Origin of the sequence: Rhodococcus sp. DN22, from assembly GCF_036669995.1 — a bacterium.
Classification (GTDB): domain Bacteria; phylum Actinomycetota; class Actinomycetes; order Mycobacteriales; family Mycobacteriaceae; genus Rhodococcus_F; species Rhodococcus_F erythropolis.
Genome location: NZ_CP133326.1, coordinates 4,152,501 through 4,210,171, shown reverse-complemented (window position 1 = coordinate 4,210,171; position 57,671 = coordinate 4,152,501). Strand labels below are relative to the sequence as shown.

The 57,671-nt window shown below is 62.9% G+C and carries 53 protein-coding genes and 2 tRNA genes (2 of these 55 cut by a window edge); 39 read left to right on the top strand and 16 right to left on the bottom strand.

Annotated features, from left to right (window positions below; translation table 11 throughout):
* The 5 genes in view from RA302_RS19150 to RA302_RS19130 are tightly spaced (at most 23 nt apart) and all read left to right on the top strand, a layout consistent with a single transcriptional unit that may run on beyond the window.
* Positions 1 to 355 carry the final stretch of a CoA-acylating methylmalonate-semialdehyde dehydrogenase gene (locus tag RA302_RS19150; RefSeq protein ID WP_215515999.1) on the top strand. It extends 1,163 nt beyond the left edge of the window, so only the last 355 of its 1,518 coding nucleotides appear in the window; its start codon lies off the left edge, out of view; it ends in the stop codon at positions 353 to 355.
* A 14-nt stretch (positions 356 to 369) separates the two neighbouring features.
* Positions 370 to 1,530 carry an isobutyryl-CoA dehydrogenase gene (locus RA302_RS19145; RefSeq protein ID WP_064075262.1) on the top strand — a complete coding sequence of 387 codons (1,161 nt, stop codon included), beginning with the start codon at positions 370 to 372 and terminating at the stop codon, positions 1,528 to 1,530.
* Positions 1,527 to 2,585, top strand: a complete 1,059-nt coding sequence (locus tag RA302_RS19140; protein WP_070160854.1) for an enoyl-CoA hydratase/isomerase family protein — start codon at positions 1,527 to 1,529, stop codon at positions 2,583 to 2,585. The genes RA302_RS19145 and RA302_RS19140 overlap by 4 nt, the downstream gene beginning before the upstream one ends.
* Before the next feature lie 23 nt (positions 2,586 to 2,608).
* Positions 2,609 to 3,502 carry a 3-hydroxyisobutyrate dehydrogenase gene (gene mmsB, locus RA302_RS19135; RefSeq protein ID WP_070160856.1) on the top strand — a complete coding sequence of 298 codons (894 nt, stop codon included), beginning with the start codon at positions 2,609 to 2,611 and terminating at the stop codon, positions 3,500 to 3,502.
* On the top strand, positions 3,502 to 4,278 hold the full coding sequence (locus RA302_RS19130) for an enoyl-CoA hydratase (RefSeq protein ID WP_003941374.1): 777 nt from the start codon (positions 3,502 to 3,504) through the stop codon (positions 4,276 to 4,278). Before mmsB ends, RA302_RS19130 begins: the two co-directional genes overlap by 1 nt.
* 93 nt (positions 4,279 to 4,371) lie before the next feature.
* On the opposite strand, the gene RA302_RS19125 is transcribed toward RA302_RS19130, so the two are convergent.
* On the bottom strand, positions 4,372 to 4,905 hold the full coding sequence (locus RA302_RS19125) for a MarR family transcriptional regulator (protein ID WP_020970065.1): 534 nt from the start codon (positions 4,903 to 4,905) through the stop codon (positions 4,372 to 4,374).
* 85 nt (positions 4,906 to 4,990) lie between these two features.
* On the opposite strand from RA302_RS19125, the gene mraY reads away from it, so the two are divergent.
* Positions 4,991 to 6,067 (top strand): phospho-N-acetylmuramoyl-pentapeptide-transferase, encoded by a 1,077-nt coding sequence (mraY, locus tag RA302_RS19120; protein ID WP_003941316.1) that lies wholly within the window; start codon positions 4,991 to 4,993, stop codon positions 6,065 to 6,067.
* On the opposite strand, the gene RA302_RS19115 is transcribed toward mraY, so the two are convergent.
* Positions 6,064 to 7,260 (bottom strand): multidrug effflux MFS transporter, encoded by a 1,197-nt coding sequence (locus RA302_RS19115; protein WP_070160858.1) that lies wholly within the window; start codon positions 7,258 to 7,260, stop codon positions 6,064 to 6,066. The two genes, mraY and RA302_RS19115, sit on opposite strands and share 4 nt — an antisense overlap.
* Before the next feature lie 305 nt (positions 7,261 to 7,565).
* On the opposite strand from RA302_RS19115, the gene RA302_RS19110 reads away from it, so the two are divergent.
* Together RA302_RS19110 and dcm are read left to right on the top strand one after the other, a co-directional pair.
* Positions 7,566 to 7,636, top strand: a tRNA-Cys gene (locus RA302_RS19110).
* 159 nt (positions 7,637 to 7,795) lie between these two features.
* Entirely contained in the window at positions 7,796 to 9,091 is a 1,296-nt protein-coding gene (gene dcm / locus RA302_RS19105) for a DNA (cytosine-5-)-methyltransferase (protein ID WP_063316884.1), read from the top strand.
* Between the two features lie 82 nt (positions 9,092 to 9,173).
* Here dcm and RA302_RS19100 read toward each other — a convergent pair whose 3' ends face one another.
* Both RA302_RS19100 and RA302_RS19095 read right to left on the bottom strand, forming a co-directional pair.
* Positions 9,174 to 9,299 carry a hypothetical protein gene (locus RA302_RS19100; protein WP_255246884.1) on the bottom strand — a complete coding sequence of 42 codons (126 nt, stop codon included), beginning with the start codon at positions 9,297 to 9,299 and terminating at the stop codon, positions 9,174 to 9,176.
* A 394-nt stretch (positions 9,300 to 9,693) separates the two neighbouring features.
* Positions 9,694 to 10,341, bottom strand: coding sequence for a TetR/AcrR family transcriptional regulator (locus tag RA302_RS19095; RefSeq protein WP_338477534.1), 648 nt, complete (start codon positions 10,339 to 10,341; stop codon positions 9,694 to 9,696).
* Between the two features lie 97 nt (positions 10,342 to 10,438).
* Here RA302_RS19095 and RA302_RS19090 point away from each other — a divergent pair, with 97 nt between their 5' ends.
* Entirely contained in the window at positions 10,439 to 12,229 is a 1,791-nt protein-coding gene (locus RA302_RS19090; RefSeq protein WP_070160380.1) for an amidohydrolase family protein, read from the top strand.
* Positions 12,226 to 13,071 carry an alpha/beta fold hydrolase gene (locus RA302_RS19085; protein ID WP_007726161.1) on the top strand — a complete coding sequence of 282 codons (846 nt, stop codon included), beginning with the start codon at positions 12,226 to 12,228 and terminating at the stop codon, positions 13,069 to 13,071. The genes RA302_RS19090 and RA302_RS19085 overlap by 4 nt, the downstream gene beginning before the upstream one ends.
* Positions 13,072 to 13,144: 73 nt before the next feature.
* Here the strand turns inward: RA302_RS19085 and RA302_RS19080 are convergent, their stop codons facing one another.
* From RA302_RS19080 to RA302_RS19070, 3 genes are read right to left on the bottom strand one after another with little or no spacing between them, the layout of a single operon-like run.
* Complete coding sequence (locus RA302_RS19080) at positions 13,145 to 14,284, bottom strand: sulfotransferase (protein WP_007726163.1); 1,140 nt, start codon at positions 14,282 to 14,284, stop codon at positions 13,145 to 13,147.
* A gap of 7 nt (positions 14,285 to 14,291) precedes the next feature.
* Positions 14,292 to 15,074 (bottom strand): SDR family oxidoreductase, encoded by a 783-nt coding sequence (locus tag RA302_RS19075; protein ID WP_007726165.1) that lies wholly within the window; start codon positions 15,072 to 15,074, stop codon positions 14,292 to 14,294.
* A 2-nt stretch (positions 15,075 to 15,076) separates the two neighbouring features.
* Positions 15,077 to 16,243 (bottom strand): hypothetical protein, encoded by a 1,167-nt coding sequence (locus RA302_RS19070; RefSeq protein ID WP_064075259.1) that lies wholly within the window; start codon positions 16,241 to 16,243, stop codon positions 15,077 to 15,079.
* A 116-nt stretch (positions 16,244 to 16,359) separates the two neighbouring features.
* Here RA302_RS19070 and RA302_RS19065 point away from each other — a divergent pair, with 116 nt between their 5' ends.
* The 5 genes from RA302_RS19065 (at position 16,360) to RA302_RS19045 (ending at position 21,728) form a co-directional block, all read left to right on the top strand.
* Positions 16,360 to 17,295: a helix-turn-helix domain-containing protein gene (locus RA302_RS19065; protein WP_030537323.1), complete on the top strand. Its 936-nt coding sequence runs from the start codon at positions 16,360 to 16,362 to the stop codon at positions 17,293 to 17,295.
* 143 nt (positions 17,296 to 17,438) lie between these two features.
* Positions 17,439 to 18,365, top strand: a complete 927-nt coding sequence (gene cysD, locus RA302_RS19060; RefSeq protein WP_003941285.1) for a sulfate adenylyltransferase subunit CysD — start codon at positions 17,439 to 17,441, stop codon at positions 18,363 to 18,365.
* The gene (gene cysC / locus RA302_RS19055) at positions 18,365 to 20,209 is read left to right on the top strand and encodes an adenylyl-sulfate kinase (RefSeq protein WP_003941334.1); all 1,845 of its coding nucleotides are present in this window, start codon (positions 18,365 to 18,367) and stop codon (positions 20,207 to 20,209) included. Before cysD ends, cysC begins: the two co-directional genes overlap by 1 nt.
* Positions 20,206 to 21,360, top strand: a complete 1,155-nt coding sequence (locus tag RA302_RS19050; RefSeq protein ID WP_047270166.1) for a 3'(2'),5'-bisphosphate nucleotidase CysQ — start codon at positions 20,206 to 20,208, stop codon at positions 21,358 to 21,360. The genes cysC and RA302_RS19050 overlap by 4 nt, the downstream gene beginning before the upstream one ends.
* Positions 21,357 to 21,728: a limonene-1,2-epoxide hydrolase family protein gene (locus RA302_RS19045; RefSeq protein ID WP_070160378.1), complete on the top strand. Its 372-nt coding sequence runs from the start codon at positions 21,357 to 21,359 to the stop codon at positions 21,726 to 21,728. Before RA302_RS19050 ends, RA302_RS19045 begins: the two co-directional genes overlap by 4 nt.
* A gap of 9 nt (positions 21,729 to 21,737) precedes the next feature.
* On the opposite strand, the gene RA302_RS19040 is transcribed toward RA302_RS19045, so the two are convergent.
* Together RA302_RS19040 and RA302_RS19035 are read right to left on the bottom strand one after the other, a co-directional pair.
* The gene (locus RA302_RS19040) at positions 21,738 to 22,889 is read right to left on the bottom strand and encodes a N(5)-(carboxyethyl)ornithine synthase (protein ID WP_007726175.1); all 1,152 of its coding nucleotides are present in this window, start codon (positions 22,887 to 22,889) and stop codon (positions 21,738 to 21,740) included.
* 233 nt (positions 22,890 to 23,122) lie between these two features.
* On the bottom strand, positions 23,123 to 23,500 hold the full coding sequence (locus RA302_RS19035) for a MarR family transcriptional regulator (RefSeq protein ID WP_003941367.1): 378 nt from the start codon (positions 23,498 to 23,500) through the stop codon (positions 23,123 to 23,125).
* An 85-nt stretch (positions 23,501 to 23,585) separates the two neighbouring features.
* Between RA302_RS19035 and RA302_RS19030 the strand changes: the two genes are divergently transcribed.
* Complete coding sequence (locus RA302_RS19030; RefSeq protein WP_070160376.1) at positions 23,586 to 25,115, top strand: MFS transporter; 1,530 nt, start codon at positions 23,586 to 23,588, stop codon at positions 25,113 to 25,115.
* Positions 25,116 to 25,188: 73 nt separating this feature from the next.
* On the opposite strand, the gene RA302_RS19025 is transcribed toward RA302_RS19030, so the two are convergent.
* The 4 genes from RA302_RS19025 to RA302_RS19010 form a co-directional block, all read right to left on the bottom strand.
* On the bottom strand, positions 25,189 to 27,081 hold the full coding sequence (locus RA302_RS19025; RefSeq protein ID WP_070160385.1) for an FAD-dependent monooxygenase: 1,893 nt from the start codon (positions 27,079 to 27,081) through the stop codon (positions 25,189 to 25,191).
* 2 nt (positions 27,082 to 27,083) lie between these two features.
* Positions 27,084 to 28,412 (bottom strand): MFS transporter, encoded by a 1,329-nt coding sequence (locus tag RA302_RS19020; RefSeq protein ID WP_007726181.1) that lies wholly within the window; start codon positions 28,410 to 28,412, stop codon positions 27,084 to 27,086.
* A gap of 128 nt (positions 28,413 to 28,540) precedes the next feature.
* Positions 28,541 to 29,467 carry a LysR substrate-binding domain-containing protein gene (locus RA302_RS19015; RefSeq protein WP_042445544.1) on the bottom strand — a complete coding sequence of 309 codons (927 nt, stop codon included), beginning with the start codon at positions 29,465 to 29,467 and terminating at the stop codon, positions 28,541 to 28,543.
* A gap of 89 nt (positions 29,468 to 29,556) precedes the next feature.
* Positions 29,557 to 29,632, bottom strand: a tRNA-Arg gene (locus RA302_RS19010).
* A 243-nt stretch (positions 29,633 to 29,875) separates the two neighbouring features.
* Here RA302_RS19010 and RA302_RS19005 point away from each other — a divergent pair.
* On the top strand, positions 29,876 to 32,245 hold the full coding sequence (locus RA302_RS19005; RefSeq protein WP_042445546.1) for a phosphoketolase family protein: 2,370 nt from the start codon (positions 29,876 to 29,878) through the stop codon (positions 32,243 to 32,245).
* A 55-nt stretch (positions 32,246 to 32,300) separates the two neighbouring features.
* On the opposite strand, the gene RA302_RS19000 is transcribed toward RA302_RS19005, so the two are convergent.
* Complete coding sequence (locus RA302_RS19000; protein WP_070160374.1) at positions 32,301 to 33,020, bottom strand: DUF305 domain-containing protein; 720 nt, start codon at positions 33,018 to 33,020, stop codon at positions 32,301 to 32,303.
* Complete coding sequence (locus RA302_RS18995) at positions 33,013 to 33,840, bottom strand: DUF3105 domain-containing protein (RefSeq protein ID WP_003941378.1); 828 nt, start codon at positions 33,838 to 33,840, stop codon at positions 33,013 to 33,015. Before RA302_RS18995 ends, RA302_RS19000 begins: the two co-directional genes overlap by 8 nt.
* 216 nt (positions 33,841 to 34,056) lie before the next feature.
* Here RA302_RS18995 and argS point away from each other — a divergent pair, with 216 nt between their 5' ends.
* The 22 genes from argS (at position 34,057) to RA302_RS18885 (ending at position 57,392) form a co-directional block, all read left to right on the top strand.
* Complete coding sequence (argS, locus tag RA302_RS18990) at positions 34,057 to 35,709, top strand: arginine--tRNA ligase (protein ID WP_003941360.1); 1,653 nt, start codon at positions 34,057 to 34,059, stop codon at positions 35,707 to 35,709.
* On the top strand, positions 35,706 to 37,127 hold the full coding sequence (lysA, locus tag RA302_RS18985; RefSeq protein ID WP_003941384.1) for a diaminopimelate decarboxylase: 1,422 nt from the start codon (positions 35,706 to 35,708) through the stop codon (positions 37,125 to 37,127). The genes argS and lysA overlap by 4 nt, the downstream gene beginning before the upstream one ends.
* Complete coding sequence (locus tag RA302_RS18980) at positions 37,124 to 38,437, top strand: homoserine dehydrogenase (protein WP_007726192.1); 1,314 nt, start codon at positions 37,124 to 37,126, stop codon at positions 38,435 to 38,437. Before lysA ends, RA302_RS18980 begins: the two co-directional genes overlap by 4 nt.
* Positions 38,434 to 39,516, top strand: a complete 1,083-nt coding sequence (gene thrC / locus RA302_RS18975; RefSeq protein WP_003941280.1) for a threonine synthase — start codon at positions 38,434 to 38,436, stop codon at positions 39,514 to 39,516. Before RA302_RS18980 ends, thrC begins: the two co-directional genes overlap by 4 nt.
* A 44-nt stretch (positions 39,517 to 39,560) precedes the next feature.
* Positions 39,561 to 40,505 carry a homoserine kinase gene (gene thrB, locus RA302_RS18970; protein WP_007726194.1) on the top strand — a complete coding sequence of 315 codons (945 nt, stop codon included), beginning with the start codon at positions 39,561 to 39,563 and terminating at the stop codon, positions 40,503 to 40,505.
* Positions 40,506 to 41,008: 503 nt separating this feature from the next.
* Positions 41,009 to 43,147 (top strand): transcription termination factor Rho, encoded by a 2,139-nt coding sequence (gene rho / locus RA302_RS18965; protein ID WP_064075250.1) that lies wholly within the window; start codon positions 41,009 to 41,011, stop codon positions 43,145 to 43,147.
* A gap of 226 nt (positions 43,148 to 43,373) precedes the next feature.
* Positions 43,374 to 43,610 (top strand): 50S ribosomal protein L31, encoded by a 237-nt coding sequence (gene rpmE, locus RA302_RS18960; RefSeq protein WP_003941310.1) that lies wholly within the window; start codon positions 43,374 to 43,376, stop codon positions 43,608 to 43,610.
* A gap of 146 nt (positions 43,611 to 43,756) precedes the next feature.
* Complete coding sequence (gene prfA / locus RA302_RS18955; RefSeq protein WP_003941341.1) at positions 43,757 to 44,836, top strand: peptide chain release factor 1; 1,080 nt, start codon at positions 43,757 to 43,759, stop codon at positions 44,834 to 44,836.
* A gap of 77 nt (positions 44,837 to 44,913) precedes the next feature.
* Positions 44,914 to 45,846, top strand: coding sequence for a peptide chain release factor N(5)-glutamine methyltransferase (prmC, locus tag RA302_RS18950; protein ID WP_007726206.1), 933 nt, complete (start codon positions 44,914 to 44,916; stop codon positions 45,844 to 45,846).
* On the top strand, positions 45,843 to 46,505 hold the full coding sequence (locus tag RA302_RS18945; RefSeq protein WP_003941345.1) for an L-threonylcarbamoyladenylate synthase: 663 nt from the start codon (positions 45,843 to 45,845) through the stop codon (positions 46,503 to 46,505). The genes prmC and RA302_RS18945 overlap by 4 nt, the downstream gene beginning before the upstream one ends.
* Positions 46,506 to 46,507: 2 nt before the next feature.
* Complete coding sequence (gene glyA, locus RA302_RS18940; RefSeq protein ID WP_054186743.1) at positions 46,508 to 47,833, top strand: serine hydroxymethyltransferase; 1,326 nt, start codon at positions 46,508 to 46,510, stop codon at positions 47,831 to 47,833.
* Complete coding sequence (locus RA302_RS18935) at positions 47,830 to 49,017, top strand: MraY family glycosyltransferase (protein ID WP_080726516.1); 1,188 nt, start codon at positions 47,830 to 47,832, stop codon at positions 49,015 to 49,017. The genes glyA and RA302_RS18935 overlap by 4 nt, the downstream gene beginning before the upstream one ends.
* Positions 49,018 to 49,109: 92 nt before the next feature.
* Positions 49,110 to 49,520, top strand: coding sequence for a hypothetical protein (locus tag RA302_RS18930; protein WP_020970050.1), 411 nt, complete (start codon positions 49,110 to 49,112; stop codon positions 49,518 to 49,520).
* A 280-nt stretch (positions 49,521 to 49,800) separates the two neighbouring features.
* Positions 49,801 to 50,628 carry a F0F1 ATP synthase subunit A gene (gene atpB, locus RA302_RS18925; RefSeq protein WP_042445557.1) on the top strand — a complete coding sequence of 276 codons (828 nt, stop codon included), beginning with the start codon at positions 49,801 to 49,803 and terminating at the stop codon, positions 50,626 to 50,628.
* Positions 50,629 to 50,711: 83 nt separating this feature from the next.
* Positions 50,712 to 50,954: an ATP synthase F0 subunit C gene (locus RA302_RS18920; protein ID WP_003941327.1), complete on the top strand. Its 243-nt coding sequence runs from the start codon at positions 50,712 to 50,714 to the stop codon at positions 50,952 to 50,954.
* Positions 50,955 to 50,961: 7 nt separating this feature from the next.
* Positions 50,962 to 51,522, top strand: a complete 561-nt coding sequence (locus RA302_RS18915; RefSeq protein ID WP_003941337.1) for a F0F1 ATP synthase subunit B — start codon at positions 50,962 to 50,964, stop codon at positions 51,520 to 51,522.
* Between the two features lie 5 nt (positions 51,523 to 51,527).
* The gene (locus RA302_RS18910) at positions 51,528 to 52,352 is read left to right on the top strand and encodes a F0F1 ATP synthase subunit delta (protein WP_003941304.1); all 825 of its coding nucleotides are present in this window, start codon (positions 51,528 to 51,530) and stop codon (positions 52,350 to 52,352) included.
* Positions 52,353 to 52,414: 62 nt separating this feature from the next.
* Positions 52,415 to 54,058 (top strand): F0F1 ATP synthase subunit alpha, encoded by a 1,644-nt coding sequence (gene atpA / locus RA302_RS18905; RefSeq protein WP_007726218.1) that lies wholly within the window; start codon positions 52,415 to 52,417, stop codon positions 54,056 to 54,058.
* A gap of 48 nt (positions 54,059 to 54,106) precedes the next feature.
* On the top strand, positions 54,107 to 55,090 hold the full coding sequence (locus RA302_RS18900) for a F0F1 ATP synthase subunit gamma (protein ID WP_003941320.1): 984 nt from the start codon (positions 54,107 to 54,109) through the stop codon (positions 55,088 to 55,090).
* Between the two features lie 3 nt (positions 55,091 to 55,093).
* Complete coding sequence (gene atpD, locus RA302_RS18895; protein WP_003941349.1) at positions 55,094 to 56,545, top strand: F0F1 ATP synthase subunit beta; 1,452 nt, start codon at positions 55,094 to 55,096, stop codon at positions 56,543 to 56,545.
* A 6-nt stretch (positions 56,546 to 56,551) separates the two neighbouring features.
* Positions 56,552 to 56,920 (top strand): F0F1 ATP synthase subunit epsilon, encoded by a 369-nt coding sequence (locus tag RA302_RS18890; protein WP_003941287.1) that lies wholly within the window; start codon positions 56,552 to 56,554, stop codon positions 56,918 to 56,920.
* A gap of 49 nt (positions 56,921 to 56,969) precedes the next feature.
* Positions 56,970 to 57,392, top strand: coding sequence for a DUF2550 domain-containing protein (locus RA302_RS18885; protein WP_029255703.1), 423 nt, complete (start codon positions 56,970 to 56,972; stop codon positions 57,390 to 57,392).
* Positions 57,393 to 57,402: 10 nt separating this feature from the next.
* Here RA302_RS18885 and RA302_RS18880 read toward each other — a convergent pair whose 3' ends face one another.
* A protein-coding gene (locus RA302_RS18880; RefSeq protein WP_007726220.1) for a cob(I)yrinic acid a,c-diamide adenosyltransferase crosses the window boundary here: on the bottom strand, positions 57,403 to 57,671 show its end. 304 nt of this gene lie beyond the right edge of the window; 269 of the gene's 573 nt are visible here — the last part of the coding sequence; the start codon falls outside the window, past its right edge; its stop codon occupies positions 57,403 to 57,405.

The following is a 57,671-nucleotide window of genomic DNA, read 5'->3' as shown; positions in this document are numbered from 1 at the left end:
AGAGATCTTCGGACCCGTCCTTCAGGTGGTCCGCGCTGCCGATTACGAAGAGGCACTGCGTCTTCCGACCGAACACGAGTACGGCAACGGCGTCTCCATCTTCACCCGCGACGGCGACACCGCGCGTGACTTCACCGCTCGCGTCAACGTCGGCATGGTCGGCGTGAACGTGCCGATCCCGGTCCCGATCGCGTACCACACCTTCGGTGGCTGGAAGCGCTCCGGATTCGGTGACCTGAACCAGCACGGTCCCGACTCCTTCCGCTTCTACACCAAGACCAAGACCGTGACGCAGCGCTGGCCTTCCGGCAAGAAGGAAGAGACCAACCACTTCGTCATCCCCACGATGAACTGATCGGAACACTTTCCATGTTTACTCTGACCGATGACGAGCGGGCGATTCGTGACACTGCCCGCGACTTCGCGGCCGAGCATCTGGCGCCCAACGCAGTGGAGTGGGATCAGACCAAGCATTTCCCGGTGGACGTCCTCCGTAAGGCGGCGTCCCTGGGGATGGGCGGTATCTACATTCGTGAAGACGTGGGTGGCAGTGAACTGAGCCGCGTCGACGCTGCACGGATCTTCGAAGAGCTGGCCAAGGGCGATCCGTCGATCGCCGCGTACATCTCCATCCACAACATGGTCACGTGGATGATCGACCAGTTCGGCAACGACGAACAGCGCCACAAGTGGGTTCCCGGACTCTGCTCGATGGATCAACTGGGCAGCTACTGCCTCACCGAACCCGGCGCTGGCTCCGATGCTGCGGGCCTGAGCACCAAGGCCGTTCGTGACGGCGACGACTACATCCTCAATGGTGTCAAGCAGTTCATTTCCGGCGCAGGCACTTCCGACGTGTACGTCGTGATGGCACGCACCGGATCTGCCGGTGCCAAGGGGATCTCGGCGTTCATCGTGCCCAAGGATTCGCCCGGACTGTCGTTCGGTGCCAACGAGATCAAGATGGGCTGGAACGCGCAGCCCACCCGTCAGGTGATCTTCGAAGACGTGCGAGTTCCTGCCGCCAACATGCTCGGTGAAGAGGGCAGCGGATTCCGCATCGCCATGAAAGGTCTCAACGGCGGCCGGCTGAACATCGCCGCCTGTTCGGTCGGTGGGGCCCAGGCAGCGCTGGAGAAGGCAGTCGCATATCTGGTGGACCGCAAAGCTTTCGGTTCGGCACTGATCGAGTCGCAGGCCCTGCAGTTCCAGCTCGCCGACATGCGTACCGAACTCGAAGCGGCCAGGACGTTGCTGTGGCGCGCCGCTGCCGCACTCGAAGACGGAGCGTCCGACGTCGTGGAGTTGTGTGCGATGGCCAAGCGCTTTGCCACCGACACCGGATTCGACGTAGCCAACAAGGCCCTCCAGCTTCACGGCGGGTACGGCTATCTTGCTGAGTACGGGATCGAGAAGATCGTCCGCGATCTTCGGGTTCATCAGATCCTCGAAGGCAGCAACGAGATCATGAGGGTGGTCATCGCCCGCAGCGTGGTCGCATCAGGTCAGGGAAAGCAGGGAGCAGCATGAGCGACGAGCTCGAGGTATTGATCGAAAAGCGTGACGGGCTGGGGCTCATCACTCTCAACCGTCCCAAGGCGATCAATGCCCTCAACCACTCGATGGTCAAGGCGATGGCCAAGGCCCTCGAGGAATGGAAGTCCGACGACGACGTCAAGGCAGTCGCACTCACGGGCGCCGGCGAGCGTGGTCTGTGCGCCGGCGGCGACATCGTCTCGATCTACCATGACGCCAAGGACGGCAAGACCGGTTCGCTCGACTTCTGGCGTGAGGAGTACATCCTCAACTCCGAGATCGCGAACTACCCGAAGCCGTACGTCGCGATCATGGACGGGATCGTCATGGGCGGTGGCGTCGGAGTGTCCGCACACGGCGACATTCGCATCGTGACCGAGCGCTCGATGATCGGAATGCCCGAGACCGGAATCGGTTTCATTCCAGACGTGGGCGGAACTTACCTGCTCTCGCGTGCTCCCGGTGAACTCGGGACGCACATCGCGCTCACCACGGCGCGACTGAGCGCCGGCGATGCCATCGCAGCAGGTTTCGCTGACCACTTCATCCCGTCGGAGAACATCGAGACGTTCATCGCCGCACTCGCGTCGTCTTCGGTTGCCGACGCCGTGGCGCAGTACGCGGAGCCGGCTCCGGTGTCGGAACTGTTGGCCCAGCAGAGCTGGATCGACGCCGCGTACTCCGCCGACGACGTATCCACCATCGTCGAGTGTCTTCGCGCAAGTGGAATCCCCGAAGCGGAGAAGGCAGCGGAGCAGATTCTCGGCAAGTCCCCGATTGCACTGTCGGTGACCCTGCGATCCCTTCGACATGCCAAGGAAGCAGCAAGCTTGGAAGAAGTCCTCAACGAGGAGTTCCGGGTCTCGACCGCTGCGCTCGCCTCACATGATCTGGTCGAGGGCATTCGCGCCCAGGTCGTGGAGAAGGACCGAAACCCGAAGTGGTTGCCGGCAACTCTCGACGACGTCACGGCAGAATCCGTCGACGCCTACTTCGCCCCGCTGGGCGACAACGAGCTCGGACTCGCCCCTCAACCGCAAGGCAACTGATCACCGCCGAAGGAGCATCACTAATGAGCACCATTGGATTTATCGGACTCGGTCACATGGGTGGCCCGATGGCGGCCAATCTTGTCAAGGCCGGACACAAGGTCGTCGGTTTCGACCTGGCACCTGCGGCGCTGGAGCAGGCAGTCAAAGACGGTGCATCGGTGGCGGATTCGGCGGTCGACGCCGTTCGCGGTGCCGACGTCGTGATCACGATGCTGCCGAGCGGTAAGCACGTTCTGGGTCTGTACGAAGAGCTGCTGCCGGTGGCAACACCGGGCACCCTGTTCATCGACTGTTCCACCATCGACGTCGCCGTCGCCCGCGAGGCACACGACAAGGCCGAAGCAGCCGGTCACCGCAGCGTCGACGCACCGGTCTCCGGTGGAGTCGTCGGGGCTACCGCAGGCACGCTGGCATTCATGGTCGGCGGTTCCGAGGCTGACTTCCAAGCCGCGTCACCGTTGCTGGACGTGATGGGCCGCAAGGTTGTTCACTGCGGCGACGCCGGTGTCGGCCAGGCAGCCAAGATCTGCAACAACATGATCCTCGGCATTTCGATGATCGCGATCAGCGAGGCGTTCGTGTTGGGCGAAAAGCTCGGCCTGAGCAACCAGGCGCTCTTCGACGTGGCGTCCAACGCCTCGGGACAGTGCTGGGCACTGACCACCAACTGCCCGGTTCCGGGACCTGTGCCCACCAGCCCGGCCAACAACGACTACCAGCCTGGCTTTGCTGTTGCACTGATGGACAAGGACCTGGGTCTGGCAGCAAATGCGCTGCGCAACAACGGCGTCGATGCGGAGATCGGACTCAAGGCCGCCGAACTCTACAGTCGCTTCCATGCCGCGGGCGGTGGCGGTCAGGACTTCTCTGCCATCATCAACGACATCCGTGACCGTTCGACCGAAGGACAGTAGTGACCGACTTCAACACCATCATCCTCGAGCGTAAGGGTCGCGTCGGCGTCATCACGCTCAACCGCCCGAAGGCTCTCAACGCGCTGAACTCCGAGCTGATGAACGAGGTCGTCGCCGCGGTTGCCGACCTCGAGGCGGACAACGGCATCGGAGCCATCCTGATCACCGGTTCCGAGCGCGCCTTCGCCGCCGGTGCCGACATCAAGGAAATGCAGTCCAAGACGTACATGGACGCATACGTCGAGGATTTCTTCACCCCGTGGGATCGCGTCGCAGCAGCTCGTAAGCCGCTGATCGCCGCCGTCTCCGGATACGCGCTCGGTGGTGGCTGCGAACTGGCGATGCTCTGCGATTTCATCATCGCTTCGGATACCGCGAAGTTCGGCCAGCCCGAGATCAAGCTCGGTGTCATTCCGGGTATCGGTGGCTCGCAGCGCCTTACGCGCGCCGTGGGCAAGGCCAAGGCCATGGAGCTGTGCCTCACCGGCCGCAACATGGACGCAGAAGAAGCCGAACGTGCAGGCCTGGTTGCCCGGATCGTTCCGGCCGCCGATCTGCTCGACGATGCCCTGAAGACCGCAACCACCATCGCCGAGATGTCGCTGCCGATTGCGATGATGGCCAAGGAAGCAGTCAACCGCTCCTTCGAGACCACCCTCGCCGAGGGCGTCCGCTTCGAGCGTCGGGTGTTCCACTCGACCTTCGCGACGGAGGATCAGAAGGAAGGCATGACCGCGTTCGTGGAGAAGCGGTCGGCAGAATTCAAGCATCGCTGAATTTCAACAGCGCCGAATTTCAACAGCGCTGAAACTGCCCTCACACTCGTCGAGAGTGTGAGGGCAGTTTCTTTGTGTGTACGGGTGGTCGGTTCACCACTTGGTCGGTGCGCCGCCGGTGTCGAAGTCACCCGCAGTCTTGCGAAGTTCAGTGAGGATCGTCACCAATTGCTCGAGCTTGTCCTGCTGGAGTCCGGGGTGAGCGAACACCTTGCTGTTGAGCATTTCGGTGGCTTCGAGGGCCAGTGCGCGACCGGCGTCCGAGATCTCGATGAGCGTTGCACGGCGATCGCTGGGATGCGGGACCCGCCTGACCAACTCCGCTTTCTCCAAACGGTCGACGGCATTGGTGACGCTGGTGGGGTGAACCTGGAGTCGGGCACTTGCCTTGGCCATCGGGAGTGCGCCCGACCTGGTGAAGGTGAGAAGCGTCAGCAGTTCGTAGCGGGCGAAGGTCAGCCCGAGAGGCTTGAGTACCTCTTCGACCCGCGCCATCATGATCTGCTGCGCACGCATCACCGACGTGACCGCAGCCATACCGTCGGCGACATCGCTCCAACCGTGCTTCGTCCACTGACGATGCGCCTCTTCGATGGGGTCGAGGGGGAGCGGCGCGGGGGGAGACATAAGTTCGATCATCCCATGCTGGCAAGCGGTCGGGTGCCTTGTCTGATTGTGTGTCGCAGCCGCTTACGTCTGTAGAGTCCCACGGGTGATTTCAATCCTCGTAGCGGGTGGCGTCTCGTTGTTCGTCGCGCTCTTCCTGACTCCGTTTCTCATTCGTGTGCTTTCGCGGCAGGGGCTCGGGCACGAGATTCGGATCGAGGGTCCGCAGAGTCATCAGGGCAAGCGTGGCACCCCGTCGATGGGCGGGATCGCGATCATCGCCGGTATGTGGGCGGGCTACCTGGCGGCACACATCATCGGATTCGGCTCGCGGCTACCGCGGCTGTCTGCATCCGGTTGGCTGGTTCTCGCGCTCGCCACGTCACTGGGAATCGTCGGCTTTCTCGACGACTTCATCAAGATCCGTAAGAAGCGCAATCTCGGGCTCAACAAGACAGCGAAGACCGTCGGTCAGCTGGCGAGTGCCATCATCTTCGGCATTTTGTTCCTGCAGTTCTCCAACAACAACGGAGTCACTCCCGGAAGCCAGTACCTGTCCCATGTTCGTGACATCTCGGTGTTCTCCATGGGTGCCATCGGCTTTGTGGTCTTCTTCTGCATTCTGGTGTTCGCCTGGTCCAACGCCGTCAATTTCACCGACGGCCTCGACGGTCTCGCGGCCGGTTCGATGGGCATGATCCTGGGGACCTACGTCGTCATCGCCGGTTGGCAGTACCGGAACTCGTGTGTCCTCGAGCCTGCCGCCGGTTGCTACGACGTTCGTGACCCTCTCGATCTAGCGATCGTCGCTGCCGCCGCAGGCGGGGCGTGCCTCGGCTTCCTCTGGTGGAATGCCGCCCCGGCTCAGATCTTCATGGGCGACACCGGCTCCTTGGCACTCGGCGGCCTGGTTGTCGGCCTGTCCGTCACGACGCACACCGAGCTGCTGATGGTCATCATCGGCGCCCTGTTCGTCGCTGAGATCCTGTCGGTGATCATCCAGGTTCTGGTCTTCCGATCGTCCGGTCGACGCGTATTCAAGATGGCCCCGATCCATCATCACTTCGAGTTACTCGGTTGGCCGGAAACCGTCGTGATCGCAAGATTCTGGATCTTCGTCGCGATCTCGTGCGTCCTGGGACTTGCCACCTTCTACAGCGAGTGGTTCTCCGCTGCCGGTTAGACCGATTCACTCTTTCGGGTCGTAGCCAGAAGAGCGATCAGACCGAGCGACACACACGCCGTCATCGTGACGGCCAGGGCTGTGCTCGTGTTTCCCAGTAGGCCGACGGCCGGCGCGATGGCCGCACCGACGCCGAACTGGAATGCACCGAGCATTGCGGCGGCAGTACCGGCCGCTTCGCCGTGACGAGCGAGCGCCAGTGCCGGGGCGTTGGGCAGAACGAACCCGATGGCGCCGGCCATGACCCACAGTGCGATCACGAATCCAGCGAGCCCGCCCAGTTCCAGGACCGCGACAGCAATGACGACGGCCCCGGAGACAACGGCAGCCACGAGGGCCCACTTGGTGATCTGCTGAGGAGTCCACCGGTCGAGCAGTCGGACGTTGACCTGGGAAGCGCCGATCAACGCGATAGCGCCTGCGCTGAAGAGCAGCGCGAACTCCTGCTGGTTGAGGCCGTACTGATCCTGATAGACAAACGACGCGCCCGAGACATACGCGAACAACGACGCCATGCCGACGCTGGAGACGAGCGTGAGGACCATGAACGTGCGGTCGCCGAGCAGCGAACCGTAGGTACGGAGAACCGACGTCAATCCGCTCGGGCGACGCTTTTCCTTCGGCAATGTTTCGGACAGTCCGAACGCACCGATCATCGCCGTGCCGACGCCGATCAGTGCCAGGACGACGAAGATCCCGCGCCAGTCGAGGGCGACGAGGAGGGCGCCACCGATGCTGGGCGCCAGGATCGGCGCAACGCCGAGCACGAGCATCAGCCGGCTCATCACGACGGCAACGGTGTTACCGCTGTAGAGGTCGCGGACGATCGCCATGGTGACCACTGCCGCGGCCGCCGCGCCCATGCCCTGGAAAACCCGCAGGATGCCGAGGACAGCGATGCTCGGTGCGAAGACCGCCAGCAGCGAAGCCAGGATGTGCACACCGATCCCGGCGAGCAGCGGCTTCTTGCGGCCGAGAGTGTCCGAGAGCGGCCCGACCAACAGCTGTCCGAGTGCGAGGCCGATGAGGGTTCCGGTGATCGTCAGCTGAACCGTTGACGACGAGACTCCGAGATCGGCACCGATATCCGGCAGCGCGGGCAGGTACATGTCGATGGTGAAGGGCCCGAGCGCAGTCATGGAACCGAGGGCAAGAATCTTCCCGACGCTGGGCTTACGGTCGACACTGCTCATTTCCAGCGGGGCTGCCTCCAAGGGCGGAGCTGCCTTCACGGGCGGGGCAACGGCGGTGTTCTCGGCACTCATGAAACCTTCTGGGTTGTCTGGGTCTGGCGAACTGCTCGGTCGTTCGGTCGAATTTCGGGCCGCAATCGAATGACCTGCGCCCACCGAGGGAGTCAGCATCGAGACTGACCGATTTGTTCCCGAAGGGCTCACGGTTTTCCCAGAGACTGGAACAGTTGGTGGGATTGCACTCGAATCATGCTGAGCGGAACTGTGGTTCGGCGCCGCGACTCGGGGCAGAGTTACTCACTGACGCGGGTGTGGCTGAGTGGCTAGGCACCGGCCTGCAAAGCCGTTCACACGGGTTCGAGTCCCGTCATCCGCTCGTGTCGGAGACCGGCAGGCATATCGCCTGCCGGTCTCTCTTGTGTGGTCCCGGTTCGCGGGGTCGGCTGCGATAGTCTGGGCTGCCGGAGCGAGCGGACCACATGAGTGAGGCACTGAATTGATTTCGGGACAGGACCTGCGATCGCGGCGCTTGCACGTGGGGATCAGTCAGTTCCAGTTCGCCCGCCAGGCGGGAGTCTCGTCAGCAGTCGTCTCCGCGTGGGAACTCGACAAGGCATATCCGAAGCCACCGGTTGAGCGAGCAGTCCTCACGGCCCTCTCCGCGTTGGAAGCAGCCAAGCGTGAGGGCACGTACGCGGCCCCCCGGAAGCGATCGAGCGGTAGTACCCGTGCGCGTCGAGCGACACCGGTCAACGACCCCGCCTCGGTGGCCAGGCGTGCGGTCGCGGGGGCAGGAAACGGTGGCCCCACCGTATTGACGGCGTTCTCCGGTTGTGGCGGTATGGCCGAAGGCTTTCGGATGGCGGGGTTTTCGGTGGAGGGATACATCGAAGTCGTGCCGGAGGCGCGCGCGACCTTCGATCGGAACTTCCCCGGCGCGAAGTGCCTCGGTGAGGACATCCGGGCGATCGACGAAGCCCGTGTGAAAGATCTTCTGGCACAGGTGAATATCGATGTGTTGGCCGGGGGGCCGCCGTGTCAGGGTTTCAGTCTCGCCGGCCGGCGAGACCGCGACGATCCGCGTAACCATCTCTTCCGGAACCTACTCGAGCTCGCCGATCTGGTGAGGCCGAAGGTCGTGGTGATGGAAAATGTTCGGCTGCTGCTGAGCATGAAAGACCCGGACGGTGGGATGGTCGTCGACCGGATTCTCGGCGAGATGGCTGCATGCGGTTACGACGCGTCGGTCAACACGGTCAATGCGCAGGATTACGGCGTCCCGCAGTTCCGGGAACGAGTGTTCATCGTGGCGACCCGCCGCGACAGTGGTATCGGGCCGCTGCGTTTCCCGCCGAAGACTCACGGCGTGAATGATGTTGCGCCGCTGAGGACTTTCCGCGATGCCACCGTCGATCTGGCCCCGCTGGAATCCGGGCAGGCCTGCGAGACGGACCCGCTGCACTGGGCCGTCGAACATCCCGAGCACGTCTTGCGGTGGCTGCGTGATGTACCAGAAGGAATGTCGGCTCACGACAACGAAGATCCGGCCATGCGACCGTCGTCCGGATACAACACGACGTACAAGCGCCTCCGGTGGGACGAGCCGGCGTCCACGGTCGGAACCACTTTCGGGATGATCTCGGCTTCACGCAACGTGCATCCGAAACACACGCGATCGTTGACCGTTCGAGAAGCTGCTCGCCTCCAGACCTTTCCCGACGACTACGTCTTCGAGGGTAAGTGGGGAGCGGTGCGCACGATGATCGGCAATGCGGTGCCGCCGCAGCTGGCGTCGGTACTGGCAGGAGAGATCAAGAAGGCACTCGGCTGAGATAGGGCACCTACGGAAAATGGGGCCGACGATGTCGGCCCCATTTCGAGTTACGCCCTGGCAGGGGTGTGGTCCAAGCGAATCAGCTGAGGTTGAGCTTGGCGATCAACGGCTGGACGACCTTGATGATGTCGATGACGGCGCTGAGGGTGTTGATGGAACCCATGTTTCGGTCCTCCGTGTCGTATGTACAGGTTTGTATGTACAAGGTTGTGTCTGCGTGGTGTTTCTGTACGACCTTGTGTCGCAGACACAAGTTAGCAAACTGGACGCTTGTTTGGGTCGAAATGACCGCTTTGCGCTGAAGTTGCTGAAAAGTTCACGGATTGTTCAGGAACGTAAACAAAAAACAGGCCGGACTCCCCGAAGTCCGGCCTGTCGATGACGCTTTGCGATCAGCTGAATGCCGAAAGTGCGCTGATGAGGCCGATGCCCGCAACTGCGACCTTGAGGACACTCAAGACGTCTTCGAGCTTGACACCCTCGGGCAATACGTTTTCGACAGACTCCATGTTGGATCCTTCATGTGTTGGGGTCGTGGTCCAGTGCCACTGCAAGCAAGATACCCAATCGTGACCACCTGTGAAACCCCGGCACGAAGATCACAGTTGTGTTGCGCCGGACTCACTGGCCGTCGCGACAACGGTGGCTGCCACTATTTGCTCCACGCTGATGCCCGCTGCCGGTAGGCAGTGGTAGAAGATTCGTTCGCAGAGGTCGACCATTTCGCCTCGCTCGAGCGTCGGCTCGTCGATCCAGTTGACGACGATTTCCTCCATGAATGCCTGCCACCCGGCGATTGTCGCCTCCACGGTCGCATTCGATTCGATGTCTAGATTCGTCAGCGCAGCGACGATCCACGTGGTGAAAGTGCGGCGCATGCCTCGGTAGATCGTGCGCATTCGAACGTCGCCACTGCCGGCCATACGCATCACGGCGAGGTAAATGGTGGGGTGCTCGATAACGGCGTCGACGAATGTCTCGATACCTGAGCGCAGCTGGGACGTGATGGGTAGCTCGGGATCCGGTCGCATTCGATCTTCGAGATCGGCCGAGGCGGCCTCGAGGATGGCGTTCTGGAAACCCTTCTTGTTCTTGAAGTAGTGGAACAGCAGTGGCGGCGAGACACCGGCCTCGGCTGCGACGCGATCCATCGACAGTTGGTCGAAAGGCTCGGTCCGCAACATGTGTACTGCCACCTCGAGGATTTGCCTCTGACGGTCTTCGGGGGAGCGGGGGACTGCAGCCATTCCGTCATATTATGTATTGGTTCGAATGGTTCATTGACTTTTACTCAACGCTGTCTATAACGTGAGGTAACACATACGTGAGGCGAGGAGTCCGACAGTGTCTGCTTTCGACATCGTGGTCAACGACGGGTTGTGGTTCGACGGGACGGGGGCTCCAGGTCTGCGTCGTAATCTCGGAATTCGAGACGGCGTGGTCGCGGAGGTGTCCACGACGCGCCTCGAGATCGGGCCGGACACAGAAGTGATCGACGCGGCCGGCAAATGGGTTCTCCCCGGCTTTGTCGACGTCCACACGCACTACGACGCCGAAGCCTTGGTCAGTCCAGGGCTTCCGGAATCGGTTCGCCACGGCGTCACGACGGTCGTGCTCGGCAATTGCTCGCTGTCGACGGTGTATTCGACGCCGCGCGAGATCGCGGATCTGTTCAGCCGGGTCGAAGCAGTTCCCCACGACGCGGTGCTGCGCATCCTCGAAGCGAACAAGACCTGGACCGGTCCCGCGGCGTACACCGCCGCCCTCGAAGCCCTTCCCCTCGGACCCAATGTCGCGGCCTTCATCGGTCATTCCGACATCCGCACGCACGTACTCGGACTGGGGCGCGGCACCGACAAGAAGGTCAAGCCGACTCGCTCGGAACTCGGCCGGATGGGCTCGATGCTCGAGGATGCCATCGACGCTGGGATGCTCGGCCTGTCGTCGATGACCAATGCCCTCGACAAGATCGACGGCGACGAATATCGTTCTCGCTCTTTGCCGTCGACGTATGCACGGTGGAAAGAGTTCCGATTCCTCAATCGCATCCTTCGTGATCGCGGAAAGATCTTGCAGAGCGCTCCGACCATCAACCTGCATCCGAACGTCGCGGCGTTCTTCGCCGAAAGCTCCGCGATCGGACGCAAGAAGCCGCTCAAGACGTCGCTGCTCTCCGGCGCGGATTCGAAGGCCTACCCGGTGATCGTGTACTTCATGCTCGCTGCGGCCCCACTGCTCAATCGCTTCGCCAAGACCGATTTCAAGTGGCAGCACCTGCCGGTTCCCTTCACCGTCTACGCGGATGGAATCGACCTCGTCGTGTTCGAGGAGTTCGGCGCCGGCGCCGCCGCTTTGCACCTCAAGGACCAGGTGGAGCGCAACGAACTGCTCCAGGACGAGTCGTACCGTCGCGCATTCCGTAAGGACTACGACAACAAGTTCTCACCCCGCATCTGGCATCGCAATTTCTACGATGCGGTCATCGTGGGATGCCCGGACGAGACGTTGATCGGCAAGAACTTCGGTCAGGTCGGTGACATCCGCGGAGTGCACCCGGTGGACGCGTACCTCGACCTGGTGGTGAAGTACGGGCGAGATCTTCGCTGGCGCACCACCATTGCCAATCACCGGCCCAAGTTCGCGAAGAAACTCGCCGCGAGTTCCGGTGTGCAGATGGGCTTCGGCGATGCCGGCGCGCATCTGCGCAACATGGCGTTCTACAACTACCCGGTGCGACTCCTCAAGCGCGTCAAGGACGCTCAGAGTGACCGCAAGCCGTTCCTCACCATCGAGCGCGCAATCCACCGCCTGACGGGCGAACTGGCGGACTGGTACGGCATCGACGCCGGGCATCTACGCCAGGGTGACCGCGCGGACTTCGTTGTCATCGACCCGGCCGGGCTCGACGAGTCGGTGGACGGGTTGTTCGAGGCAAAGGTTCCCGAGTACGGCGGGATCAGCCGGATGGTCAACCGCAGCGACGACGCAGCGGTCGCTACGGTGATCAACGGCCGACTCGTCTACCTCGAAGGTGAATTCGCCCCCGGATTCGGAATCGAAAAGACAGGTCAGTTCCTGCGTGCCGGTGAAAAGGCTCCGGTTACCAGGGCCGCGAAGACTAGCGTGGCGCTATGACTACACCGGCGGATCGCCTCACCTCGTACTCCCGGTCCGGGCTGACCTTCGACGTACGCGACGAAGGACCCGCCGACGGTCCGGTCGTGGTTCTCCTGCACGGATTTCCGCAGGATTCGAGCTCGTGGGATCAGCTCGCACCGCTGCTGCACACCCGCGGCTTCCGCACGGTGGCGCCGGACCAGCGAGGGTACTCACCCGGTGCCCGGCCGAAAGCGCGCTGGGCCTACCGCGGGTCCGAACTCGCCGCCGACACTGTCGCGCTGATCGACGCACTCGGTGTGGGAAAGGTGCACCTGGTCGGCCACGACTGGGGTGCCGCAGTCGCATGGCAGGTGGCTGCCGAACGGCCGGATTTGCTCGATACCGTTACCACGGTGTCGGTTCCGCACCCGCTGGCCTTCATCAAGGCGATGGTGACCAGCACTCAGGGACTGAAATCGTGGTACATGGGGGCGTTCCAATTACCCTTCGTTCCTGAGAAGATTCTGGCCTCGTCATCGCTGGGCGCGAAGTTCCTGGTTTCGAGTGGGCAGACGCCGGAGAATGCGCGGCGCGATCTGAACGCCATGCTGGCTCCCGGCCGCCTGCGGGGTGGTCTGAACTGGTATCGCGCGATGTGGATGACCAAGCCGAACCCGGAAGCTGCCCGGGTCACCGTGCCGACCCTGCACGTCTGGAGTGACGGCGACGCCGCCATCGGACCCAAAGGGTCTGCGCTCACCCCCGCGTTTGTCGACGGTCCGTACCGGTTCGAAGTTCTCCGGGGTGTGAGCCACTGGATCCCCGACGAGGCGCCGACGGAGTTGGATCGGTTGCTCGGTGAGCATTTCAGCAGCTGACTGAATTTCGTACTGAAGCCCCCACCGTTCGGCGGGGGCTTCAGTCGTCAGCAAGGTCGTCGACCAACCGTGGTCAGCGAGCTCCGAATCGCTCTTCCACCTGCTCCTTCGTCAGGCCGAACTCCTCGAGCGTGTACTTGTGCGACGGTTTGCGAGCACCCGAGCGGCTTTCCTCGTGCATGGCCTCCATCGACTGCTGGGCGGTAGATGTCAACGGGATGTCGAAATGCGTGTAGATGTTCTCGACGGTTCCCAGTGGATCGGTGACGAAGTCCTGATAGTCGACGTCGATGAACTGCGCGGGATTGTGGTGTGCGCGTGCACTGTCGAACTGCTCGAGCCCCCTGGCCCACAATTCGAGCTGACTTTCGCCGATCACCTTGTCGGTGAACGTGTTCGACCAACCCTCTGTCGCCTGGGCGGCCAGGCTGCATACCGACGGAATGATCGTCGTAGGGGAGCGGTGAGTCTGGATGACGAGAGCGTCGGGGTACGCCTCCATCAATTCGTCGAGCGCGAACAGGTGGCTCGGGTTCTTGAGGACCCACCGTCGATCCTGATCGGGCAGACCGATCAGCTGCAGGTTCTTCTTGTGTCGTGCATAGGCGTTCGACCACTCCTGGTCCTTCAGCCATGCGGAGTACGTGGGTAGATTCGCCAGGCACTCGTACGACACGGACTTGAACGTCTGACGCAAGAGTTGCCAACATTCTTCGACTTCGCTGGCGGACATGTAGTGCACGCCCATGAATTCGGGATGCTCGACGTGGTGTTGACCGAATGTCTCCTCGATCTTGGCGAAGACCGGGTTCGATTCCCACGTATCGCGAGGCGGGCGAGGCTGAGGGAACTCGGTCAGCCACATCTCGAGGCCCTGGTGAGCCGGGTCGACCGTGAGGAGGCGGTGCAAGGCAGTGGTGCCCGTCCGTGGCAATCCGGTGACGAAGATCGGCCGCTCGATCTTGACGTCGGCGTGCTCCGGATGCTCCTTCCATGCAGATTCACTGAGCAGACGTGCCACCAGGGCGCCTCGAAGGAATACCCGAGAGATCTTGCTGCCGAAGGGCGTCAGATCCTCGTCGCGGTCGTAGGACTCGAGCAGGACCGACAGAGCTTCGGTGTAATCGTCGACGCCGAAGTCCGTCAGTCCGGTCATGCGCGTCGCCGAGGCGTGGAGATCCTCGACGGTGCCGACGTGAGTGCGTTCAGTCATGGTGCTCCTAGTGATGGAATTCGCCGCAGTTGACGTCGATGCATTGGCCGGTGATCGCGCTGGCCATCGGAGACGCCAGGAAGATCGCCGCGTCGGATACTTCATCCGTCGTCGGCAGGCGCTTGAGGTCGGTGTTCGACGCAGTGTGCTCGTAGATCTGCTCGACGGTCATGCCGAACTTCTCCGCCTGGTGCGCGAAGTATCCCTTGAGGGTGTCTCCCCAGATATAGCCGGGTGCAATCGAATTGACACGAATTCCCTGCGGGCCGAGTTCGGTGGCCAGGGACTGCGACATGGCGAGCAGGGCCGACTTCGCCATCTTGTAGCTGCCGTAACGCTCTTGCGAATGCCGCAACACCATCGAATTGATGTTCACCACGGAGCCGTCCGACTCGGCAAGTGCCGGCGTGAACAGCTGAGTCAGGCGCAACGCACCCAGTACGGTCAGTTCGATGCTGTCGCGGATGTGCTGGTAATCGGTGCGAGCCAACGGTTTCATCGACGGAATTGAGAATGCATTGTTGATCAGAGTGTCCACTTTGCCGTAGGCGGCAATGGACTCGGCCACCAGATTCTCGGCGGAAGCCTGGTCGGTGATGTCCGTGGCAACGGTGACGGCGCGCCCACCGGCATCGACTATTTCTTTCGCAACGTCGTCGAGTCGCGATTGCGTACGTGCTGCGAGAACAAGACTCGCGCCGGCCGACGCACATCGAAGGGCCAGAGCGCGGCCGAGTGCCGGGCCGACTCCGGAGATGACTACTACACGGTCTTCGAGCAAGGCGGTCATGATTACCCCAGCATTCGGTTGTCGATGGCGGCCTGGCGCTGGGCAATGCGTGCTGCCCAGTCCTCGGCGGTGATGGCGTTGGTGTCGAAATGCGGCAGGTGCTTCGCAATATCTGCGACGGCGACGATTTCGACGGTGGGACCGTCCTGCGGCGTCAGCTCGCGGGACACGCGCTGCCAACGGAACTGCAGAATGCCGCGCGGATGTCCGACGGTTTCGATCCAGTTGGTGACACCGGGGTTCTTCTCGCTGACCACCATTCGAACCATCCCGTCCGGATCGACCTGTGCCTGGCCGTTGTTGAGGGAGGTCTGATGATTGACGTAGTCCAGTGAGATGTACCAGAGGCTCCCCAGTTGGAAGCCGAGATACGGTGCGTCGGAGGCGGGAACGGTGATGATCATCGCCTGCTCGTCGGTGAGTTCGTAATGTCCCACCGACGAGTACTGCGTTGCCAGCCCGCCCGGTGTCAGGCGTGGTTCGGTCATGGTGTTGACCGTGAGCTTGAGGTAGAACCACTCCGGGAACTGGAGCCACGTCTTGACCCGCGTGACCAGTGCCTTCCCAGCCCGGGCGTAACGCTTCTCGGTCTCTTCGGCGGTGAGAGGTGGCGGCGCGATCCCGATCGAATCGGTGCGCTCGATGCGGATCACACCGCGCTGCTGACTCCAGTCGCTGTAGACCTCGCGAACGACCAGCTGCGAGGATCCGGGCGCCAGGGTGTAGTAGTTGGCTCGGCCGTCGGCAGGGCCGGGGCCGAACCAAGCGACGAAGTTACCGTCGTCGTCTATCTCCAGCTCGCGGTCGTCGAAGGCGATTTCGCTGCCGGGAACGTTCGAGTTGGTGTAGTTCCCACTCAACACCTGGAAGCTGAGATCGGCTGTGGTGCCGCGCTTTCCGGTGACCTTGTATTCCTTGTCGTCGTTGATACGGGCGCCGAAGTACAGAGTGTCGGGGTTGTCGAGGCCCATCTTGGTGAATGGTCCGGTGCCCTGGATGAAACTCGGATGGGTCTTTTCGCCGGCCCAGGCGGCATGCGTCGTCGCAATGATTCCGCCGGCCAGATATTGGTATCCCTCCAGTAGATCCTGTTCGGATCTGATGTGCGGCGCAGTCTCGATCAATTTCTCGGCTTCGGCGATCGCCTCGGCAAACGGGTCCGTCAGCACGCTGGCTCCTCACAGTTCCGACTATGTCGCCGGTCCAGAGCGTCGTGGTACAAATATGTACCTATTTGGTAGATGTTGGGTATTTCGACAATAGAACGCGTTCTAGGGAGTGGTCAATGGGTGGACCGGAGAAGGCGCCTGAAGCAGCACGCTCGAGGGGGAGGCAATCGCCTCCCACCGAACGGGTGGTTCAGGTGCTCGACTACCTCGTCGGCCGCCCTGATCAGCGGTTCGGGCTGTCGGAACTGGCCCGCGCGCTCGAGATCAGCAAGCCCACCTGCTTGGGAATCCTCACGGCGCTGGCTGATCGTGGATACCTGACTCGGGACGAGGTGTCGAAGACCTATGGGCTCGGTCCGGCCTTGATCGCGGCCGGACGTGCAGCTCAGCGGGGATTTGCCGTCGGACCCATTGCCCGCACCCATCTGGAGAAAGTGAGCACGGAGTTCGGGACGACGTGCACGGCGTCCGGTGTGATCGGTGATCAGATCAGCGTTCTCGAAGTGACCGGACCGATCGGCGCGCGTCGCGCCGCCAAGGTCGGTCAGGTGTACCCGTTCGCTCCACCGGTCGGACTGATGTACGTCCTCTGGGGTTCGGATCACGACATGGACAGTTGGCTGAGCAAAGAGCCGAGCCTACCGGTGCGCTTGGATCGCGAGCGTCTGTGGAACGTGGTCCGCGAGTGTCGGGCTGCGGGGTATCTGGTCGAGAGTCTGGATCCCGTCGGGCAGCGACTGCACACGCTGATGGCGGGCGTTGCGACGCACGATCTTCCGCCGGAGGTGCGTGAACTGCTCGGTGAGATGGTCTCGAGCCTGGGCGAGAGGGTGTATCTCGGACGCGACATCAGCTCTGACGACGAGCATCCGGTGAGTCTCATTGCCGCCCCGACCTACGACGCCGAGGGGCATCAGGCCCTTGTGCTCACTCTGTATGTGGGTGGGGCGATCACGGGCGCCGAGATCGAGCGCCGCGCCGCGGCGCTGGTTGCGGCGGCGGATGCGGTGACGGCGGAAGTTGGTGGCAGGAGTCCGGTTCGCGGTCTGTGACGTCTGATTGCCGGTCATTGACCTTTGGGTAGAACGAGTTCTATTCTGTGATTGCGTTCAATTTAGAACCAGTCCGGTACATAAATGTACCGATGCGGAAATGGTGTTCCGCACGGAGTACGTGATGCTCAGGAGCGAAAGACATGGCAACACTCCAGACCCCGCCCGCCTACGAGTTGTCGCATCTGCGAGCACTCGAAGCGGAGGCGGTCCATATTTTCCGCGAAGTCGCAGCGACTTTCGAAAAGCCGGTCCTCCTGTTCTCCGGAGGTAAGGATTCCGTCGTGATGCTGCACGTAGCGGCCAAGGCATTCTGGCCTGCCCCACTGCCGTTCGCTGTGATGCACGTCGACACCGGTCACAATTTCGACGAGGTGATCGAATTCCGCGACCAGACGGTCGATCGCTTCAACCTGCGTCTTGTCGTCTCCAGCGTGCAGGACGACATCGACGCCGGACGCGTCATCGAGGACACCGGAGTCGGTTCCAGTCGCAATCGCCTGCAGACGCACGCGTTGCTGCGCGGAATTCGCGACAACAAGTTCGACGCCGTGTTCGGTGGTGCTCGCCGAGACGAGGAGAAGGCGCGCGCCAAAGAGAGGGTGTTCAGCTTCCGGGACGAGTTCGGGCAATGGGATCCGAAGGTGCAGCGACCTGAACTGTGGAACCTGTACAACGGCAAACACCGTAAGGGCGAACATATTCGGATCTTCCCGCTCTCCAACTGGACAGAGCTCGACATCTGGCAGTACATCGAGAGCGAGCAGATCGACCTCCCCGGCATCTACTACGCCCATCGTCGCGAGGTGGTTCCACGCGACGGAATGTTGTTGGCACGCACCCGCTTCCTCGAGCTTCGCGCCGGCGAAGAGTCCTACGAGGCGTTGGTGCGCTTCCGTACGGTCGGCGACGCAACGTGTACCGGATGCGTCGAATCGTCGGCCGAAACACCGGGCGCTGTCGTGGAAGAAGTTGCGGCGAGCCGTATCACGGAGCGTGGCGCAACCAGAGCTGATGACCGGATTTCCGAAGCTGGCATGGAAGATCGTAAGAAAGAGGGGTACTTCTGATGCCGCAACTGCTGAGAGTCGCTACAGCGGGCAGTGTCGACGACGGAAAATCGACACTCATCGGCCGCTTGCTCTACGACTCCAAGTCGATCTTCGAGGACCAACTCGAGGCCGTGGAACGGAGCAGTCGAGAACGCGGCGACGAGTACGCCAACCTCGCGCTACTGACCGACGGATTGCGCGCCGAGCGTGAACAGGGCATCACGATCGACGTGGCCCACCGGTATTTCGCGACCCCTCATCGGAAGTTCATCATCGCGGACACTCCCGGGCACGAGCAGTACACCCGCAACATGGTGACCGGCGCGTCGACGGCCGACCTTGCCCTGATCCTGGTGGATGCTCGCAAAGGGGTGCTCGAACAGACGCGGCGGCACGCCTTCTTGTCCACTCTCCTGGGGATACCCCACCTCGTGCTGTGTGTGAACAAAATGGACCTGGTGGGCTGGTCTCAGGAACGGTTCGAGGAGATCAAGGAAGAATTCCGACAGTTCGCTATCAAGTTGGACGTTCACGACCTGACGTTCATTCCGGTCTCGGCGCTGTTGGGGGACAACATCGTTGCCCGGACCGAGAACATGTCCTGGTACGACGGGCCTTCTCTGCTGCACCATCTCGAGCAGGTGCACATCGCGTCGGATCGCAACTTGATCGACGCTCGGTTTCCGGTGCAGTACGTGATCCGTCCGCAGAAGCAAACCGACGCCGACCTCCACGATTTCCGTGGATACGCCGGAACGGTGGCCAGCGGCGTCTTCAAGCCCGGCGACGAAATCGTGGCTTTGCCTTCAGGATTCACCTCGACGGTGAAGGCAGTCCACGGGCCGGGCGGTGACGTGATCGACGAAGCGTTTGCGCCCTCGGCCGTATGCATCGAGCTGACCGACGATCTCGACGTCAGCCGCGGGGACCAATTGTGTCGGCTCAACAACCGGCCGCAGGTCGGGCAGGAAATCGATGCGATGGTCTGTTGGTTGACCGAACAGACAACTCTGTCGGAGAACAATCGCTACTCGTTGCTGCACACCACGCGCTCCACGAAAGCGCAGATCGTCAAGCTCGACTACCGGCTGGACGTCAATTCTCTGCACCGCGACGAGAAGGCAGAATCTCTGTCCCTCAACGAGATCGGCCGCATCTCGATCAAGACGCAGCAGCCGTTGATGTTCGATCCCTACCGCCGCAACCGCGTGACGGGCAGCTTCATTCTCGTGGACGAGACCACGGGCAATACCGTCGCCGCCGGAATGATCAACGGTCCGACGCTCAAGGAATCGCGCGTCGTCTGGCACAGTTCGGAGGTTTCTCGCGAGGAACGTGCGACTGCCGGCGCCACCGTGTGGCTCACCGGTCTCTCGGCCTCGGGTAAGTCGACGATCGCGGTGGAACTCGAACGCCGCTTGGTGGCCGCGGGTATCCCGGCGTACCGCCTCGACGGCGACAACCTCCGGCACGGATTGAACGCGGATCTGGGATTCAGTGCCGATGACCGCGCCGAGAACGTCCGCCGAGTCGGCTCGGTGGCGCAGTTGTTCGCTGATTCAGGTGCAGTGGCAGTGGCCTGCCTGATAAGCCCGTACCGCGAAGATCGTGATCGAGTGCGGGCGGCGCACGAGGCCGCCGGGCTGAAGTTCGTCGAGGTCTACGTCGACACCCCGATCGAGCAATGTGAAGCCCGAGACCCCAAGGGCATGTACGCCAAGGCCAGGGCCGGGGAAATCACGGGATTCACCGGAGTCGACGATCCCTACGAAGCTCCGACAAGTCCCGAGCTGGTGATCAGACCCGAAGACGGAACGCCTACCGAACTTGCGCTGCGAATTATGGAAGTGTTGGACCGGTGAGCGAATCCACACACAGCAGAATCGCCGACGAGGCACTCGCGGCGGAATTGGCGCAGGCCGCCGGTGCGATCCTCCTGGGGATCCGAGCCGAGGGTCTGGGTGTCGACGACGGTCGTGAACTGGGTCGCCGGGGCGACAAGGCCGCCGATTCCTACATCCTCGACCGGTTGGCTGCCGAGCGGCCGGGCGATGCCGTGCTCTCTGAGGAATCTGCCGACGATCGCAGTCGTCTGGATGCAGCTCGGGTCTGGATCATCGATCCGCTGGACGGCTCCAAGGAATACGGCTTGCCGAATCATGCGGATTGGGCAGTGCACGTGGCGCTTTGGGAGCGCGGTAGCGGAATTACCGCAGCCGCGGTTGCTCAGCCGGCGCTCGGAGCGGTGTACTCCAGTGGCGACGAGGCAGCTTCGGTTGCCGCCAACTCGCCGCTCCGCGTAGTAGTCAGCGGATCGCGACCACCCGCATTCACCGAAGCGGTGGCAGCCGAACTCGGCGCCGACGTGGTGCACATGGGATCGGCCGGCGCCAAGGCGATGGCGGTGGTGCGCGGCGAGGTCGACGCGTACCTGCACGCCGGTGGGCAGTGGGAATGGGATTCGGCTGCACCCGTCGGCGTCGCACAGGCGGCGGGACTGCATTGCAGCCGCATCGACGGTTCGCCGCTGCTCTACAACGAATCGCATCCGTACCTGCCGGATCTCGTGATCTGCCGACCGGAGTTGTCGGAGTCGATCCTGGGCGCAATTGCCAAGCACTCCACGGAGTCTGCGGTAAGCGGACGCGTCGCCATGGCGCGTGAATACGTGAACGCATTGCTCACTCATGACGCAACGAAGGTCCGCTTCGCCGCCGACGCCTGGCGGGTCGAGAACGGTCAGCGAACCGGTGACAGCGGAGCCTTCATCAGCAACGAGCTCGAACAAGGCCAGCAATATCGCGGAATCGTGGCGATACGTGAACTCGCGCTGCGTGAGTGGGGCGAGAGCGTCGTAGCCCGGTATCTGCTCGACCTCGGAACACCTGGCCAGGCACCGGCCGTCACAGTTTTCGTCACCGAGTACTTCGGGATACCGGCAGGCGAGATCGAAAGCATCCTGGCAATCATCGAACCCCACGAAGACGATTCGAAAGAGGCTGGAACACAATGACATCGGACAAACTGATCACCGATTTCTGTGCGCTGTGGGCAGACGCCGATGTTGCAAAGATCGTCGACTACTTCACCGATGACGTCGTTTATCACAACATCCCGATGGAGCCCGTGGTCGGTCGCGAGGCCGTCCGGGCGTTCATCGAGCAGTTTGTCGGTGCCTTCGGCAACATCGACTTTCAGATCAAGCGTCAGGTCGCGGACGGCAACACCGTCATGAACGAGCGCGTCGACGTTTTCACCATCAACGGCGCCGAGGTAGCGCTCCCGGTCATGGGGGTGTTCGAAGTCGAGGACGGAAAGGTCAAAGCCTGGCGCGACTATTTCGACATGGCGCCGATCAATGCGGCAGCCGGCCAGGCCTGATCGGGGCGCCTACTCCGCGATGACAGCGTGCGGGTAGTCCGACGAGCGGTGCTGGAAACGTGTGATGGCGGGATTCACGATGACGCCGTCCCGGATTTCGATGGCCCGATCGACGGTCTCGTCTGCCTTCCAGGCCGTCTCTCCTGCCATCACAGTGGGCAGGTAGGGAAGAAGTGATTCGCTGATCTCCCACGACGCGGAGTTCCACAGGTACGACGGGCTGTGATCGACGCCGTAGTAAGTGATGTTGTCGCCGACGATGAAGGTCGGATCCGCGAACGAGGTGGGACGAGCCCAGCTGAACCCCATGCCTTCGTCGCACGAGACGTCGACGATGAGGCTTCCCGGTTGGAAGTCCATGAGATCTTCCTCGGTCAGGAACGTCAGTGGGGCGTCCGTGTTCTGCAGTACGCAGTTGACGACGATGTCGTGCTCGGCCAAGAAGCCGGGCACCGGCACGCTGTGGTTGTCGAGCATGACGTGGCTGCCACGGACGTCACCGTTGTTGTTGTCGAACGAGACCATGCGCGCCGAGTGGATGGGAGAGCTGACGGCGGTGACTCCACGCTGGGTGAGGACGTCCACTTCGTGGATACCGTGCGCCTTGAGTGCTGTGACCGCGCCGCGTGCAGTGGCTCCGAAACCGATCACGGCAGCGGTGAGACGCCGGCCGTAGTCACCGGTGGAACCGATCAACTGCAGGGCGTGCAGTACCGAGCAATAACCGGCGAGCTCGTTGTTCTTGTGGAACACATGCAGATTGAACGATCCGTCGCTGTGCCAGAAGTTCATGGCCTCGAAGGCGATGAGAGTCAGTTTCTTGTCGATCGCGATCTGTGTCAGTTCGGTGTCCTGGACACAGTGCGGCCAGCCCCAGAGAACCTGACCTGACCGTAATTCGGCGAGGTCACGCACCAACGGCTTCGGTAGCAGAACCACATCGGTTTCCGCCAAAATCTGCTTGCGCGTGCGGATTCCGGCAACGAGGCGCGAGAGGTAGTCGTCGGAGTAGCCGAAGGGGTGGCCGTAGCCTTCTTCGAGGTAGATCCGAGAACGTAGTTCGGCATCGATGCGATCGAAATGCGCAGGATGGATCGGCAACCGGCGTTCTGCCGGTTTGCTCGACTGTCCGATGACTCCAAGGGTGCGTGCGTTGTTCAATTGTGTATCTCTCGATAGGAGCAGGTAGAGATGTCAGGCAGGAGCCTGAGGGACTAGTAGAAGCCGCAGGAACGCTGGCAGATTGCCTCGGCCAGGACCGCGTGAAAGCGTGCTGGCTGCGCTGCTGTCGATCGCCGACGGCAACAGAAAGGCGCGTCGGTATGTGCTCAGTCTAGTCCGGAACGGCCCTCGCCCGGTGGCCGGGCGCTGTGTCGTGCTCCGCTGACGTGTGGCTACTGCTCGCGCAGGCGTGAATCCAGTACGGCCAGTTGGATTTTGCTGGCGTCCGCGTGTACCTGACGTCCTTTGTCGGTGACGTCGACGAAGACTCCGCGCCGGTCGGCCTCGCACAGTGCTCGCTGAACCAGTCCGGCCTTCTCGAGACGGGCCACGCTACGGGAGAGCGCGCTGGGACTCAGGTACATCTCCGAGGCAAGCTCCTGCATGCGTGGACGTTCGCACGTGGCGTCCATGAGTCGGTCGAGAGCCTCGAAGTCGCTCATGCTCAGCCCATGCGCCGACTGCATCTGGCGATCGAGTTCGCACGCGATGTCGTTGTAGCTGGTCGACAGCGAGCGCCAGGTGTTGCGCAATTCGGATTCCGACGTCACGACCGCATTCTAGTTGAAGACTCGATTACGTGCAATTGCATTAAATGCTTGTGCATTATGTGCATGTGCATCTATTCTCGCTGACGTGACTTGCACAGACTCGACACTCAAACCATTCGATTCGCCGGAAGCCCCGGTTTCTACGGAATCCTCGGATCCGGCCACAGGGGAGGGCTGGTCCCTCAAGCTGTGGGGCATCCTCGCGGTGCTCTGCCTCGTGTTGTTCCTCGACGGTCTCGATGTGTCGATGGTGGGCGTCGCGCTTCCGTCCATCGGCAATGAACTGGGCCTGTCCACTACTTCGCTGCAGTGGATCATCAACGGCTACGTCCTCGGATTCGGCGGCCTGTTGCTACTCGGTGGACGTACCGCCGATCTTCTCGGGCGCAGGAAGGTCTTCCTGATCGCACTGACCGTGTTCGCAATCGCCTCGCTGGTCGGTGGCCTTGTCGACAACGGAACACTGCTGATCGCATCACGATTCGTGAAGGGATTGGCTGCGGCCTTCACCGCTCCGACCGCAATGTCCATTCTCACCACGACGTTCAAGGAAGGTCCGGCCCGTAACCGTGCCCTGTCGGTGTTCTCCGTGTTCGGCGCCAGTGGTTACTCGTCCGGTCTGATCCTCGGTGGGCTGTTGACCAGTGCCGGTTGGCGATTCACGTTCCTGATGCCGGTTCCGTTTGCCGTCATCGCGCTGATCGGTGGGTACTTCCTCATTCCGCGGGACCGTCCCGCAGATACCGGGGGACACGATCTCGTCGGCGCCGTCACCCTGGTGATGGGAATGCTTCTCACGGTGTACACGATGGTTTCGGCTCCGACCCGTGGATGGGCGCACCCGATGACGCTGGGTTCGTTCGCCGTCGCAGCCGTGCTTCTGGCGACGTTCTTCTTCGTGGAGAAGAAGGTGGCGCATCCGCTTGTGCGACTTGGGCTTCTGCGCGTCGGCACTATCGTTCGTGCGAATCTGGCCATCATCGCGCTCTTCGGTTCCTACCTGAGCTTCCAGTTCATGATGACGATCTTCCTGCAGTCGGCCCTCGGCTGGTCGCCCCTGAAGATGGCGATGGCACTGCTTCCCGCGGGCATCATCGTCGCATTCGGATCGCCGTTCGTCGGACGGTTGGTCGACCTGTACGGCAGTGCCAAGCTCATCATCGCGGCACTGACGTCGCTCAGCGTCGGGTACCTCTGGTTCCTCTTCGCGGGCAGCGATTCACCGTCGTACGTCGTGGCGATTCTGCCGAGCGTCATCCTGCTCGGACTCGGATTCGCGCTGGGGTACACCTCGATCATGGCCCAGGCCACCTCGGGTGTCGACGACTCGGAGCAGGGTTTGGCGTCCGGGCTGGTGAACACCTCCGCTCAGGTCGGTGCGGCGCTCGTGCTCGCTCTGACCACTGCCCTCGTAACCGCTGGATCGCACACCGCGTCCGGCGCCGGTACCGCCGGATTCGAGCAGTTCCATCCCGGACTGATCCTGGTCACCGGGGTCGCGCTGGTGGGCTTGGCGATCACCGTCTCGCCGCTGGTACGTGGAAGGTCGCAGCGGGGAAGATCCGTGCGTGAAATGCGCGCTGAGGAAGAAAAGGAATTGGCCGAGGTCAACTGAATACTCGCTTCATCCGCGAATGCGCTCGGCCGCGTAGGGGACAATCCTGCGCGGCCGAGTTGCTGTGTCTGAACTATCGGGTGGCAGATTTCAGGGCTGCGTCTTTCAGAGCAGCGTCTTTCAGTGCTACGTCGAAGCTCGTCGACGTAGCTTGCGAACCGAGAATCAAGGCAAGGCGCACCAACATGGCTTCGCGGTCGGACGGATCAGCCTGATCCAGTGCATTCGACAGTGCCAACCAGACGTGTTCGCGGTGGCCCTCGTCGTCGACCACCGCAGTTGTCGCCGACTGTGCCGTATCGAAGTGCGTCGGCGCAGTGCCGGCGGTGAGGTGTTTGGCCACGTCGTTCAATTGCGTGGGATCGCTGATGCGGCACAGCACCAATCCGTCGGGCCGAATCACGAAGATCTCGCCGACACGAGCGCCGAGGGCAGATGCGAGATTGCCTTCGGCATCGGGAACCGTGGAGTCGGTAGTTCCCACGGTGATCACGCGTACGGTTTCCGGTGCAAGGGCCTGAGCAAGGATTTCGGCTTGCGTGTCGAGTTCGGATACCAGCTCAGCTGACAGTCCGAAAGCCAGCAGGCCGAATCCAGTACCGCGCAGACTGTTCAAGGAGGTAGATGAACCGTCCGCCGAGACCTGGACGACCCTGTCTTCCAACGGATCGCCGGGTAGTACGCCCTCGGCGCCCGCAGCTGTGGGCCACGTCAGCGGGGAGAGCCGGGCGTGCGTCGCACTCGACTGGCGCGGGTTGATGAGGTGCGCGAATTCGCTTCGCTTGGTGGCGAGTTCGAGTACGGCATCGCGGGTGGTCCGGTAGCCGTGACTTCCCGGCGACATGATGAGCGTCGACTTGCCTGCGTTGTCGACGTTCTGCTGCCACGCGCTGCGACGTTCCTTCGAATACGCGTCGAGGATGGTGGAATCGGCAGCTCCGTTGATGACGGCGGCTAGTTGCCACACCAAGGTCTCGGCGTCTTCCATGCCCGAGTTCAGGCCGCGAACACCGAAGATCGGAACGAGATGCGCGGCGTCGCCGGCAAAAAGCACACGGCCGTGAGTGAAATCTTCCAGAGCGAGTGCGTGGGCGCGGTAGAAGCCGAACCATTCCAGGGTCCAGGGGATGTCGCTCTGGAGCCATTCGAGGTGACGCGTGATGCGGTCACGGATGCGATCTTCTTGCATCTCCGCTTCCGGATCGTCCGAGGCGTCGAGCTGGTAGTCGATGCGCCAGATGTCCCGTGGTTGGCGATGCATGATGATCGTGGACCCCGGGTTGCTGGGTGCGTCGAACCACACCAGACGCTCGGCCGGGAGTTCCGATTCCCAATGAATGTCGGCAATGACGTAGTTGCCCTCGTAGCTGTTGCCCTGCAAGCGGATTCCGCTGAGTTCGCGCATCTTGCTGCGTCCACCATCGGCGGCAACGACCCACGCCGCGCGCAGTTCGCGGGTTCCGAACGCGGTGTCGACGGTCAGAGTCACCTCGTTGTCACCGACGGAGATGCCGGCGATCGACGACGACCAGCGGAAGTTCACCAGTGGGTGAGCGAGCAGCTTGTCGGTCATGATCTGCTCGAACTCGGATTGCGAGACGTTGACCATGGGTCCACGCGCGTCGTGCTCGGCGGATGCCATGCGGAACTGCAGTACTTCCTGATCGCGGTAGTAACTCCGACCACCCACCCACGGCAGAACGATGTCTTCGAGCTCGGCACCGAAGCCGAGGCGTTCGGCAACTTCGAGGCTGTGGCGTGACACGCAGATCGCGCGACTGCCGAACGAGACCTGATCGGCCGCTTCGAGAATCGTGACGGCAATGCCGCGCTGCGCCAAGCCCATGGCTACGCCCATGCCGACGGGGCCGGCTCCGACGATCACGACGGGAAGTGCGTCGGCCGAAGGCGCCAGGGAGGCGAAGTCCTCGGGTGCGTACTTCTTCGGATGAAAGTAGGTCGACATGGTCACGAGGCTTTCTGTGCGGCAGTGTTTTTCGGGATCAATTGAGGTTCCGGGAGCAGCAGGATGGAAACCAGGCTGATCACGGCAATGATCACGAAGTAGGCGGTGATGGCGAACGAGGTGTCGAAGGCGGCGTAGAGCGCGGTGGCGATCATCGGGGCCAGACCGCCGCCGAGGATTGCGCCGATCTGGTAGCCGAGTGACGCTCCGCTGTAGCGGATGTGTGCGGGAAACAATTCGGCGAACAGTGCCGCTTGTGGGCCGGCGCAGCAGCCGAGCGTGAAGCCGAGGGCGATCATCGATACGAGCATCACCGGAACGATCGCTGTGTCGATCAGCGGAAAGAACACCGCTGCCGCCACTACCAGGGTGATCGAACTGCGGATGTAGACGGTCCGGCGTCCGAGAGTGTCCGACTTGTGAGCGCTGAAAGCCATTCCCGCCATCCAGAACGGGCAGGATGCGATGAGAAGAAAGAGCATCGTGGTCTTGCTGAAGCCGAGTTCGGTCTCGCCGTACTTGAGGACGTAAACCATGTACGCGTACGCGATTCCGTTGGTGGCGATGAAGGTTCCACCGGCGAGGAGCACAGTCTTCCAGTGTCTGGTGAGAACCTCGAGAATCGGCATGGACTCCGCCGGTGCCTCGGACTTCGACGCGGTGAACTCGTCACTTTCCTCGAGGCCGAGACGGATCCACATCGCAACGCCCACCAGAACTGCGCTGAGCAGGAACGGGATTCGCCATCCCCAGGAGTTGAATGCATCGTCGTCCATGAAGGCGGCGAGGGGGAGATAGACGAGATTGGCCACCAGTACGCCTGCGGGAACACCGATTTGTGGTGCGCTGCCGTACAGCCCCTTCCTGCCCTCCGGTGCGTTTTCGGTGGCGACCAGAACTGCGCCGCCCCACTCGCCGCCGACACCGAGTCCCTGAACGAATCGCAAGGTCACCAGGAGTATGGGGGCAAAGACGCCGATAGCGGCGTAGTTGGGTAGCAGCCCGATGGCAACGGTGGCGCAGCCCATCAGCATCAACGAGGTGACCAACATGGATTTGCGTCCGATGCGGTCGCCGAAGTGGCCCATCACGATTCCGCCGATGGGACGCGCGACGAATCCGACGGCGAGGGTGGCGAAGGCGGCGAGGGTGCCGGCCAGATCGGACGTGCCGGGGAAGAACTGCTTGCCGAGCACGAGTGCGGCGGCGGTGCCGTAGATGAAGAAGTCGTACCACTCGATGGCGGTGCCGACAAAGCTGCCGAGGGCGGCCTTACGCGCCTTGACCGTCGCGGCGGCGCGCGTTGCGGTCGGTGAGGCGATGGAGGTCATGAAGTGCCTTTCGAGATGAATGTGGCTTGAAGAAACAATGACGTGCGCCACAACAATTGAAAAGCGAAAGAATTGGAGGTTCTTGCACGGAAAATACGTGGAACCAGCTCCGCTGCCTGGTAGCGGGACTATTGGGCAGGTTCTGAGGGTGAAACGAATTCTATGAAAGCGCGTGCGACGCGGCTGAGGCGAGTGTTCTGGTGCCAAGCGAGAACTACGTGCACCGACGGCACTGCGGGGGAAGCGATGGTCTTGACGACCACCTCGAGCCCCTCGTACGTGACGTCGATCTTGGGCCGCTGGAGTAGCAGCGTCCAGCCGAGGCCACGGCCGACAAATGCCCTCGCCGTCTCGAAGTTCGCAGTTCTGTAGGCAACCTTCGGGGCGAATCCGCCTGCGCGACAGACGTCGAGCGCGTGTTTGGTGCTCGGCGGCGCGTCGAGGAGAACCATCGGGTGTTCCGCGAGGTCCGGAAGATGGATCGGTCGCTCGGACCGCGCGAGTGGGTGTTCTGCACCCAGGACGATCAAGGGTTCGCGGATGGCCAACGGAACTGTGCGCAATTGTGGAGACAGGTCCAGGTCGTAAGCGATCGCGAGGTCCAACTCGCCGTTCTCGAGATGTGTCTGGAGCCGATTCTGAGTGTCCTCGCGGAACTCCACCTGCGCGTCAGGATTCTCACGGGTGAACCCGGCGATCATCGACGGCAACACCGTCGGCCCCAGAGCGGGATAACAGCCGATCGCTATGGGCCCCGACACGCTTCCGCCGGTTCCGAGCGCATCGGATTCGAGTTCCCCGGCTTGCTGAAGTAGCGCCCGGGCGCGCACCAGAACCGCTTCACCGGTGCGGGTGAGTTGAATGCCGAATGAGCGACGGCGAACGCACAGTTGAACTTTGAGCGCGCGTTCGAGTTCGGTGAGCGCCGCGGACAGGGCGGAAGGAGAGAGGTGCAGGCGCTCGGCCGCGGCACTGATCGTTCCGGTCTCGGCTACCGCGACAAACGCGGCCAGCTGACGCATCGTGTACGTGGGAGCAGGATCGATGCGAGGCATGAGATCGACAGTAGTCGGGTAGATTGCCCTGAATATTTTGGTGTGGCACCGTGAAGAGGTCGACGATCAATCGCTGACCTGCGTCTTCGTGGTGCCCCCGGCAGGATTCGAACCTGCGACCTTTCGCTCCGGAGGCGAACGCTCTATCCCCTGAGCTACGGGGGCGCACCGAATACTCGGTGTGCCGATTGGGCTGCGTTAGCGTAGCGCATCACGGGGGGACAAGACCAAACCGGCACCCGCCTCGGCATGGCGTCGTCGCGGGAGGTAGTCGAGGATGCGGCCGGGGACCATGGTCGTCGAATCATCTGCACCGACTGACTCGGATGCTTTTTACGCCTAGGCTCGGCTCTGAGCACAGGCTCGGGCGGACTGCTCGGGCACCCTCGTGAGGTACGGGAGTCGTTGATGACCGATCACCACTATTCCGAAGACCAGCTCGCGCTCGACCTGAAGTGGTGGGCAGCGGCCAACTATCTGACCGTCGCGCAGATCTATCTGAAGGACAACACGCTTCTGCGGGAACCGTTGCGTGCCGAGCACATCAAGCCCCGACTGCTCGGGCACTGGGGGACCAGCCCCGGCTTGTCGATGATCTACACGCTCCTCAATCGGCACATCGTCGCCACCGGCGCAGACTGGCTTTACGTGACCGGTCCCGGGCACGGCGGTCCGGCGCTGGTCGCGTCGACGTATCTCGAGGGAACGTACTCGGAGATCTATCCGGAAGTCTCGGACGACGCCGAGGGCATCCACCGGATGTGTCGGCGATTCTCCGCTCCCGGCGGAGTGCCCAGCCATGTGAGTGTGCAGACACCCGGAAGCATCCACGAAGGCGGCGAGCTCGGCTACGCCCTTGCCCATGCGGCCGGCGCTGCCTTCGATCATCCGAACCTCGTGGTGGCCTGTGTGATCGGCGACGGCGAAGCGGAGACCGGGCCGTTGTCCGGTTCGTGGAAGCTCCCGGCGTTCCTGAATCCACGACGCGACGGCGCGGTGCTGCCGATCCTGCACGTGAACGGTGCCAAGATCGCCGGGCCGACGGTCTACGGACGCAGCAGCGACGAAGACATCCAGGCCTATCTTGGTGGACAGGGGTGGGCGCCGATCGTCGTCTCCGGTGACGACCCCGACGCGGTGTTTCCTCAGCTGTATCAAGCGATCTCGCAGGCGTACGAGAAGATCCGCGAGATGCAGGGTGCCGCACGCCGCGGAGAGGAGTGGACGGGTTCGTGGCCGGCAATCGTGTTGCGGACGCCGAAAGGATGGACCGGTCCACACACCGTCGACGGAATCTTGGTCGAGGGCACACATCGTGCGCACCAGGTGCCGTTGTCCGGCGTGCGAAGCAACGAATCACATCTGCGGCAACTCGAAGAGTGGATGCGGTCGTACCGTCCGGACGAGTTGTTCGACGCCAACGGATCACTCGTCGCGGAACTGGCGGCGCTGTCGCCGACGGGGGACAAGCGCATGGGGAGCACTCCCTACGCGAACGGTGGACGACTTCGCGTCGATCTCCCGATGCCGCCGCTCGAAAAGTACGCGCTTCCCATCCAATCCCCGGGTTCGACCTTCCACGAGACGACGCGAGTGCTCGGCGAGCTTCTGCGCGACATCTACGCCGCCACGGAAACCGAGGACAGCGGCGGGATCTTCCGACTCTTCTGTCCGGACGAGACGTCGAGCAATCGCCTCGGCGCCGTATTCGAGACAACCGATCGCTGCTGGCAACTGCCGATCACCGACTACGACGACGGGCTGTCCGCGGACGGTCGTGTCATGGAGGTCCTCAGCGAGCACCTCTGCGAGGGATGGCTCGAGGGCTATCTGCTGTCGGGCCGACACGGGATGTTCGCGAGCTACGAAGCATTTGCGATGGTGAGCGTGTCGATGCTCATCCAGCACGCCAAGTGGCTCCAACATGCCGTCGACCTGCCGTGGCGGGCGTCTGTTGCTTCGCTCAACGTGCTGCTGACCAGTACGTGCTGGCGCAACGATCACAACGGATTCAGTCATCAGGGCCCCGGCATGATCGACGCCGTTATTCCCCTGGCCCCCAGTGTGATCCGCGTGTGGTTGCCGCCGGATTCCAACACCTTGCTCTCGATCTCGGATCACTGCCTGCGTAGCACCGACCACGTCAACCTGATAGTCGTGGACAAGCAACCACACCTGCAGTACCTCACGCTCGAGCAAGCGCACGAGCACTGCGCGGCGGGCGCTTCGGTCTGGGAATGGGCCGGAACCGAGGCTCGCGGACAGGAACCGGACGTGGTCCTGGCCGCCGCGGGAGATGTGCCGACGCAGGAGATCCTGGCTGCTGCACAGTTGCTGCGCGATCACACACCCGAACTGATCACCCGCGTCGTCAACGTCGTCGATCTGATGGCCTTGCTGACGCCAACCGAGCATCCCCACGGATTCGGGGAGCGGGTCTTCCTCGATCTGTTCACCGCGCAGACCGACGTCGTGTTCGCATTCCACGGATACTCGCGTGCCGTGCACGAACTGATTCACGGGCGTCCGAGTCCCGAGCGCTTCCACGTTCGCGGATTCAGTGAACAGGGAACAACCACAACACCGTTCGACATGGTTGTCCTCAACAAGATGAGCCGCTACCACCTGGTGATCGAGGCGCTACGACGCTCCAAGCGTCGGCCGGCCGGGGCGTCCGAGTTGGCGGAGTTCTGCCGCACACAGCTCGAAAAGCACTCGCGTTACATCGTCGAGCACCTCGAAGACATGCCGGAAGTAGAAAACTGGACCTGGTCCTGAAATTGAGGACCAGGCCCAGTTGGGTCTGAACAATTTCGGCTCAGTTCAGTTCTGCTCAGTTCATGGGCAGTGGCACTGCGCCGCGAGCTGCCAACATGTCGGTCATCAGCTTGGACTCGCTCTGCTGCGTGTTGACCATCGTCTGCGCCAGGCTGCGCACCGGCCCCTCGGTGGCGTCGGCTGCTGCGTACTCCATCATCGGAAGCCCACCTTCGTGGTGACGAAGCATCAGCTGCAGGAACAAGGTGTCGAGTTGCAGACCTTCCGCTGCGCGGAGAGCCGCAAGGTCCTCGGGGGACGCCATGCCGGGCATGGTGTCGACCGGCCCGGAATGACTCATGTCCATCGTGGCCGAAGTCCCGTGCGATCCATGGCCGGAGCCCGAATCCGACGACATCCACTCCATGTACGGGCCCACCTTGGACAGCGGCTGATCCCACATGGTCAGCCACGCTTGCATCTGACCGAGCTGGTTCTGCTGCGTGGTCAAGATGTCGAACGCCAGCGTGCGTACGTCGTTGTCCGTGGACTTCGTCAGGGCGATGGACGCCATGTCGACGGCCTGGCTGTGATGCACGCTCATGTCCTGCGCGAAGCCCACGTCCACCGAATCCGAAGCCGGAACGGTCAGTGACGACTTCGCATCGGGTCCGAGGAGGTTGGTCAGTGCGCCGAGCGCAAAACCGACGGCGATCGCGCCGATCAGACCGATGATCAGCAGTGCGGTGCGCTGACTCGGCTTCGAAGACTGATCGGTGCTCGTCGAACTATCCACCGGCGGGAATCTGTTCGTCGGTGGCCGGGGTAGCGCCCGTGCCGTCCATCTGGATGGCGTCGGCGCCCGGAGGTGTCGGATCGAACGGCGACGTCGACGGAGTGAACAGCGGGTTGGTGCAGCTCGCGCCGACCTCGGGGTAGACGTTCGGGTTCTGGTTCAGCGCAGTGATGAACTGATCGATGCGATCGTCGTCGGCCTTGTCGATCTCGAGGCGATGGCCCCACGACTGCAGAGAAATGGGGCTGCTCTGACCGGGGTACGGCGACATCAGCATGTAGGACTTGCCGTTCACGCGTCCGGCGAGACTGTCGATCTGGTCCTGGTCGACGAGATCGGGGTTGTACGTGATCCAGATGGCGCCGTGCTCGAGCGAGTGGACGGCGTTCTCGGTGCGAATCGGGTCGGCGTACACGGTTCCGGTGCAGTTAGCCCAGGTGGCGTCGTGCGGGCCACCGAACGGCGGGGTCTGGTCGTACGCCACGCGCTGAGTGGAATCGACGTGCTGGCCGGCCGGGTACTCGATCTTGAGGACGCCGTCGATCTTGTCCGACGGATCCTTGTTCTCCGAGCTGTACTTGTACGGCTCGAGGGCCTGCCGCTCCTCGACCTTGGGCCACAGATTGATACCGAGCACGGCGATGAGTGCGAGCACAGCCACACCGGCGCCGATCGACAGCCAGGGGATCTGGCGGGGAGCGGGGACGCCGCCCTTGCCCTTCTTGGCCGGCCGACTGTTCTTGTTGGCGGCCTTGATGGCCTTGGCTGATTTGGCCCCGGAGTTCTTGTTGGGACCGCGACTATCGGAACCGCTTGGCATCGATTGGGCTCTTTCGGTGTGTGGGCTTGAGGTGTGGCGCGCCCGCGCATGAAGGTACGCGGTGGTAGCTCGGGCATTACCACTGTACTTTCCGAGTCTGAGGGCAAACTTTGAGAGTGGCGTGCGACACGCCACAGCGGCCCCGCGCACGTTCACGGAGAGCGAGGCGTGAGGCGAGTCTCCACTTCCGGTGTGCAGGCAATAGGATGAATACCTGTGACTCCAGCTGACCTTGCCGAACTGCTCCGCGGAACCGCAGCGAGCGTCCTTGCCGATCGTGGCCTCGACGTATCCGTGCTACCCGAAACCCTCACCGTCGAGCGACCACGCAACCCCGAGCACGGCGATTACGCCACCAACATTGCCATGCAGGTAGCCAAGAAGGTCGGCACGAATCCCCGCGAGCTGGCGGGCTGGATCGCCGAAGCCCTCACCGCTGCCGACGGAATCGAATCCGCCGAGATCGCCGGGCCCGGCTTCCTCAACATTCGGTTGGACAAGGACGCCCAGGGCGCGATCGTCGTGTCGGTTCTCGAAGCCGGTGCGTCGTACGGCTCGGGTGACTCCCTCGCCGGCAAGAAGATCAACCTCGAATTCGTCTCCGCCAACCCCACCGGACCGATTCACCTCGGTGGAACCCGTTGGGCCGCAGTCGGAGACGCGCTCGGACGCATTCTGTCCGCGCAGGGTGGTTTGGTAACACGTGAGTACTACTTCAACGATCACGGTGCCCAGATCGACCGCTTCTCGCGTTCGCTGATCGCTGCAGCGAAGGGTGAACCTGCTCCCGAAGACGGTTACGCCGGTGCATACATCGCCGACATCGCCGCCTCGGTTCTGAAGCAGCGTCCCGACGTCATGGATCTGCCTGCCGACGAGCAGCAGGAAACCTTCCGCGCCATCGGCGTCGAATTGATGTTCACGCACATCAAGCAGACCCTGCACGACTTCGGCGTCGACTTCGACGTCTACTTCCACGAGAACTCGCTCTTCGAATCCGGTGCGGTCGAGAAGGCCGTCGAATCCCTCAAGGGTTCGGGCAACCTCTTCCACGAAGACGGTGCGTGGTGGCTCAAGAGCACCGACTACGGCGACGACAAGGACCGCGTCGTCATCAAGAGCGATGGCAACGCCGCCTACATCGCCGGTGACATCGCCTACTTCCAGAACAAGCGCGCACGTGGGTTCGACCTCTGTATCTACATGCTCGGCGCCGACCATCACGGTTACATCGGCCGTCTCAAGGCTGCCGCTGCCGCATTCGGCGACGATCCGGACACCGTCGAGGTGCTGATCGGCCAGATGGTCAACCTCGTCAAGGACGGCACTGCCGTCAAGATGAGCAAGCGTGCAGGCACCGTCATCACCCTCGACGACCTGGTCGAGGCAATCGGCGTCGACGCCTCGCGTTACGTCATGATCCGCTCGTCGGTCGACTCGAGCATCGACATCGACCTCGACCTGTGGACCAAGACCAGCAGCGAGAACCCCGTCTACTACGTGCAGTACGCGCACGCACGCCTCTCGGCGATCGCTCGCAACGCCGCAGACCTCGGTCTGTCCGCCGACGCGAGCAACCTCGCCCTGCTCACCGTCGAGCAGGAGGGTGACCTCATCCGCACGATCGGCGAGTACCCACGCGTCGTGTCGAGCGCTGCGAATCTGCGTGAGCCGCACCGTATTGCCCGCTACCTCGAAGAACTCGCGGGTGCGTACCACCGCTTCTACGGCGCGTGCCGCATCCTTCCGCAAGGCGACGAAGACGCCACCGACGTGCACCGCGCGCGTCTGGCTCTCTGCGCCGCCACCCGACAGGTCCTGGCCAACGGTCTCGAACTGCTCGGCGTCACCGCACCGGAGCAAATGTGAACGCGCACCCCGCCGGCCCCAAGCACGCCGAGCAGTTGCAGGCCCCCGGCTTGCCCGACCGTCCGACCAGCCCCGAAGCCTTCGGCGAACTCTCACCGCAGGTGTGGCCGCGCAACGCTTCTCGTGGCGACGACGGTGAAGTGACCCTCGCGGGTGTCAAGGTCGGTGAACTTGCCGAGAAGTACGGCACTCCGTTGTTCGTCATCGACGAGGACGACTTCCGTTCACGCTGCCGTGACATGGCCCGCGCCTTCGGCCCGGATGCCAAGGTGCACTACGCATCCAAGGCATTCCTCTGTGGCGAGATCGCACGCTGGGTCGCCGACGAAGGCCTCTCGCTCGACGTCTGCTCCGGCGGCGAACTGGCGATCGCGTTGCACGCGGACTTCCCGGCCGAGCGAATTGCCATGCACGGCAACAACAAGTCAGTCGCCGAACTGGCCGCTGGTGTCGCCGCGGGCGTCGGACACGTCGTGCTCGACTCGTCGATCGAGATCGACCGACTCGATCGTGTCGCCGGTGAGGCCGGTGTCGTTCAGGACGTGTTGATCCGACTGACCGTCGGCGTCGAAGCGCATACCCACGAATTCATCTCCACCGCACACGAGGACCAGAAGTTCGGTTTCTCGCTGGCCGGGGGAGCGGCGATCGACGCGGTCCGTCGCGTCTTCGCTGCCGACAACTTGCGCCTGGTCGGCCTGCACAGCCACATCGGTTCGCAGATCTTCGACGTCGACGGTTTCGAGGTGGCAGCGCACCGCGTGATCGGTTTGCTCCGCGACGTCGTCACCGAGTTCGGAGTCGAGAAGACCAAGCAGATTTCGATCATCGACCTCGGCGGCGGCATGGGGATCTCGTATATCCCCTCCGACGACCCGCCGCCCGTCGACGAACTGGCAGCAAAGCTCGGCCACATCGTGCGCAACGAGTCCGCACTGGCCGGATTGCCGGAGCCGACGCTTGCCGTCGAACCCGGCCGCGCCATCGCCGGACCTGGCACGGTGACGCTCTACGAGGTCGGCACCATCAAGGACGTCACGGTGGGTAGCTCGCTGACACGCCGCTACATCAGCGTCGACGGCGGGATGAGCGACAACATCCGCACGTCCCTCTACGGTGCGGAGTACGAAGCCAAGTTGGTTTCGCGAACTTCCGAGGCTGATCCCGTCGTTGCACGTATCGTCGGTAAGCACTGCGAGTCCGGTGACGTGGTCATTCGGGACACCTGGATGCCCGAGGACGTCGGGCCCGGTGATTTACTAGCGGTAGCAGCGACCGGTGCATACTGCTATTCGATGTCGAGCAGGTACAACCTGCTCACCCGCCCAGCCGTGGTGGCGGTGCGTGACGGAGTCTCACGCGTGATTCTGCGGAGGGAAACAGTGGAAGATCTGCTCAGCTTGGAGGTATCGCAGTGACGAGCGAATCGGCGCATCGCGCTATCGGTGTGGCCGTTCTCGGCCTCGGCAACGTCGGGAGCGAGGTCGTCCGGATCATTCGTGAGCAGGCCGAGGAACTCGAAGCTCGCGTCGGCGCCCCGTTGGAACTGCGGGGGGTTGCCGTCCGCCGTATCGGCTCGGACCGCGGAATTCCCGAGGAACTGCAGACGACGGACGCCGAGTCCCTGGTCGGTCGTGACGACGTCGACATCGTGGTCGAGGTGATCGGCGGAATCGAGCTCCCTCGCAAGCTGATTCTCTCTTCCCTCAACTCCGGTAAGTCGGTCGTAACCGCCAACAAGGCGCTGCTCGCGGACCACACCGGTGAATTGGCGGAGGCTGCAGAGGCCAACTCTGTCGACCTGTACTTCGAGGCCGCTGTTGCCGGCGCGATCCCCGTGATCCGCCCGCTCACACAGTCGTTGGCCGGAGACCGTGTCAACAAGGTCGCCGGAATCGTGAACGGCACCACCAATTTCATCCTTTCGGCGATGGACGAGACCGGCGCCGACTACGAAGAGACCTTGGCCGAAGCCGGACGCCTCGGATACGCGGAAGCCGACCCGACCGCGGACGTCGAAGGCTACGACGCCGCGGCGAAGGCAGCGATCCTCGCGTCGATCGCGTTCCACACCCGCGTCACTGCCGCGGACGTGTACCGCGAAGGAATCTCCACGATCACCTCCGCCGACCTGGCTTCGGCGAAGGCACTCGACTGCACGATCAAGTTGCTCTCGATCTGCGAGCGAATCGTCACGCCCAAGGGCAAGGAGCGGATTTCCGCTCGCGTGTACCCGGCGCTGGTTCCGCTCAGCCATCCGCTGGCCTCGGTCAACGGCGCGTTCAACGCCGTTGTCGTGGAAGCAGAGAACGCCGGCCGGCTCATGTTCTACGGCCAGGGCGCAGGCGGCGCCCCCACAGCTTCCGCGGTGATGGGTGACCTGGTGATGGCTGCGCGCAACAAGGTTCACGGCGGCCGCGGCCCCCGCGAGTCCAAGTACGCCAAGCTCAAGGTCGCCCCGATGGGCGACATCCTCACGCGCTACTACGTGAACATGGAGGTCGCGGACAAGGAAGGTGTGCTGTCCGCAGTCGCCGCCGAGTTCGCCAAGCACGGCGTGAGCATCTCCGTCGTCCGCCAGGAGGGCGCCGGCGCCGGCGCGCGTCTGGTGGTCGTCACTCATGTAGCAACCGACGCGGCTCTCTCCGAGACCGTGGCGGCCCTCAACGAACTCGAATTCGTCACCGCTGTGACCAGCGTGCTGCGACTGGAAGGCACTGAACAATGACCGGCATCGTCAACCCCGTCCACAAGGCATGGCCGGGTCTCATCGAGGCATACCGGGACCGTCTCGCGATCGGTGACAACTGGAAGACCGTCACCCTGCGCGAAGGCGGCACCCCGCTCCTGCCGGCCGGCCACCTCTCCGAGATCACCGGCTGCGACGTCTACCTCAAGGTCGAGGGCCTCAACCCCACCGGTTCCTTCAAGGACCGCGGCATGACGATGGCCGTCACCGACGCCTTGGCCCGTGGCCAGCGCGCAGTTCTGTGCGCGTCCACCGGCAACACCTCCGCCTCGGCCGCTGCGTATGCAGCCAAGGCCGGCATGACCTGCGCCGTGCTCATCCCGCAGGGCAAGATCGCCATGGGCAAGCTTGCGCAGGCAGTCATGCACGGCGCCAAGATCATTCAGGTCCAGGGCAACTTCGACGACTGCCTCGAGCTGGCACGCAAGACCACGGCCGAATTCCCCACCATCGGTCTCGTCAACTCGGTCAACCCGGTGCGCATCGAAGGCCAGAAGACCGCGGCATTCGAGATCATGGACGTCCTCGGCAAGGCTCCCGACGTGCACGCACTCCCGGTCGGAAACGCCGGTAACATCACCGCGTACTGGCGCGGATACTCCGAGTACTACGCGGACGGTCTGACCACGGTCAAGCCCCGTATGCTCGGCGTCCAGGCAGCCGGTGCGGCTCCGCTGGTCAACGGTGCTCCCGTCAAGGATCCCGAAACCATCGCCACCGCAATCCGAATCGGTTCTCCCGCTTCCTGGAACGGCGCTGTCGCCGCGAAGGAAGAGTCGAACGGTGCATTCCGTGCCGCCACCGACGAGAAGATCCTCGAGGCTTACCGTCTGATCGCCGCCACCGAGGGCGTCTTCGTCGAACCGGCGTCGGCAGCCAGTGTCGCCGGCCTGCTCGCCGCACGTGCAGAGGGCTGGCTCGAGCCGGGCCTGACCGTCGTGTGCACGGTGACCGGTAACGGTCTCAAGGATCCTGACACGGCTTTGAAGGGTATGCCGAACGTCGAGCCGATCGGTGTCGATCCCGTTGCCGTCGCGGCTGCCCTCGAGCTTGCATAGTGTCCGTGGATTCATCGACCACTCCGCGGAATCCGGTGTCTGACATGACTATAACCCTGCCTATCGGCCTTTCGGTGACTGCTCGCGTCCCGGCCTCGAGTGCGAACTTGGGGCCGGGGTTCGACACCCTCGGTCTGGCGTTGGGGTTGTACGACGAAATCGTAGTCACCACAACGGATTCAGGCCTTCAGATCCGCGTCGAAGGTGAAGGCGCTGCCGACGTACCCTGGGGTCCTTCGCATCTCGTGGTCCGCGCCATCGAGCGTGGTCTCGAAGCGGCCGGAGTGTGGGCCAGTGGCCTGGACGTGTTGTGCCGCAACGCGATTCCACATTCGCGCGGGTTGGGATCCTCGGCTTCCGCGGCTGTCGGTGGATTGGCAGCAGCCAACGGTCTGGCGCGCGCTCTCGATGCCGAGATCGGCTTGACGGAAGAGCAGTTGGTTCAACTCTCGTCCGAGTTCGAAGGTCACCCGGACAACGCGTCTGCCAGTGTTCTCGGTGGCGCAGTCGTCTCGTGGAGTTGCCCACCGGCCGTCGAAGGCGACGAGCCGATCTACTCCGCGGCCAAACTCGACGTCCATCCCGACATCCGTGCTGTGGCACTGGTTCCCGAGGAGCGGTCGTCCACCGCACACACTCGCGGGCTCCTGCCCGAATTGGTTCCGCACCAGGATGCCTCGTTCAACGCGAGCCGCAGCGCGCTCGCCGTCGTTGCGCTCACTGCTCGGCCCGATCTGTTGATGGCGGCCACCGAGGATCGCCTGCATCAGGCACAGCGCGCACCCGCGCTTCCGCTCACGACGCGATGGATCGGGATCCTGCGCGAGGCGGGTATTGCTGCGACCGTTTCCGGAGCCGGCCCCACCGTGTTGGCGCTCAGCACAGAACCTTTCCCCGTCGAACTCGCGGAAGCGGCGCGGGCAGACGGACTACGTGTCCTCGAATTGGACATCGCCGACGGCGTCGAAGTATCCACGACGACGGTCTGATCCCTGCCTTGGTCCTGGTGATCGCCCACTACCGATCGGTAGTGAACTGACACACCCAGTCGTCCAAATTCTTGCCGGACTCAGGTTTGGGCGCTATCCTGGGCTATGTCCGTACATCGTGCGCGTCAGTCGCCGGTGCATCACCAGGGGGCAAAACTCCTTCCCAATCGGGGTCCACAGTCCTTGGCATGATTCTCGCAGGCATGATCCTCACGCTTGTACCTTCTCCGAAGGTTTGAATCCTCCGCGGATCGAACACTCAGAGGTTCCATCACTCTGGGGTTCAACACACGGGGGAGTGAATCGTCGACGAAGGCGCGTTGGGCAGGTTTGCGAGCGCATGAAAAGTTTGAGGCGAGAGTTTCCGACAATCATGTGACGGCGGACAAGCCGGCAGTTCTGGACAGCAACCACGTACGGCACCACCGAGTTCGGTATTCAATCGAACTGCGGGACGAACCCTCGACTTTGCGCAGTGCGAGTGAGGGAAGGAAAGGACCTCCGTGACCGATACGGACCTCATCGCCACTTCTGCACCCGCCGGGTCGGAATCAGGCGACAATTCTCAGGCGTCATCTTCAGCATCGAACGGTGCGGTGGCGACCTCCACGAAGCGTGCCGAAACGCGCCGTGGTGCCGGACTCTCCGGCATGGTGCTCACCGAACTCCGCACTCTTGCGGGTGAACTGGGCATCAAAGGCACTTCCGGCATGCGCAAGGGTGACCTGATCGCAGCCATCAAGGAGCGCCAGGGCGGCAGCGCAAAGGCTGCACCCGCACAGAGTGAACTCACTCTCGACGACGCACCCGTTGCGCGCACTCGTGCCAAGAGCACTCGCGCTGCACGCACCGAAACCCCCGCAGCCGAAACAGCTCCGGCAGCCGAGTCGGCTCCTGCCGAGGCCGCGCCTGCGCGTACCGAATCCGCCGAGGATTCCGATCAGAGCGCACCCCGTCGCGGACGTCAGCGTCGCGGCGCCGCTCGTCGTGCAGGTTCACCCGACCAGGGTGAACTGAGCATCGAGCAGGAAGCTCCTTCGGCGAAGTCCGACACGGACACCGCGAAGGCCGCCGATACTTCGAAGGTCGCCGAGACCGCCAAGGCCGAGGCTCCGGCCGAGCGTCCTGCGCGCACCGAGGGCAAGTCCGACGCTGATCAGGCTCCCGCCGAGCAGGGCAACGAGCGTCCCCGCCGCGAGCGAAACCGGGACAACCAGGGCCAGCGGGACAACCAGGGCCAGCGCGAGAACCAGGGCAACCGGGGCAACCAGGATCGCCAGGATCGCCAGGACCGTCAGGATCGCGGCAATCAGAACAACGCCGGCCAGAACAACGCCGGTCCTCGCACGGACAACCGCAACAACGGGCCGGACGACGACGAAGAGGGTGGACGCGGACGCCGGGGACGCCGTTTCCGCGAGCGCCGTGGCCGTGGTCGCGATCGCGGTGAGGGTGGTGCACCCAACGATTCGCGCGAGACCGAGATTCGTGAGGACGACGTCCTTCAGCCGGTCGCCGGCATCCTCGACGTCCTCGACAATTACGCCTTCGTGCGTACGTCCGGGTACCTCGCCGGTCCCAACGACGTCTACGTCTCCATGAACCTGATCCGCAAGAACGGCCTTCGCCGTGGCGACGCCATCACCGGTGCCGTCCGCGTCTCGCGTGACGGTGAGCAGGGCAGCCAGCGTCAGAAGTTCAACCCGCTGGTCCGTATCGACACGGTCAACGGCGGCGACGTCGAGGCCGCGAAGAAGCGCCCCGAGTTCAACAAGCTCACGCCGCTGTACCCGAACCAGCGTCTGCGCCTCGAGACCGAGCAGCACATTCTCACCACGCGTGTCATCGACCTGGTGATGCCCATCGGTAAGGGCCAGCGCGCCCTCATCGTGAGCCCGCCCAAGGCCGGTAAGACCAGCGTGTTGCAGGCGATCGCGAATGCCGTCGCCACCAACAATCCTGAGTGCTACCTGATGGTCATCCTCGTGGACGAGCGTCCCGAGGAAGTGACCGACATGCAGCGCAGCGTGAAGGGTGAGGTCATTTCCTCCACCTTCGACCGCCCGCCGGGAGATCACACCGCAGTTGCCGAGCTGGCAATCGAGCGTGCGAAGCGCCTGGTCGAGATGGGTAAGGACGTCGTCGTACTGCTCGACTCCATCACGCGTCTGGGTCGTGCGTACAACAACTCCTCGCCGGCGTCGGGACGCATCCTCTCCGGTGGTGTCGACTCGACGGCGCTCTACCCGCCGAAGCGTTTCCTCGGTGCTGCCCGCAACATCGAGAACGGTGGATCGCTCACCATCATCGCTACCGCAATGGTCGAGACCGGATCCACCGGCGACACCGTGATCTTCGAAGAGTTCAAGGGCACCGGCAACGCCGAGCTCAAGCTCGATCGCAAGATCGCCGAACGCCGCGTGTTCCCGGCCGTGGACGTCAACCCGTCCAGCACGCGTAAGGACGAGTTGCTCCTGAGCCCGGACGAAGCTGCGGTGCTGCACAAGCTCCGTCGCGTCCTGTCCGGTCTGGACTCGCATCAGGCCATCGATCTGCTGATCGATCGACTGAAGAAGAGCAAGAACAACCTCGAGTTCCTGATGCAGGTCTCCAAGACCGCACCGGGTGCGATCGACGACTGATCGATTCGACGTCGAAAGGCCCACAACCAGCTGGTTGTGGGCCTTTTGCGTGGGCGGAACAAAACCGAGCGACAGTGCGTTGACAACTTCGTACAGCCACCCCGAGGCGTGCGAGACGCGGATTATCCGGTGAGGTACCGCATCTGGCATACTGAACGGCCGAGTCCGGTTCCGGTTCACGATGTCGATTGGCGACGTCGACCCGGCGACCATTGAAAGGGACACCATGAAGGCAGGAATCCACCCAACCTACGTAGCGACCACCGTCGTCTGCGGTTGCGGTAACACGTTCGAGACCCACAGCACCAAGGAGTCCGGACGCATCAACGTCGAGGTTTGCTCGCAGTGCCACCCGTTCTACACGGGCAAGCAGAAGATTCTCGACACCGGTGGACGCGTCGCTCGCTTCGAGGCTCGCTACGGCAAGCGCGCAGACAGCAAGGTCCCGGCCACCGAGTCCTAGCTGTTCCGCCGACGCCCGATCTGCCATGCGCAGATCGGGCGTCGGCTTTTTTGTGCCTGCACTCGGTTTGCGCGTTTCCCGGGTCCCGGCGTCGAAATACCTTCAAGCGCGCACCGTAGGAATCGAAACTCAGAGCGGAGCGAACCATGGCAGGCGCAACCCAGCCCTCGGCCATCGACGACATCTTGGCGGAGCACGCCGGTCTCGAAGCACAGATGTCCGATCCGGCGCTGCACAACGACCCTGCCGCTGCCAGGCGCGTCGGTAAGCGGTTCTCCGAGCTCTCGCCGATCATGTCGACGTACAACAAGCTCACCGCTGCGCAGGACGATCTGGAAGCCGCGCGCGAACTAGCCGCCGACGATTCCAGCTTCGCCGCCGAGATCCCCGATCTCGAAGCCGAGGTCGCGCAGCTCGAGCAGACGCTTACCGATCAGTTGGCGCCGCGTGATCCGCATGACGGCGACGACATCGTCCTCGAAGTGAAGTCCGGTGAGGGCGGCGAAGAATCCGCGCTCTTCGCCTCGGACCTGGCCCGCATGTACGTCCGCTACGCGGAACGGCATGGCTGGCGCGTCGAGATTCTCGACGCGACGGTCTCCGATCTCGGCGGATACAAGGAAGCCACGCTGTCGATCAAGAGCAAGTCGGACACCCCGGACGGAGTGTGGGCGCGGCTGAAGTTCGAGGGCGGCGTTCACCGCGTCCAGCGAGTGCCCGTCACCGAATCCCAGGGACGCGTTCACACTTCGGCTGCCGGCGTTCTGGTCTACCCGGAGCCCGAAGAGGTCGAGCAGGTCCAGATCGACGAAAGTGACCTGCGTATCGACGTCTACCGTTCGTCCGGCAAGGGCGGTCAGGGCGTCAACACGACCGACTCTGCTGTCCGAATCACGCACCTTCCGACCGGCATCGTCGTCACCTGCCAGAACGAGCGTTCGCAGCTCCAGAACAAGGCGCGCGCCATGCAGGTCCTTGCAGCCCGTTTGCAGGTAGTCGCCGAGGAAGCCGCGGACGCTGAAGCGTCGGCAGGTCGCCAGAGTCAGGTTCGGACGGTGGACCGTTCGGAGCGCATCCGCACCTACAACTTCCCCGAGAACCGCATCACCGATCACCGCATCGGATTCAAGTCGCACAACCTCGACGCGGTGCTCGACGGTGAGCTCGACGCACTTCTCGATGCATTGGGCAAGGCGGACCGAGAGGCGCGTCTCGCGGCCGAGTAGATGCAGACCATGACTGACCTCCATCCCGCCGGGAACTCGGTGAACCGCGTGTCGGTCGAGCGTGGCAGGCTGTACCCGTGAGTCGACTTCCACTTCGTTTGGCGCTGATCGAAGCTGCAAAACAGCTCGACGCCGCAGGTGTGCCCAGCCCACGCACCGACGCCGAGTTGTTGGCATCCCACCTGCTCGGGGTCGAACGCACGCGTCTCGGACTGATTCCGTTGGTCGATCCCGAGGTCATCGCGGCGTTCGACGAGTTGGTTGCCCAACGGGTGAAGCGGATTCCGTTGCAGCACATCATCGGAGTCGCGTCGATGGGCAACATCGACGTCGCTGTCGGGCCGGGTGTCTTCATTCCGCGGCCGGAAACCGAACTGCTCATGGGTTGGGCACTCTCGTTCCTCGAAGGTTGCGGAAGCAAGCCGCCGGTAGTTCTGGACCTGTGTACGGGATCGGGTGTACTCGCGCTGTCCATCGCCGAGGCCCGTCCGGACGCCGTCGTTCACGCCGTGGAGAAGGAGCCCGCCGCGTTGGCGTGGGCGCGTCGTAATGCTGCCGACCGCGAGGCCGCCGGTGATACACCGATCCATCTGCATCAGGGCGATGTCACCGATCGGAACCTGTTGCCAGGGCTCGAGGGCGGCGTCGATCTGGTCGTGTCCAATCCGCCGTACATCCCCGAAGGCGTGCAATTGCAGCCTGAGGTCATGGATTACGACCCGCACACCGCGTTGTTCGGTGGCGTCGACGGTCTGTCCGTCATCAAACCCATGATCAGCAACATCGCGCGGTGGCTTCGAATCGGCGGCGCGGCAGGCATCGAGCACGACGACACCAACGGGGACGGCGTCGCTGCGCTGTTCTCGGCGCGCCGGGTATTCGGCGAGGTCGCGCAGCATCCAGATCTTGCCGGTCGTCCGCGATTCGTCGTCGCCAGACGTGTCGCCACCGACGTCGAAGCACAGCGGAATCGAACGCCCGAAGCGCAGAGTGAAAGGATGGCTGAGTGAGCACCGTGTACGACTGCAGTCAGACAGATTCCCGAACCGCAGGCTTGGCCGCCGCGAAGAACGCGCTCAAGGCCGGCCGACTCGTAGTTCTCCCTACCGACACCCTTTACGGACTCGCCGCCGACGCGTTCGACAGCGAAGCTGTCACGAGTCTTTTGCGCGCCAAGGGACGCGGGCGAGACATGCCCGTCCCGGTTCTGGTCGGATCGTGGAACACCATCGACGGGCTCGTCTACAGCGTGCGCCCGCAGGCACGGGATCTGATCCGCGCATTCTGGCCCGGCGGACTGAGCCTGGTCGTCGAGCAGGCGCCTTCACTTGCCTGGGACCTCGGTGATACCCGCGGAACCGTCATGCTCCGCATGCCCCTCCACCCGGTTGCCCTCGAACTGTTGCGCGATGTCGGACCGCTTGCCGTCTCGAGCGCCAACATCTCGGGGCGTCCGCCGGCAACTACCGTCGAGGAAGCCCGAGATCAGCTCGGCGGATCTGCCAGCGTGTATCTCGACGGGGGCAAGGCCGAACACGCCGTTGCTTCCACGATCGTCGACCTGACCGGCAATTCACCGCGTATCTTGCGAGTGGGTGCCGTCTCGGCAGAATCCATCGCCGAGGTATTGGGCACCAGTCCGGAAAGTCTCGTAGAGGGAGTTTCGTAACGATGGTCGGCGCCGGCGGCGAGCGCGCGGGGGAATCCACGTATTGGGGACCGGATTTCGGTGAGCTTGCCACGGCAGACCCCGAGATCGCGGCTGTTGCGCTGGCCGAACTCGAGCGTCAGCGCGACGGACTTCAACTCATCGCGAGCGAGAACTTCACCAGCCCCTCGGTACTGGCTGCCTTGGGTTCGACCCTGAGCAACAAGTACGCCGAGGGCTATCCGGGTCGGCGTTACTACGGCGGGTGCGAGTACGTCGACGTAGCCGAGAATCTGGCGATCGATCGGGCAAAGGCGCTGTTCGGCGCCGAGCACGTCAACGTCCAACCGCATTCGGGGGCCACTGCGAATCTCGCGGTGTACGCCGCATTCGCCAAGCCCGGCGACACCGTATTGGCGATGAGTCTGCCGCACGGTGGGCATCTGACTCACGGGTCTCGCGTCAGCTTTTCTGGGCAGTGGTTCACCACCGTTCCCTATCACGTCGATTCGGCCACCGAATTGATCGACTACGACGAGGTTCGCACCCTGGCTCTGGCGCACAAGCCGAAAATCATCGTCGCCGGCGCGACCGCGTACTCCCGCACCATCGACTTCGCAGCCTTCCGCTCGATCGCAGACGAGGTCGGTGCGATCCTGTGGGTCGACGCCGCCCACTTCATCGGACTGGTGGCAGGCCGGGCGATACCTTCGTGCGTTCCGTACGCCGACGTCGTCTCCGCGACGACGCACAAAGTCCTCAGAGGCCCGCGCGGCGGAATGATCCTGTGCCGCAGCGAGCATGCCTCGGCTGTAGATCGCGCGGTGTTCCCCTTCATTCAAGGCGGCCCGATGATGCATGCGATCGCCGGGAAAGCGGTTGCGTTCAAAGAGGCGTCGACGCCGGAATATCGTTGGTATGCACAGGAAGTGGTTGCCAACGCATCGGCGCTCGCGCTGTCGTTGGAAGCTCGCGGTCTGCGCACCGTGTCCGGTGGAACCGACACACATCTGGCGCTTCTCGACCTGCGCGCAAGCGGTGTCACCGGCGTCGACGCCGAGCGTAGGTGCGGACTGGCTTCGATCACGCTCAACAAGAACGCGATTCCGTTCGATCCGCAGTCGCCCGCCGTCACGTCCGGAATCCGCGTCGGGTCCGCGGCCGTGACGACCCAGGGTTTCAACCGCTCCGACATGAGCGTGGTGGGGGAGTTGATCGCGCGCGCAGTTGTCGCGGACCCCGCCACCACGTCAGGAGAGGCCGAGTTGGCAGCAGTTGCCGACGGCGTTCGCGAACTGGTCCGGGCAAAGCCTGCCTATGCCCGCCAGACGGGTGATCTCGAGCAGTGATCACTTCCTACGAGGCGACCACGTATCTGGCACAGGGTGGCGGGGGAGCGGGTGTTCCCATCCGTGAACTTTTGCTCGTGCTGTGTACGGCGGCGGTGGTGACCTACCTGGCGACTGGCGCAGTCCGGTTGTTGGCGCTGCGGTTCGGCGCTGTCGCGATTCCTCGTGATCGGGACGTTCACGTCGAGCCGATTCCGCGCCTCGGTGGCGTCGGAATGTATATCGGCATGGCTGTCGGTCTGCTGTTTGCGCAGCAATTACCCGCGCTCACAAGAGGTTTCGGCTTCGGCAGTCCTGACGTACACGCTGCGCTCGTAGCTGGCGCCGTCATCGTCCTCGTGGGTGTGATCGACGACAGGTGGGGCCTCGACGCCCTCACCAAATTTGTCGGTCAGGTGACTGCTGCCGGCGTTCTCGTGGTGATGGGCGTCAGCTGGTTCATCATCTACAACCCGTTCGGCGGTGACGGTGGGTCCACCATCATCCTCGATCAGATTCAATCCGGACTGTTCACCGTTGCTGTTGCCGTCGCGACCATCAACGCCATGAATTTTGTCGACGGTCTCGACGGATTGGCCGCCGGGTTGGGTCTGATCGCGGCGCTCGCCATCCTCATCTTCTCGATCGGTCTTCTCCACGATCAGGGCGGCGACGCGAGTGTCTACCCGCCGGCGATGATCGCGGCGGCTTTGGCAGGCGCTTGTCTCGGTTTTCTTCCACACAACTTCAATCCAGCGCGCATTTTCATGGGCGATTCCGGGTCGATGTTGATCGGTCTCATGCTGGCCGCGATCTCCACCAGCGCATCCGGTCGTATTCCGCTCACTGCCTACGGAACCCGCGACCTCGTCGGCCTCCTCGCGCCGTTGTTGCTGGTCGGGGCTGTGATGTTCATCCCGATGCTGGACATGCTCCTGGCCGTGATCCGCCGGACGAAAGCGGGCGTCAGTCCATTCAGTCCGGACAAGATGCACCTGCATCATCGCCTCTTGCAGATCGGACACACGCACCGACGAGTTGTGCTGGTCATCTACCTGTGGGTCAGCGTCCTGGCGTTCGGTGCCGTCGGATCCTCGCTGCTCAATCGTCAGCTGGTTGTTGTACTCGTCGCGGCCGGTTTGGTTCTTGCGTTGTTCTTCACTGCGGTGCCTTCGCTGATCGATCGCAAGCAGCAGCGTCGCTAGCCAAGTTTTCCGATCCATTACCCTTGGGCATCGTGACGAACACGCCGCAGCCTGTACCTGCCTCGCAACCCATCCCTGATTCGACCGCCGCCATGAAGTCGGCCGTGAAGTGGGGTGTGATGGGGCTGATCGCGCTGGCCGTGGTCGGCGCGCTCCTGGGTGGGCTCTTCGCCGGTAAGGAAGGCGTCTACGGCGCTCTGATCGGCGCAGCCGTCGGCGGCGGGTTCATCTTGTTCACGGCGTTGGGCGTGCTGCTCACAGCGAAGCTGCCTGCGCTCACGGCCGGTGCCGTTCTGCTCGGTACCTGGCTGCTGAAGATGATTCTCGCGATGGTGGTTCTCTTTGTCCTCTCGGACATGGATTTCTACAACAAGACCGCCCTCGTCCTGGTCATCATCATGTCGCTGGTCGTGGTGCTCGGTGCGGAGACTTACGGCGTCCTGGGAACCAAAACTCCGTACGTCGATCCCACTCCCAGCAGCAACGTCGACGACGACGAGTAGTACTACAAGAGGTAACTAATCGGACTTCCAGGTACCCCATCTACACAATGTCGTAGATGACTTGATAAGGTTCGGTTCAAGCGAGAGCAATGGTGGGCCGAGTAACACTCAGCCGACGATGCCATGTGCTCGCAGGTGGTCGAAATTCTGACCACTGAGTCGACGAGAGTCGCCGACACCGACAGACGCCAGGCCCCTCTAGGGTTCTCCAGCTGCTGACGAATGCGCGAGTCGAACTTGTCGACTTGTAGATCGTCAATGTCCGATCGAACCGCAGTCAATGATGGCTGCGGACCGACTACGGGAGAGAACGCTGAGCGTCACCACCCTGGCCGCGGATGAATTCCATGCGCCGTCACTAGACGATTTTTTCCCGCCCTCCGTGTTGATTCACGCGGGCCCCTTCGAGCTCGACCGTCTGATGCTGATTCGTCTGCTGATGTCGGTGCTGGTCGCAGCCTTCTTCGTGATCGCGATGCGCAGCCCTCGATTGGTTCCCCGCGGACTTCAGAACGCCGCTGAGCTTGCGCTCGACTTCGTTCGGATCAACATCGCCGAGGAGATCCTGGGCAAGGAACAGGGCAAGCGCTTCCTGCCGGTCATCACGACGATCTTCTTCATCGTGGTCGCCAGCAACCTGGCCAGCATCATTCCTTTCCTGAACATCTCGCCGAACGCACGAATCGGTATGCCCCTGGTACTCGCGGCGCTCGCCTACATCGTGTTCAACTACGTCGGAATCAAGAAGTACGGCTTCTTCAAGTACGTCAAGAGCAGCATCGTCGTTCCCGGCGTCCCGCTGCCCCTGCACTTCTTGTTGGTGCCCATCGAGTTCATCTCGACCTTCATCCTGCGCCCGTTCACGCTGATGGTTCGTCTCATGGCCAACATGTTGGCCGGCCACATCCTGCTGGTGCTGTTCTTCAGCGCGACGAACTACTTCTTCTTCGTGTCCGGCGGATTCCAGGCGATCTTCGGTGTTCCGTCGATCATTGCCGGTATCGCATTCACGTTCTTCGAGCTGCTGGTCATCTTCCTGCAGGCTTACGTGTTCGCGCTGCTGACCGCGGTGTACATCGATCTGGCGCTCCACGCCGACGAGCACTGACCTTTTACCTCCTCACCAGCTACACCAAGAACTGAGCCTCTTGCCGAATCCGGCGGAGGTCAACAGAAAGGGAATGGAACACCATGAGCATCGCTTACCTCGCTCAGGAAGTTGTCGAGACCAAGTCGCGCGGCTACGGAGCCATCGGCTACGGCCTCGCAGCAATCGGCCCCGGCATCGGCGTGGGCATCGTTGTGGGCAAGGCAATCGAAGGCATGGTCCGCCAGCCCGAGATGGCCGGCCAGGTTCGTACCACCATGTTCCTCGGTATTGCATTCACCGAGGCCCTCGCGCTGATCGGCCTCGTCGCCGGCTTCATCTTCTAAGACCGACATGGCAGCCACCATCGCAATTCTCGCGGCGGAGGGGACGACTGAACACAATCCCCTCATCCCCGAGACATACGACATCGTGTGGTCCGCGGTCGCGCTCGTAGTAGTTGGTTTCGTCTTCTGGAAGCTCGTTCTTCCGAAGTTCCAGAAGGTCTTGGCCGAACGCACCGAGCAGATCGAGGGCGGCATCAAGAAAGCCGAAGACGCACAGGCGGAGGCAGCAGCAGCGCTCGAGCAGTACCGCGCGCAGCTCGCCGAAGCTCGTACCGAGGCAGCGCAGATCCGTGAGGAAGCGCGTACCCAGGGTCAGCAGATCATCGCTGACATGAAGGTTCAGGCGCAGGACGAGAGCGACCGCATCGTGGCCGCAGGCCACAGCCAGCTCGTCGCCCAGCGTCAGCAGATTGTCGCTGAGCTCCGCTCGGATCTCGGCAAGACCGCTGTAGACCTGGCCGAGAAGGTCATCGGGGAGTCCCTCGCCGACGACGTGAAGCGCGCCGGAACGGTTGATCGTTTCCTCAACGAGCTCGACACCGTCAGCGCTGATTCAGCCAGGAAGTGAGCAACATGTACGCAGCGAGCCGTGAAGCCTTGGCGCAGACTCGTTCTGCGCTGAGCAGTGCCCTGGGCGCCGTCTCTGCAGGAGCCGCAACTGCTGCTTCTGCTCAGGCTGGGTCCGAGCTCTTCTCGGTGGTCGAGGTACTCGACGGCCAGCGCGCTCTTCGCAGCGCGCTGGCTGACGCTTCGGCACCGGCCGCTGGTCGCCAGGCTTTGGCAGAGCAGTTGTTCTCCGGAAAGGTCGGCGCCGAGGCGCTCGCCACCGTGAAGGCAGCTGCAGGCCAGGACTGGTCTGCGGCCCGCGACTTGGTCAACTCGCTCGAACTGCTCGGACGCGAAGCTCTGCTCCGCGCCGCAGCCGATCAGAGCCAGTTGGACACCGTTGAGGACGAGCTCTTCCGTCTCGGTCGCATCGTGGCAGGGGATCCCAGCCTGGAGCAGACGCTCTCGGATCTGTCGGTTCCCGCAGCCCGCAAGCGTGAGTTCCTCTCCCGCTTGCTCTACGGCAAGGTCACCGCGGTCACCGAGGCACTCGCCGGACAGGCTGTCGGCCGGTTGAAGTCTGCACCCGCAGACACTTTCGATCAGCTGTCGAATCTTGCCGCAGCGCAGCGCGATACCACCGTTGCTCACGTTCGCAGCGCCTCGGCGTTGAGCTCGGAGCAGTCGGATCGCTTAGCGAGCACTCTTACCCGCACCTACGGGAAGCCGGTAGCAGTGCACGTCGAGGTCGATCCAGAACTCCTCAGCGGCTTGGTCGTCCGGGTGGGCGACGAGGTTATCGACGGCAGCGCAGCGGGTCGACTCGCAGCACTGCGGAAGAACCTCAAGTAGTCCTTCAGCCGAACACATACTCCAGATCTTTTCGAAGACCAGACACCGAGAGCAGGAAAAACATGGCGGAGCTGACGATCTCCTCCGACGAGATCCGTAGCGCGATCGACAACTACACCGCGAGCTACTCCCCGGAGGCCTCCCGTGAGGAGGTCGGCACAGTGACCGACACCAGTGACGGCATTGCGCACGTCTCTGGCCTGCCTTCGGCTATGTCCAACGAGCTGTTGGAGTTCCCCGGTGGAATCGTCGGCGTCGCGCTCAACCTGGATGCCACCGAAATCGGTGCCGTCATCCTTGGCGATTACCAGAACATTCAAGAAGGCCAGGAAGTAAAGCGCACGGGCGACGTTCTGTCGGTTCCCGTCGGCGATGCTTTCCTCGGCCGTGTCATCGACCCGCTGGGTGCGCCCATCGACGGCCTCGGCGAGATCGAGAGCACCGAGAACCGCGCACTCGAGCTCCAGGCCGCTTCGGTGCTCGAGCGCCAGCCGGTCGAAGAGCCGCTCCAGACCGGTATCAAGGCTATCGACGCCATGACACCGATCGGCCGCGGCCAGCGCCAGCTCATCATCGGCGACCGCAAGACCGGCAAGACCGCGGTCTGCATCGACGCCATCCTGAACCAGAAGGCCAACTGGGATTCCGGCGATGTCAACAAGCAGGTGCGCTGCATCTACGTTGCCATCGGTCAGAAGGGTTCCACCATCGCGGGCGTCAAGGCTGCCCTCGAGGAGAAGGGCGCGATGGAATACACCACCATCGTTGCTGCTCCGGCATCTGATTCCGCAGGCTTCAAGTGGCTCGCACCGTACACCGGCTCGGCCATCGGCCAGCACTGGATGTACCAGGGCAAGCACGTTCTGGTCGTGTTCGACGACCTGACCAAGCAGGCAGAGGCGTACCGCGCCATCTCGCTGCTGCTGCGTCGCCCGCCGGGACGCGAGGCTTACCCCGGTGACGTCTTCTACTTGCACTCCCGTCTGCTGGAGCGTTCGGCGAAGCTGTCCGACGCACTCGGCGGTGGCTCGCTGACGGCTCTGCCGATCATCGAGACCAAGGCGAACGACGTCTCGGCTTACATCCCGACCAACGTCATCTCCATCACCGACGGTCAGGTGTTCCTCGAGTCCGACCTGTTCAACAAGGGCGTTCGCCCCGCGATCAACGTCGGTATCTCGGTCTCCCGCGTCGGTGGCGCTGCACAGACCAAGGGCATGAAGAAGGTTTCCGGTTCGCTGCGTCTGGAACTGGCTCAGTTCCGTGAGCTCGAAGCGTTCTCCGCCTTCGCTTCTGACCTCGACGCTGCCTCCAAGGCTCAGCTCGAGCGCGGCGCCCGTCTGGTCGAGCTGCTCAAGCAGGATCAGTACAGCCCGATCCCCGTCGAGGACCAGATCGTCTCGATCTACCTGGCCGGCGAAGGCATCTTCGACAGCGTTCCGATCGGCGACGTCCGTCGCTTCGAGAAGGAACTGCTCGAAGACCTCAAGCACTCGGCTGCTGGCGTCTACTCCAGCATCAACGGCGGTAAGGCACTCGATGCCGACAACGCTGCTGAGCTGATCGCCGCAACGAACAAGTTCAAGGAAGGCTTCATCGCATCCGACGGAAGCCGGGTCGTGAACGAAGCCGAGGCTGACGCTTTGGGCGCCGACGAGGTCGCGAACGAGCAGATCAACGTCAAGCGCAAGACCGTCAGCAAGTGACGTACGCGCCCATGTCACTGCGAATTCCGAAGGGAGAGTGATTGATCGATGGCGAGCATTCTCGAATTGCGGTCTCGTATCAAGTCGGTCAACTCGACCAAGAAGATCACCAAGGCACAGGAACTGATCGCGACTTCGCGTATCACCAAGGCTCAGATTCGCGTCGCCGCGTCCAAGCCGTATGCCGAGGAGATCACGAAGGTACTCACCGAATTGGCGAGTGCGTCTGCTTCGCTCGATCACCCGTTGCTCAACGAGCGTCCGGAGCCCAAGCGGGCAGCGGTCCTCGTTGTCACCAGTGACCGCGGCATGTGTGGTGGCTACAACTCCAACGTCCTCAAGCAGGCAGAAGAGCTCATGGCTCTCCTCCGCAGCGAGGGCAAGGAGCCGGTCGTGTACGTGCTCGGTTCCAAGGGGCTCGGCTACTACACGTTCCGCGGCCGCGACATCGGTGCTGCGTGGACGGGCTTCTCGCAGGATCCGGGTTACTCGGATGCAGCGAAGGCCAGCCGCCACCTGGTGGAGCTGTTCATGGCTGGTTCGGGTAACCAGGTTGCCGCTCCGAACGGTGAAGGCACGATCGAGGGCGTCGACGAACTCCATATCGTCTACACCCGCTTTGTGTCGATGCTGACGCAGACTCCCGAGGTTCGCCGTATGGCTCCTCTCGAGGTCTTCGTGTCGGAAGAGCGCATCGAACTCGGTGACGACATGCTGACCAACGGCCACGACGACGACCATGACAATGGCCCCGTCGCGGACTTCAGCTTCGAGCCCGAGCCCGAGAAGCTTCTCGGTGCTCTTCTCCCGAAGTACGTCAGCACTCGTATCTTCTCGTCGCTTCTCGATGCTGCGGCATCGGAGTCGGCAGCCCGTCGTACTGCCATGAAGGCCGCGACGGACAACGCAAACGAACTGGTGAACACGTTGAGCCGTCAGGCCAACCAGGCTCGCCAGGCCCAGATCACCCAGGAAATCAGCGAGATCGTCGGCGGCGCCAACGCGCTCGCCTCGAGCGCAGGAAGTGACTAGCACATGACCGCAGCAGTAACCGAAAACAACGGGGCAGGTTCGGCTTCGGCCGTAGCCGGCCGCGTCGTGCGGGTCATCGGTCCCGTCGTGGACGTTGAATTCCCGCGTGGCGCTGTTCCTGAACTGTTCAACGCCCTGAACGCCGAGATCACGCTTCCCTCGGTCGCCAAGACGCTGACGCTCGAGGTCGCACAGCACCTCGGTGACAACCTGGTCCGCACCGTCTCCATGCAGCCCACCGACGGACTCGTCCGCGGCACTGCAGTGACCGACTCGGGCAAGCCGATCTCGGTTCCCGTCGGTGACGTCGTCAAGGGCCACGTGTTCAACGCACTGGGCGATTGCCTCGACACCCCCGGCCTCGGCCGCGACGGCGAGCAGTGGGGCATCCACCGCAAGCCACCAGCCTTCGATCAGCTCGAAGGTAAGACCGAGATCCTCGAGACGGGCATCAAGGTCATCGACCTTCTCACCCCGTATGTCAAGGGTGGAAAGATCGGCCTGTTCGGTGGCGCCGGCGTCGGCAAGACCGTTCTGATCCAGGAAATGATCACGCGTATCGCTCGCGAGTTCTCGGGCACCTCGGTGTTCGCAGGCGTCGGTGAGCGTACCCGTGAGGGCACCGACCTCCACCTGGAAATGGAAGAGATGGGCGTCCTCCAGGACACCGCCCTTGTCTTCGGCCAGATGGACGAGCCGCCCGGAACGCGTATGCGCGTCGCCCTGTCCGCACTGACGATGGCGGAGTACTTCCGCGACGTCCAGGGCCAGGACGTTCTGCTGTTCATCGACAACATCTTCCGCTTCACGCAGGCAGGCTCCGAGGTTTCCACCCTCCTCGGCCGTATGCCTTCGGCAGTGGGCTACCAGCCCACGCTGGCGGACGAGATGGGTGAGCTCCAGGAGCGCATCACCTCGACTCGCGGTCGCTCGATCACCTCGCTGCAGGCTATTTACGTGCCGGCCGACGACTACACCGACCCCGCGCCGGCTACGACCTTCGCGCACCTCGATGCCACCACCGAGCTTTCGCGCCCGATTTCGCAGATGGGTATCTACCCCGCTGTGGATCCGCTGAGCTCGACCTCCCGCATCCTGGAGCCCGGCATCGTCGGTGCCGAGCACTTCCGCGTTGCCAACGAGGTCAAGCGCATCCTGCAGAAGTACAAGGAACTGCAGGACATCATCGCTATCCTCGGTATGGACGAGCTTCAGGAAGAGGACAAGGTCCTCGTCGGCCGCGCCCGTCGTATCCAGAAGTTCCTCGGCCAGAACTTCATCGTTGCCGAGAAGTTCACCGGTGAGCCCGGCTCCGTCGTGCCGCTCCGCGACACGATCGAAGCCTTCGACCGCGTCTGCAAGGGCGAGTTCGATCACCTGCCCGAGCAGGCATTCAACAGCTGCGGTGGACTCGACGACGTCGAGGCTGCAGCCAAGAAGATGGCCGGGAAGTAGTCCACGATGGCTGAGATGACCGTAGAACTCGTTGCCGTCGAGCAGCGCTTGTGGTCTGGTTCGGCGACGCTGGTCAGCGCTCAGACCACCGAGGGTGAAATCGGAATCATGCCTGGGCATGAGCCGGTCCTCGGCCAGCTGATCGAGGGCGGAACCGTGTCGATCACCTCGGTCGACGGCGAGCGTATCGTTGCTGCGGTACACGGAGGATTCCTCTCCGTCACTGCGACGACGGTGACGATCCTTGCCGAGTCCGCGGACATGGCACAGGACATCGACGTCGAGGCAGCCAAGGCTGTCTTGGCCGAGAACTCGGGCGACCTCGAAGCGATTGCGGTCGCCAAGGGTCAGCTCCGGGCCGTCGAGCGCGCGTAAGTTACTCGAGTAAAGCCGCGACGGGAGCCGACGAACAGTGACATTCGGAATGACTGTGTTGATCATTCTGGTTGTGCTGCTCGCGGTTCTCGTCGCGGCTTTTCTGTATCGTCTGCTGGTTCTGCGTCGCGGCGGTACCGCTGCACTGCTTCGTGTTCTGCCATCTCCGGGGGACAGCGGGTGGCGTCACGGAATCATTCGCTACGGCGAAAGCACCTTTGTCTTTTTCAAACTGTCGAGTCTGCGGCCGGGCCCGGACTCCAGGATCGATCGTCAAGGTATCGAGGTCGAGAGCCGTCGTTCTCCCTCGGGTACCGAATTCGACATCATGAGCGACGACATCGTCGTGGTCAAGGTCAATGACGGCTCGTCGGCCTACGAAATCGCTTTGGACAGTGGAGCATTGACAGCGTTCCTGTCCTGGGTGGAATCGCGGCCGGACGGGCGCGCCCGTAGGCGACGCACCGCCTGACCGGTCCCGCTCAAGCCCCGGCGCCGGGCTTCCAGAGCACATCGCCTTCAGGATTTGCCACTCTTCCCATGATGAAGAGCAGATCCGACAATCTGTTGAGGTATTTCGCGGGGAGCACGCTCGTGTCCTCCGGGTTCGTATCGATGGCGGACCAAGCCGCACGCTCAGCACGCCGCGAGACGGTTCTTGCTACGTGAAGCAGGGCTCCCAAGGCGGTACCGCCCGGCAGAATGAACGAATTCAACGGTGCCAGTTGCTCATTGAGTTCATCGCACCATC

Excerpts from the sequence above, each read along its gene's own strand:
- RA302_RS19145 (WP_064075262.1), top strand. The coding sequence starts at position 370 with ATGTTTACTCTGACCGATGACGAGCGGGCGATTCGTGACACTGCCCGC.
- RA302_RS19140 (WP_070160854.1), top strand. The coding sequence starts at position 1,527 with ATGAGCGACGAGCTCGAGGTATTGATCGAAAAGCGTGACGGGCTGGGG.
- mmsB (WP_070160856.1), top strand. The coding sequence starts at position 2,609 with ATGAGCACCATTGGATTTATCGGACTCGGTCACATGGGTGGCCCGATG.
- RA302_RS19125 (WP_020970065.1), bottom strand. The coding sequence starts at position 4,905 with ATGTCTCCCCCCGCGCCGCTCCCCCTCGACCCCATCGAAGAGGCGCAT.
- RA302_RS19115 (WP_070160858.1), bottom strand. The coding sequence starts at position 7,260 with ATGAGCAGTGTCGACCGTAAGCCCAGCGTCGGGAAGATTCTTGCCCTC.
- RA302_RS19095 (WP_338477534.1), bottom strand. The coding sequence starts at position 10,341 with ATGGCTGCAGTCCCCCGCTCCCCCGAAGACCGTCAGAGGCAAATCCTC.
- RA302_RS19085 (WP_007726161.1), top strand. The coding sequence starts at position 12,226 with ATGACTACACCGGCGGATCGCCTCACCTCGTACTCCCGGTCCGGGCTG.
- RA302_RS19080 (WP_007726163.1), bottom strand. The coding sequence starts at position 14,284 with ATGACTGAACGCACTCACGTCGGCACCGTCGAGGATCTCCACGCCTCG.
- RA302_RS19075 (WP_007726165.1), bottom strand. The coding sequence starts at position 15,074 with ATGACCGCCTTGCTCGAAGACCGTGTAGTAGTCATCTCCGGAGTCGGC.
- RA302_RS19065 (WP_030537323.1), top strand. The coding sequence starts at position 16,360 with ATGGGTGGACCGGAGAAGGCGCCTGAAGCAGCACGCTCGAGGGGGAGG.
- cysD (WP_003941285.1), top strand. The coding sequence starts at position 17,439 with ATGGCAACACTCCAGACCCCGCCCGCCTACGAGTTGTCGCATCTGCGA.
- cysC (WP_003941334.1), top strand. The coding sequence starts at position 18,365 with ATGCCGCAACTGCTGAGAGTCGCTACAGCGGGCAGTGTCGACGACGGA.
- RA302_RS19045 (WP_070160378.1), top strand. The coding sequence starts at position 21,357 with ATGACATCGGACAAACTGATCACCGATTTCTGTGCGCTGTGGGCAGAC.
- RA302_RS19025 (WP_070160385.1), bottom strand. The coding sequence starts at position 27,081 with ATGTCGACCTACTTTCATCCGAAGAAGTACGCACCCGAGGACTTCGCC.
- RA302_RS19020 (WP_007726181.1), bottom strand. The coding sequence starts at position 28,412 with ATGACCTCCATCGCCTCACCGACCGCAACGCGCGCCGCCGCGACGGTC.
- RA302_RS19015 (WP_042445544.1), bottom strand. The coding sequence starts at position 29,467 with ATGCCTCGCATCGATCCTGCTCCCACGTACACGATGCGTCAGCTGGCC.
- RA302_RS19005 (WP_042445546.1), top strand. The coding sequence starts at position 29,876 with ATGACCGATCACCACTATTCCGAAGACCAGCTCGCGCTCGACCTGAAG.
- RA302_RS18995 (WP_003941378.1), bottom strand. The coding sequence starts at position 33,840 with ATGCCAAGCGGTTCCGATAGTCGCGGTCCCAACAAGAACTCCGGGGCC.
- thrC (WP_003941280.1), top strand. The coding sequence starts at position 38,434 with ATGACCGGCATCGTCAACCCCGTCCACAAGGCATGGCCGGGTCTCATC.
- thrB (WP_007726194.1), top strand. The coding sequence starts at position 39,561 with ATGACTATAACCCTGCCTATCGGCCTTTCGGTGACTGCTCGCGTCCCG.
- rpmE (WP_003941310.1), top strand. The coding sequence starts at position 43,374 with ATGAAGGCAGGAATCCACCCAACCTACGTAGCGACCACCGTCGTCTGC.
- prfA (WP_003941341.1), top strand. The coding sequence starts at position 43,757 with ATGGCAGGCGCAACCCAGCCCTCGGCCATCGACGACATCTTGGCGGAG.
- glyA (WP_054186743.1), top strand. The coding sequence starts at position 46,508 with ATGGTCGGCGCCGGCGGCGAGCGCGCGGGGGAATCCACGTATTGGGGA.
- RA302_RS18930 (WP_020970050.1), top strand. The coding sequence starts at position 49,110 with ATGAAGTCGGCCGTGAAGTGGGGTGTGATGGGGCTGATCGCGCTGGCC.
- atpB (WP_042445557.1), top strand. The coding sequence starts at position 49,801 with ATGATGGCTGCGGACCGACTACGGGAGAGAACGCTGAGCGTCACCACC.
- RA302_RS18920 (WP_003941327.1), top strand. The coding sequence starts at position 50,712 with ATGAGCATCGCTTACCTCGCTCAGGAAGTTGTCGAGACCAAGTCGCGC.
- RA302_RS18915 (WP_003941337.1), top strand. The coding sequence starts at position 50,962 with ATGGCAGCCACCATCGCAATTCTCGCGGCGGAGGGGACGACTGAACAC.
- RA302_RS18910 (WP_003941304.1), top strand. The coding sequence starts at position 51,528 with ATGTACGCAGCGAGCCGTGAAGCCTTGGCGCAGACTCGTTCTGCGCTG.
- atpA (WP_007726218.1), top strand. The coding sequence starts at position 52,415 with ATGGCGGAGCTGACGATCTCCTCCGACGAGATCCGTAGCGCGATCGAC.
- RA302_RS18900 (WP_003941320.1), top strand. The coding sequence starts at position 54,107 with ATGGCGAGCATTCTCGAATTGCGGTCTCGTATCAAGTCGGTCAACTCG.
- atpD (WP_003941349.1), top strand. The coding sequence starts at position 55,094 with ATGACCGCAGCAGTAACCGAAAACAACGGGGCAGGTTCGGCTTCGGCC.
- RA302_RS18890 (WP_003941287.1), top strand. The coding sequence starts at position 56,552 with ATGGCTGAGATGACCGTAGAACTCGTTGCCGTCGAGCAGCGCTTGTGG.
- RA302_RS18885 (WP_029255703.1), top strand. The coding sequence starts at position 56,970 with ATGACTGTGTTGATCATTCTGGTTGTGCTGCTCGCGGTTCTCGTCGCG.